Origin of the sequence: Nocardia sp. NPDC059229, from assembly GCF_042754165.1 — a bacterium.
Lineage (GTDB): Bacteria > Actinomycetota > Actinomycetes > Mycobacteriales > Mycobacteriaceae > Nocardia.
Genome location: NZ_JBHZAK010000017.1, coordinates 112,486 through 170,156 on the forward strand (window position 1 = coordinate 112,486; position 57,671 = coordinate 170,156).

At 67.5% G+C, this 57,671-nt stretch carries 44 protein-coding genes (2 of these 44 only partly in view); 28 read left to right on the forward strand and 16 right to left on the reverse strand.

The genetic code is table 11. The features are described from left to right. Together ACFXHE_RS32430 and ACFXHE_RS32435 are read left to right on the forward strand one after the other, a co-directional pair. Nucleotides 1-2,257, forward strand: the 3' portion of a protein-coding gene (locus tag ACFXHE_RS32430) for an AAA family ATPase (protein WP_379388368.1). Its footprint begins 464 nt before the window's first position; only the last 2,257 of its 2,721 coding nucleotides appear in the window; its start codon lies beyond the left edge, outside the window; it ends in the stop codon at nucleotides 2,255-2,257. A 189-nt stretch (nucleotides 2,258-2,446) separates the two neighbouring features. Then, a complete protein-coding gene (locus ACFXHE_RS32435; RefSeq protein WP_379388370.1) occupies nucleotides 2,447-3,154 on the forward strand; it encodes an alpha/beta hydrolase family protein in 708 nt (235 codons plus the stop codon). Between the two features lie 103 nt (nucleotides 3,155-3,257). On the opposite strand, the gene ACFXHE_RS32440 is transcribed toward ACFXHE_RS32435, so the two are convergent. Continuing rightward, nucleotides 3,258-3,776, reverse strand: a complete 519-nt coding sequence (locus ACFXHE_RS32440) for a DUF302 domain-containing protein (protein WP_379388372.1) — start codon at nucleotides 3,774-3,776, stop codon at nucleotides 3,258-3,260. Nucleotides 3,777-3,907: 131 nt separating this feature from the next. After that, complete coding sequence (locus ACFXHE_RS32445; RefSeq protein WP_379388373.1) at nucleotides 3,908-4,129, reverse strand: hypothetical protein; 222 nt, start codon at nucleotides 4,127-4,129, stop codon at nucleotides 3,908-3,910. Nucleotides 4,130-4,205: 76 nt separating this feature from the next. Here ACFXHE_RS32445 and ACFXHE_RS32450 point away from each other — a divergent pair, with 76 nt between their 5' ends. Then, nucleotides 4,206-4,577 carry an HdeD family acid-resistance protein gene (locus tag ACFXHE_RS32450; protein WP_379388375.1) on the forward strand — a complete coding sequence of 124 codons (372 nt, stop codon included), beginning with the start codon at nucleotides 4,206-4,208 and terminating at the stop codon, nucleotides 4,575-4,577. An 8-nt stretch (nucleotides 4,578-4,585) separates the two neighbouring features. Here the strand turns inward: ACFXHE_RS32450 and ACFXHE_RS32455 are convergent, their stop codons facing one another. Both ACFXHE_RS32455 and ACFXHE_RS32460 read right to left on the reverse strand, forming a co-directional pair. Further along, on the reverse strand, nucleotides 4,586-7,039 hold the full coding sequence (locus tag ACFXHE_RS32455; protein ID WP_379388377.1) for a flippase-like domain-containing protein: 2,454 nt from the start codon (nucleotides 7,037-7,039) through the stop codon (nucleotides 4,586-4,588). A 69-nt stretch (nucleotides 7,040-7,108) separates the two neighbouring features. Further along, nucleotides 7,109-7,972, reverse strand: a complete 864-nt coding sequence (locus ACFXHE_RS32460) for an SDR family oxidoreductase (protein ID WP_379388378.1) — start codon at nucleotides 7,970-7,972, stop codon at nucleotides 7,109-7,111. Between the two features lie 111 nt (nucleotides 7,973-8,083). On the opposite strand from ACFXHE_RS32460, the gene ACFXHE_RS32465 reads away from it, so the two are divergent. Next, nucleotides 8,084-8,740 (forward strand): TetR family transcriptional regulator, encoded by a 657-nt coding sequence (locus tag ACFXHE_RS32465; RefSeq protein WP_379388379.1) that lies wholly within the window; start codon nucleotides 8,084-8,086, stop codon nucleotides 8,738-8,740. A gap of 81 nt (nucleotides 8,741-8,821) precedes the next feature. Here ACFXHE_RS32465 and ACFXHE_RS32470 read toward each other — a convergent pair whose 3' ends face one another. Next, nucleotides 8,822-9,748: a cupin domain-containing protein gene (locus tag ACFXHE_RS32470; RefSeq protein WP_379388380.1), complete on the reverse strand. Its 927-nt coding sequence runs from the start codon at nucleotides 9,746-9,748 to the stop codon at nucleotides 8,822-8,824. Between the two features lie 75 nt (nucleotides 9,749-9,823). Here ACFXHE_RS32470 and ACFXHE_RS32475 point away from each other — a divergent pair, with 75 nt between their 5' ends. Both ACFXHE_RS32475 and ACFXHE_RS32480 read left to right on the forward strand, forming a co-directional pair. Next, on the forward strand, nucleotides 9,824-10,675 hold the full coding sequence (locus ACFXHE_RS32475) for an NAD(P)H-binding protein (protein WP_379388382.1): 852 nt from the start codon (nucleotides 9,824-9,826) through the stop codon (nucleotides 10,673-10,675). Then, nucleotides 10,672-11,112, forward strand: a complete 441-nt coding sequence (locus ACFXHE_RS32480; protein ID WP_379388383.1) for a nuclear transport factor 2 family protein — start codon at nucleotides 10,672-10,674, stop codon at nucleotides 11,110-11,112. The genes ACFXHE_RS32475 and ACFXHE_RS32480 overlap by 4 nt, the downstream gene beginning before the upstream one ends. A 92-nt stretch (nucleotides 11,113-11,204) precedes the next feature. On the opposite strand, the gene ACFXHE_RS32485 is transcribed toward ACFXHE_RS32480, so the two are convergent. Continuing rightward, a complete protein-coding gene (locus ACFXHE_RS32485) occupies nucleotides 11,205-11,900 on the reverse strand; it encodes an alpha/beta fold hydrolase (protein ID WP_379388384.1) in 696 nt (231 codons plus the stop codon). A 163-nt stretch (nucleotides 11,901-12,063) separates the two neighbouring features. After that, nucleotides 12,064-12,669, reverse strand: a complete 606-nt coding sequence (locus ACFXHE_RS32490; protein ID WP_379388386.1) for a TetR/AcrR family transcriptional regulator — start codon at nucleotides 12,667-12,669, stop codon at nucleotides 12,064-12,066. A 56-nt stretch (nucleotides 12,670-12,725) separates the two neighbouring features. Here ACFXHE_RS32490 and ACFXHE_RS32495 point away from each other — a divergent pair, with 56 nt between their 5' ends. Both ACFXHE_RS32495 and ACFXHE_RS32500 read left to right on the forward strand, forming a co-directional pair. Further along, nucleotides 12,726-13,964, forward strand: a complete 1,239-nt coding sequence (locus ACFXHE_RS32495) for a cytochrome P450 (RefSeq protein WP_379388388.1) — start codon at nucleotides 12,726-12,728, stop codon at nucleotides 13,962-13,964. Nucleotides 13,965-14,028: 64 nt separating this feature from the next. Then, nucleotides 14,029-14,376, forward strand: coding sequence for a nuclear transport factor 2 family protein (locus ACFXHE_RS32500; protein WP_379388390.1), 348 nt, complete (start codon nucleotides 14,029-14,031; stop codon nucleotides 14,374-14,376). A 65-nt stretch (nucleotides 14,377-14,441) separates the two neighbouring features. Here ACFXHE_RS32500 and ACFXHE_RS32505 read toward each other — a convergent pair whose 3' ends face one another. Next, entirely contained in the window at nucleotides 14,442-14,909 is a 468-nt protein-coding gene (locus ACFXHE_RS32505) for a nuclear transport factor 2 family protein (protein WP_379388392.1), read from the reverse strand. Nucleotides 14,910-15,008: 99 nt separating this feature from the next. On the opposite strand from ACFXHE_RS32505, the gene ACFXHE_RS32510 reads away from it, so the two are divergent. Next, entirely contained in the window at nucleotides 15,009-15,998 is a 990-nt protein-coding gene (locus ACFXHE_RS32510; protein ID WP_379388393.1) for a MerR family transcriptional regulator, read from the forward strand. On the opposite strand, the gene ACFXHE_RS32515 is transcribed toward ACFXHE_RS32510, so the two are convergent. Continuing rightward, nucleotides 15,995-16,402, reverse strand: a complete 408-nt coding sequence (locus ACFXHE_RS32515; RefSeq protein WP_379388394.1) for a TMEM175 family protein — start codon at nucleotides 16,400-16,402, stop codon at nucleotides 15,995-15,997. The two genes, ACFXHE_RS32510 and ACFXHE_RS32515, sit on opposite strands and share 4 nt — an antisense overlap. Nucleotides 16,403-17,068: 666 nt before the next feature. On the opposite strand from ACFXHE_RS32515, the gene ACFXHE_RS32520 reads away from it, so the two are divergent. Beyond that, entirely contained in the window at nucleotides 17,069-17,761 is a 693-nt protein-coding gene (locus ACFXHE_RS32520) for a hypothetical protein (protein WP_379388396.1), read from the forward strand. A gap of 9 nt (nucleotides 17,762-17,770) precedes the next feature. Here the strand turns inward: ACFXHE_RS32520 and ACFXHE_RS32525 are convergent, their stop codons facing one another. Beyond that, complete coding sequence (locus tag ACFXHE_RS32525) at nucleotides 17,771-35,995, reverse strand: amino acid adenylation domain-containing protein (protein ID WP_379388397.1); 18,225 nt, start codon at nucleotides 35,993-35,995, stop codon at nucleotides 17,771-17,773. 852 nt (nucleotides 35,996-36,847) lie between these two features. Between ACFXHE_RS32525 and ACFXHE_RS32530 the strand changes: the two genes are divergently transcribed. From ACFXHE_RS32530 to ACFXHE_RS32545, 4 genes are all read left to right on the forward strand, one after another. After that, the gene (locus ACFXHE_RS32530) at nucleotides 36,848-37,594 is read left to right on the forward strand and encodes a glucose 1-dehydrogenase (protein WP_379388515.1); all 747 of its coding nucleotides are present in this window, start codon (nucleotides 36,848-36,850) and stop codon (nucleotides 37,592-37,594) included. Nucleotides 37,595-37,627: 33 nt separating this feature from the next. Continuing rightward, a complete protein-coding gene (locus ACFXHE_RS32535; RefSeq protein ID WP_379388399.1) occupies nucleotides 37,628-39,292 on the forward strand; it encodes a class I adenylate-forming enzyme family protein in 1,665 nt (554 codons plus the stop codon). Between the two features lie 110 nt (nucleotides 39,293-39,402). Next, nucleotides 39,403-39,525, forward strand: a complete 123-nt coding sequence (locus ACFXHE_RS32540) for a hypothetical protein (protein WP_379388400.1) — start codon at nucleotides 39,403-39,405, stop codon at nucleotides 39,523-39,525. A gap of 10 nt (nucleotides 39,526-39,535) precedes the next feature. Continuing rightward, the gene (locus ACFXHE_RS32545) at nucleotides 39,536-40,552 is read left to right on the forward strand and encodes a YncE family protein (protein ID WP_379388402.1); all 1,017 of its coding nucleotides are present in this window, start codon (nucleotides 39,536-39,538) and stop codon (nucleotides 40,550-40,552) included. On the opposite strand, the gene mqo is transcribed toward ACFXHE_RS32545, so the two are convergent. Continuing rightward, a complete protein-coding gene (mqo, locus tag ACFXHE_RS32550) occupies nucleotides 40,483-41,955 on the reverse strand; it encodes a malate dehydrogenase (quinone) (protein ID WP_379388517.1) in 1,473 nt (490 codons plus the stop codon). The genes ACFXHE_RS32545 and mqo overlap by 70 nt on opposite strands. Nucleotides 41,956-42,053: 98 nt before the next feature. Between mqo and ACFXHE_RS32555 the strand changes: the two genes are divergently transcribed. Beyond that, the gene (locus ACFXHE_RS32555) at nucleotides 42,054-43,007 is read left to right on the forward strand and encodes a LysR family transcriptional regulator (protein ID WP_379388404.1); all 954 of its coding nucleotides are present in this window, start codon (nucleotides 42,054-42,056) and stop codon (nucleotides 43,005-43,007) included. Here the strand turns inward: ACFXHE_RS32555 and ACFXHE_RS32560 are convergent. Together ACFXHE_RS32560 and ACFXHE_RS32565 are read right to left on the reverse strand one after the other, a co-directional pair. Continuing rightward, entirely contained in the window at nucleotides 42,973-44,325 is a 1,353-nt protein-coding gene (locus ACFXHE_RS32560; protein WP_379388406.1) for an FAD-binding oxidoreductase, read from the reverse strand. The genes ACFXHE_RS32555 and ACFXHE_RS32560 overlap by 35 nt on opposite strands. A 24-nt stretch (nucleotides 44,326-44,349) precedes the next feature. Beyond that, the gene (locus ACFXHE_RS32565; RefSeq protein WP_379388408.1) at nucleotides 44,350-44,814 is read right to left on the reverse strand and encodes an NUDIX hydrolase; all 465 of its coding nucleotides are present in this window, start codon (nucleotides 44,812-44,814) and stop codon (nucleotides 44,350-44,352) included. Here ACFXHE_RS32565 and ACFXHE_RS32570 point away from each other — a divergent pair. The 8 genes from ACFXHE_RS32570 (at nucleotide 44,780) to ACFXHE_RS32605 (ending at nucleotide 52,112) form a co-directional block, all read left to right on the forward strand. Then, nucleotides 44,780-45,694: an SDR family oxidoreductase gene (locus tag ACFXHE_RS32570; RefSeq protein WP_379388410.1), complete on the forward strand. Its 915-nt coding sequence runs from the start codon at nucleotides 44,780-44,782 to the stop codon at nucleotides 45,692-45,694. The genes ACFXHE_RS32565 and ACFXHE_RS32570 overlap by 35 nt on opposite strands. Before the next feature lie 116 nt (nucleotides 45,695-45,810). Continuing rightward, nucleotides 45,811-47,043 carry an AAA family ATPase gene (locus ACFXHE_RS32575; protein ID WP_379388411.1) on the forward strand — a complete coding sequence of 411 codons (1,233 nt, stop codon included), beginning with the start codon at nucleotides 45,811-45,813 and terminating at the stop codon, nucleotides 47,041-47,043. A gap of 26 nt (nucleotides 47,044-47,069) precedes the next feature. Beyond that, on the forward strand, nucleotides 47,070-48,044 hold the full coding sequence (locus tag ACFXHE_RS32580) for a DUF58 domain-containing protein (protein ID WP_379388412.1): 975 nt from the start codon (nucleotides 47,070-47,072) through the stop codon (nucleotides 48,042-48,044). A gap of 17 nt (nucleotides 48,045-48,061) precedes the next feature. Continuing rightward, entirely contained in the window at nucleotides 48,062-49,066 is a 1,005-nt protein-coding gene (locus ACFXHE_RS32585; protein ID WP_040863982.1) for a VWA domain-containing protein, read from the forward strand. Between the two features lie 49 nt (nucleotides 49,067-49,115). Continuing rightward, complete coding sequence (gene fabG1 / locus ACFXHE_RS32590; RefSeq protein ID WP_364611676.1) at nucleotides 49,116-49,835, forward strand: 3-oxoacyl-ACP reductase FabG1; 720 nt, start codon at nucleotides 49,116-49,118, stop codon at nucleotides 49,833-49,835. A 71-nt stretch (nucleotides 49,836-49,906) separates the two neighbouring features. After that, nucleotides 49,907-50,746 carry an NADH-dependent enoyl-ACP reductase InhA gene (gene inhA / locus ACFXHE_RS32595; RefSeq protein WP_379388415.1) on the forward strand — a complete coding sequence of 280 codons (840 nt, stop codon included), beginning with the start codon at nucleotides 49,907-49,909 and terminating at the stop codon, nucleotides 50,744-50,746. A 114-nt stretch (nucleotides 50,747-50,860) separates the two neighbouring features. Beyond that, entirely contained in the window at nucleotides 50,861-51,868 is a 1,008-nt protein-coding gene (locus ACFXHE_RS32600) for a ferrochelatase (protein WP_379388519.1), read from the forward strand. Between the two features lie 10 nt (nucleotides 51,869-51,878). After that, entirely contained in the window at nucleotides 51,879-52,112 is a 234-nt protein-coding gene (locus ACFXHE_RS32605) for a hypothetical protein (protein ID WP_379388417.1), read from the forward strand. A 16-nt stretch (nucleotides 52,113-52,128) separates the two neighbouring features. On the opposite strand, the gene ACFXHE_RS32610 is transcribed toward ACFXHE_RS32605, so the two are convergent. Then, nucleotides 52,129-52,821, reverse strand: a complete 693-nt coding sequence (locus ACFXHE_RS32610) for a hypothetical protein (RefSeq protein ID WP_379388419.1) — start codon at nucleotides 52,819-52,821, stop codon at nucleotides 52,129-52,131. Nucleotides 52,822-52,931: 110 nt separating this feature from the next. Here ACFXHE_RS32610 and msrB point away from each other — a divergent pair, with 110 nt between their 5' ends. The 3 genes from msrB to ACFXHE_RS32625 all read left to right on the forward strand — a co-directional run bounded on the left by msrB (nucleotide 52,932) and on the right by ACFXHE_RS32625 (nucleotide 55,252). Next, nucleotides 52,932-53,387 (forward strand): peptide-methionine (R)-S-oxide reductase MsrB, encoded by a 456-nt coding sequence (gene msrB / locus ACFXHE_RS32615; RefSeq protein ID WP_379388421.1) that lies wholly within the window; start codon nucleotides 52,932-52,934, stop codon nucleotides 53,385-53,387. After that, on the forward strand, nucleotides 53,384-53,896 hold the full coding sequence (gene msrA / locus ACFXHE_RS32620) for a peptide-methionine (S)-S-oxide reductase MsrA (RefSeq protein WP_379388423.1): 513 nt from the start codon (nucleotides 53,384-53,386) through the stop codon (nucleotides 53,894-53,896). Before msrB ends, msrA begins: the two co-directional genes overlap by 4 nt. Nucleotides 53,897-54,037: 141 nt before the next feature. After that, nucleotides 54,038-55,252: an FAD-dependent monooxygenase gene (locus ACFXHE_RS32625; protein ID WP_379388425.1), complete on the forward strand. Its 1,215-nt coding sequence runs from the start codon at nucleotides 54,038-54,040 to the stop codon at nucleotides 55,250-55,252. Nucleotides 55,253-55,309: 57 nt separating this feature from the next. Here ACFXHE_RS32625 and ACFXHE_RS32630 read toward each other — a convergent pair whose 3' ends face one another. After that, on the reverse strand, nucleotides 55,310-55,504 hold the full coding sequence (locus ACFXHE_RS32630) for a hypothetical protein (protein WP_379388427.1): 195 nt from the start codon (nucleotides 55,502-55,504) through the stop codon (nucleotides 55,310-55,312). Between the two features lie 176 nt (nucleotides 55,505-55,680). On the opposite strand from ACFXHE_RS32630, the gene ACFXHE_RS32635 reads away from it, so the two are divergent. Further along, nucleotides 55,681-56,055: a hypothetical protein gene (locus ACFXHE_RS32635; protein WP_379388429.1), complete on the forward strand. Its 375-nt coding sequence runs from the start codon at nucleotides 55,681-55,683 to the stop codon at nucleotides 56,053-56,055. 19 nt (nucleotides 56,056-56,074) lie between these two features. Here ACFXHE_RS32635 and ACFXHE_RS32640 read toward each other — a convergent pair whose 3' ends face one another. Beyond that, nucleotides 56,075-57,217: an acyl-CoA dehydrogenase family protein gene (locus ACFXHE_RS32640; RefSeq protein WP_379388431.1), complete on the reverse strand. Its 1,143-nt coding sequence runs from the start codon at nucleotides 57,215-57,217 to the stop codon at nucleotides 56,075-56,077. A gap of 75 nt (nucleotides 57,218-57,292) precedes the next feature. Here ACFXHE_RS32640 and ACFXHE_RS32645 point away from each other — a divergent pair, with 75 nt between their 5' ends. Then, nucleotides 57,293-57,671 carry the 5' portion of a TetR family transcriptional regulator gene (locus tag ACFXHE_RS32645; protein ID WP_379388433.1) on the forward strand. 218 nt of this gene lie beyond the right edge of the window, so the window shows 379 of its 597 coding nt (coding positions 1-379); its start codon is at nucleotides 57,293-57,295; the stop codon falls past the right edge of the window.

A 57,671-nucleotide genomic window follows, 5' to 3' on the forward strand; every position in this document is an offset into this window, starting at 1 on the left:
GCTGGACGGCACGGGTATCGGCTTGCTCGGTGTTGTGCGCACGGGCGAGGGCAGCGTGTTCGAGGAGGCCGGACTTCCGGAGATCGCCGTCGGACCGCTCGACGACGACGCGGCAGCGGCGCTGCTCACCGAGGCTTTCCCCGACCTGCCGCCACGGGCTGCCCGGCAGGTACTGGCCGAGGCACAGGGAAATCCGCTGGCGCTGATCGAGCTTCCGACACACGACGGCCCGGCCGCTGCCGATCCCAGCGTCGGTCGCACGCCCGTCGGCCGACGGTTACGGCTGACCTTCGCTCGGCGGATCGAAGGGCTCCCCGCCGAGACACGTGCCCAGCTGCTGCTCGCGGCGCTCGACGGCACCGGCGAGCTGTTCCCGGCGATCTCGGTCGGCGAGCTCGAGCCCGCCGAGCGTGCCCGACTGATCCGTGTCCATCCGGTGACCCGCGGCGTCCAGTTCCGGCATCCGCTTACTCGATCTGCGGTCGTCGAGCTGTCGACCGACCAGGAGCGGCGCGAGACGCATCGACGGTTGGCAGCGCGCCATCCGGCCGACTCCGAAAGGCGCGCTTGGCATCTCGCGGAGGCGGCATCGGCGCCGGACGAACAGATCGCGCAGCTGCTCGAGGAAGCAGCGCTGAAGACCAAGGGACGCGGCGACCCGGTCGGCGCGATCGACCTGCTGCTGCGAGCCGCCGAGCTGAGTCCGGGTCCCGACGACCATGACCGCCGTGCCATGTTCGCGACCTATCTCGGCGCCGACGTCACCGGGGATCTCACGAATCCGCGCGCGCTTGCCGCCGGACGCGGCGGGCAAGGCCGGACGGTGGCGGCCGCCGTCGCCGCGGCGGCGTACATGGTGAACAGCGGCGGCGACATCGATACCATCCACAGGCTGCTGCTCGGCGCGCTACGCAACGTCGGACAGCCGGTCCGAGGCTGGGACGCACCGCTGAGCGAGATCGTCTATGTGCTGCAGGCGAACTGCTCCTTCGGTTCCCGTGCCGAGCTGCTGGACGATTACCAGGCCGCGCTCGATGGGCTCGGTCTCGAGCCTCCGGAAATCCTGACCTTGCTCGGCAGCACATTCCTCCAGCCCGCGCGACTGGCGAGGCCGTCGCTCCCGCTGCTCGACGAGGCGATCGCCGGTATCGGCGATCAGTCCGATCACGCCCACGCGGTGCGGCTCGCCATCGCGGCGATGTATGTGGACCGGATGGCCGGATGCCGCAACGCACTGTGGCGCGTAGTCGAGCACGGCCGTGCCGGTGGCGCGATCGCATCGGCGATCAAAGCATTCGCGCTGCTGGGATTCGACGGTGTGCTGAGCGGCGACTGGGATGGCGTGCTGAGGCTGGCCGACGAGGGCCTCGCGTTCACGACCCGGCATCACTACCGACTGCTCGGCGGCTTCCTGCAGTACGACCAGGCGATGATCGCGGCCGCCCGTGGTGATCGCACGACCGTCCGGCGTCTCACCGACGATCTGGTGAGTTGGGGCGGGCCGAATCGCATCGGTTTCGTATTGCAGCTCGCCGCGCACGCGAAGGCCATCGACGCGCTCGGCAGTGGGGAATTCGAGACCGCGTACCGTCACGCGCTCGAGATTTGCTCGCCGGAGACGGTGCCCGTCTGCAAACCCGCCGCGCTGTGGGTCCTGCTGGATCTGGTCGAAGCGGCCGTCCGGGTCGAGCGGATGAGGGAGGCGAGGGCGCACGTCGCCGACATCCAGCAGGCGGCTGTCGCCGACCTCTCGCCCCGGCTGTCGCTGATCACGGCAGGCGCCACCGGAATGACCGCGCCGTCCGCCTCCTTCCGCGACGCGTTCGATGCCGCTCTGGCGACCCCTGGGGCGAACCGCTGGCCCTTCGCGCACGCGCGGATTCGGCTCGCCTACGGCGAACGGCTCCGCAGGGCAAAGTCGACTTCCGAGGCCCGTCGCCATCTGACGGACGCCCTCGACACATTCGAACGGCTCGGCGCCATCCCATGGGCAACCCGTTGTCGCGCTGAGCTACGTGCGAGCGGGCTGCCCGCCGCCGACCGAGCGACAGAGCCGCCGGACCCGCTGACTCCGCAAGAGCGCGAGATCGCCGCCCTGGCCGCCGCAGGCCTGACGAACAAGCAAATCGGCGAACGCCTCTACCTTTCCCCGCGAACCGTCGGAGCTCACCTCTACCACGTGTTTCCGAAACTCGGCATCAGCTCGCGAGCCGCACTGCGGGACGCGCTCGAGAGACTGTCGAACCCAAGCGTCTGACAGCGCACGACAGTTTCGGAACGACGAGGTGCATCACCTCGATCGGGTGATTTGGGGTGACGGCGGCGGGTGATTGTCCAGTCACCGGTCTCGCAGTGCCTCGGGCAGCCAGCTTGGGCCCGACGTCGCGGCCGCGCTCACTCATTCGGGTGAGTGCGACAGCGACGTCGACTGCTGCAAAGTGTGAACATGTCGAGCGCCCAGCAGGCGACGAAGTGGTTACAGACCGGGAATGGACGCGAGGGAGGCTCGATGACCAGGACGCACATAATCGTGCTGCCCGGCGGTGGATACGCCGAACACGCACAGCACGAGGGAGAACCGGTCGCCGACTGGCTGCGCTCGATCGATGCTGAGGCAAGCGTCTTCCACTACCCGCTCAATGTGCGGCACCCGGTTCCGCTGAGGGCTTTACGCGCCGAGATCCGCCGCCGACGGGCCGAGGGCGCACGGCGTATCGGGGTCGTCGGATTCTCCGCCGGCGGCCATCTGGCCGGACTGGCTGCGCTGGCGCCCGGAGCAGACACCGACGAAGCAGTTCAATTCGCCGTTCTCGGCTACCCGATCACGTCGATGGAGACCGAGACCTACCGTCCTTCCCGGCTGATCCTGCTCGGTGAGGATGCCGGCCCGGAACTACGCCGGTCGACCTCGCTGGACGCCCTGGTGACGCCCCAAGCACCACCGTTTTTCGTCTGGCACACCGCAGAGGACGCGTACGTGCCGCCCGAGCACACCTACCGACTGGCTTCTGCATTGGCTGCGAACGACGTACCCCATACAGTGCATGTGTTCCCGCATGGCCCCCATAGCCTCGGCCTGGCACGCGGCGCTGGTGACGCCGCGACCTGGACCACCCTGGCCCATCACTGGATCCATGAACAAGTGAGAGCCTGAAGGCAATCTCTGATGACAGCCCTCGCGGCCGAGTTCCCATCTACCGCGGCGGGCATGGGGCACGAATTCGACTGCACCCGAATGTGACCGAGCAAACCGATCGTCATTCGTTTTCGCCGATAAGCTCCTGCGGTACCTGACCGCCGAGCAATCGGATGAGGGTGGCCAACAGGCTGTCGAGTTCACGACCCACCGCTGTGACGATGGGATCATTGAAGCTGCCGAACATCAGACTGGGCTGGTCGACGGCGAATGTCGTCCCACCATCGGGGCCCACGAACACCAGGGTGCGTAAGGGCGCATGCAGCATGACCGCAGGATCGTGACGGAACATGCGTTCGGCAATCGTGTGATTGCCCATCAGATACTGCGTGGCCCTCCCCTTGGACGGCGAGCCCGCCATCGCGGCGCCGATATCGCTACGGTAGTAACACATGAACCCGTGCGGTGCTGTGAGCGCTGCGATCTCGAGGACCTCATTCCAGGATCCAGCCTGCGCGAATGCGGCGGGATCTACTGGAGGGACAAGCTTTTCGTAAACTGTCACCGCCTCCTCATAGGGCTGAGGCAGCGCCACCAGCAGTCGGCGGGTTTGGTGTTCGATTGTGGATGAGGTGCCCATGTCTGAACCTGCCTGGTCTGTGCCGATCTGGCCCGGTCTGTGAATCGGAGACGTCGGTTAGGTCGGAATCGAGGGAATTGTCGGCGCGTTGCCGATTCGAGCGGATTGACCACCGGAGTGCACCGGCCGCATCACAGACCGTCACCGGCCGATTTGCGCGCCCCGACGAAATCGCCGACCTCGCTGTCTATCTTGCCAGCCACCCGGGCCGCCAATATCACCGGATCGGACTTGATCATCGACGGCGGAATGATCACCACCATTTGACGGGCGGCGACCGGACGCCACGTGCCGAGAACCACCTGCCGATCACGCTGCGTGGCCGGCGTAGCGGCGGACGCACGGGCCGCCACGCCGCACGGTGAAAATCGGTGTACCGGAACACCTTCGGTGAGCTCGCGTGATCCCGGATAATCGACGCACGGCGATTTGGAAGGCGGCGACCATGTCCCCGCCGGGGTCCGCGTGCTGGCCCTGCTCAGCGGCGCGCTCTCGCTGATCCTGGGCTTCCTCTGTTTCCGGGATGCGCTGGAATCCATCTTCCTGCTGGCCCTGTGGATCGGCATCGGCTGGCTGTTCCGCGGTATCGCTCAACTGGTTTCGGCCCTCTCCGACCCGGCGGTCCCGGCTCGCGGCTGGCAGACCCTCTTCGGACTGATCATCGTGGCGGGCGGCATCGTCCTGATCGTGTCCCCATTCGCCTCCATCACCGCCCTGGCGCTGGTCACCGGCTGGTGGCTGATCGTGCTCGGCGTTATGGAGGCCATCCATGCCGTCCAAATGCGCCGCGCCACCAGCTGACAGGGGGCTCACACGAATTCGCGGCGCTGGGCGATGCCGAGGGCGACCCAGCCCACCGGGACGTTGAGCCAGAAACTGAGCAAGCGGTAGACGAGCACGGCCGAGGTAGCCGCGCCGGCGGCCGCCCCGAGCGCGATGAGCCCCGCGATGAGCGCGGCCTCGAGCGCGCCGAGCCCGCCCGGTGTGGGCGCGGCGTTCGCCAGCAGGCGAGCGCCGATGTACACCGCGCCCACCTGTACGAACGGCAGACCGACGCCGAACGCGTGCAAACACAGTGCCAGACCGGCCATTTGCACGAGCGGCAGACCGAGGCCGCCCACCACACAGCGTGCGAGCTTGGCCGGGTCGGCGGCGATCGCAGCGATCGCGTCGGCCGCAGAGCGCAGGAACCGCCAGACCTTCTCGCGCAGGAACCGCCGGCCCGGCCCGGTCATCGCCGAACCCACCCCGGCAACGCTGAGGACGAGCAGGACCGGCAGCAGTTCGCGGGCGGTGGGCAACTGCAGATGCACCTGGCCGCCGCGTCCGGTCCAGGCGAAGAAGACAACGGCCACGACCACCGAACCGAGCCCATTGAGCAGAGTCTGCAACCCGACGGAGGCGGTCGCCGCCCCGGCGTCGACCCCGGCCTTCTGCAGGAACCGCAGATTCAGCGCCATGCCCCCCACATTGCTCGGAGTTATCCGGTTGAGAAACGACGCAGCGAACTGGACGGTGTAGTTGGGCAGGAACGGCAGTCGCTCCGGAATCGTGCCGGATTGCAGCATCGTCGAGAAGAGTTGTGAGACAAAGGTCGTCGGCAGGGCGGCCAGGATCCACCACCAGTCGGCGGTGCGCAGGGCAGCGACGGCGGCCCCGGCGTTCGACAGCTGCGGCAGGATCAGATGCAGGACCAGAAATCCGCCCGCGAGACCCAGCGCCTGCTTCCACGTGAACCGGGCAAGCGGCGCCGGTTTCTGCTCCGGGGCATCCGTTGCGGATCGCACGTGCGCGGCCAGGTCGCGCAGCAGGCTCGGGCGTCCGCCCGGATGTAAGGTCCGGCGTCGCTCCGACGCACGGGCCGCGCGTGTTTCGGCTCGATCCCGGTCGGTGACCGCGCGCCGTGTCGAGCTCGTCAATGCCAGCGGCTGGAGATATGGCGTGACGGTGGCCAACCGCTCCGGACCGAGTCCGGCGAGCGCGGCGGCGACGGCACGCTCCGGCCCGACCTGAATCGCGGTGGCCGCCAGCAACTCCGCCACATCGGACCCGAGTTGTCGTGCCGTCGCCGCGAGCTGTCCCCGCGCGAAGGCGGTCAGTCGCGTGCGTCCATCCGGCGTCACCAGCACATGGTCGGGCCGCAGGGCGCGGTGGGCGATGCGATGCTCCTGCAAGCGCGCGACCGAGGTCCAGACGTCGGTGAGCAGCGCATCGGAGGGGTTCTGCAGGGTGGTTGTGGTGACGGGAGTGGTGGCCAGCAGCGCACCGCCTCCGGCGACCGGGTAGGCGATGGCCGGCTCGACCACCCGCGCGCCCGCGCGGTCGGCAGCCACCAGCATGAGCAGCTCGTGTTCGGTTGCGGCCAGGGGTGTTTGGGCGACATCGCCGGGTTCGCGCAGCAGGAACCACCGCGACCAGCGCCGGAACAGGTCTCGACGCTGGTCGTCACCCGCCAGTACCCGGATGGTGAGCGCCGGGCCGGACGTTTCGGCGAGATACCGCACCCCTTCACCCGGGATGCGTTCGGCGGCAGGGAGTTCGGTGAGGCAGGTGACGGGTATCCCGCAATCGATGAGCGCCGCCGCGACGGCTCGAGCCGAGGGCCGGTCATCGGGTGCGCCGCCGATCAGCAGGATCGCAGATCCGGCGACCGCGCCGATGGCCGGCGCAGCCACTGCCTCGAGCGGGGCGATCGAGGCAGTGGCTGCGCTCAGAATCGCGCACCACATCGGCAGAGCCCATACCGCGCGCCGTCCGCGTGCCGGGAGCCAGGGTCCGGCGGCCACTGCGGCCGCCGCGCATCCGGCGAGGTAGATCATGGACGGCCAGCCCGCGGGAACGAGGCCGCCGCGGCCGGCCAGAACGTCGGGCCACTGTCCCGGCCTGCTTCCCGCCAGCGCGAGATCGGTGAGCAGCCAAGCGATCAGCACGCCGAGCCCGGCCGCGGGGAGTATCCGCCCCAGCGCGTCCCAACGCTGCCGGGTGCGGACCGTCCACAGCGCGGTCAGCGGTGCGGCGATGGCGACGACCTGCACGATTCCCACGAGCGCATCGCGCAGTCCCGGGGGCAGCGCGGTCACGGCCTGCAGCAGTCCCTGTTGCGAGGTCCGCGCGAAATCGCGTGTCGCGGTGGCCAATACGACCGTTACCGTCAGTACAGCGACGGCTGCCGCCAGTCGAAGGGCATCGGCCGCGCGGCGGACGTCGCCCGGTGGCGGGGCGTCGATCACCGGTGGGACATCGGCGACGGTCCGGGTCGGCATGCAAACGCCCCTTTCACGGTGCTGCGGCCGGTTCTCATCCTTGCCGTCCCGGCCGAGATTCGCAGGGCTTCAGTTGTTCGGTGAGCTCGCTACCGGCTGCGGCATCATGGCCTGCCACAGCGGGGTCGGGTCGCCGTGGGTGGCCCGGCGGAATTCCTCCCAGTACCAGTCCTGGCCGAGCAGTTGCTTGAGGCGGGGGATGGCCTCGCCGTCAGGGCCACTGTAGTAGCGGACCTTGCGGGTGTTGCCGTCGGTCACCATGCGGAAGATCACGTCGGCGGTGAGAGCCGGGTCGGAGCGGACCAGGTTCAGCGATCCGAAACGCGTCATCGAGTCCAGATATTCGGCCGGGACGTCGGTGGCGCGGTCGACCTTGTCGAAGATGCGGGTGTCCATGCTGCCGGGCAGCAGCGCCTTGACGACGACCCCGAATTCAGCGAGTTCGGTGTGCAGGCCCTCGCTGAGCGAGACGACCGCGGCCTTGGACGCCTCGTACACGGAGGTGTACGGATACCCCTGGTCGGCGCTGATCGAGCCGACGTTGACGATCACGCCGGAACCCTGCTTGCGCAGGATCGGGATGAACGCCTTGTTGAGCGCGATGAGCCCGAACACATTGGTCTGGAACTGCCGGTGCGCCTGGTCCATGGTTGTGGCCTCCAACGGTCCGGCCTGGTAATAGCCGGCGTTGTTGACCAGGGCGTCGATGCGGCCGAACTGGGCGAGCGCGAGTTCGCCGAAGGCCAGATCGGCGTCCTCGTCGTCCACGTCGAGCAGCAGGGTCGCGACATTGTCGATTCCCTTGTGTACGTCCAGATCTGATTCCTTGCGGACCGTCGCCACGACATTCCATCCGGCCGCGGCGAACCGCTCGACGCTGAGACGTCCGAAGCCGCTCGAGGTGCCGGTGATCACGATGGTGGGCTGGGACATTGCCACTCCTCACTGGTGGGTGCTGGTGGGACGAAGGGACCTCCGAACCACTGAAGTTAGTACAACACTGTTTTATTAATAGTGCAACAGTGTTGCGCTATGCTGGCTGTCATGAGTCCGACCCCACCTCTGCGTGCCCGCAGTGCCGAGGCCAAACAGCAACGTGAACAGGCGATTCTCGATGCCGCGCGGACGCTCGCCGGTGAGCGCAGCGTGCGTGAGGTCACGCTCACCGATATCGCCGCTGCCGTCGGCATGCACAAGTCCGCCATGCTGCGCTATTTCGAGACGCGGGAGCAGATCTTCCTGGCGCTCACCGCCGAGGGCTGGCGGGATTGGTCGGCCGAGGTGGGAACCCGGCTGGGCGAATCGGCCGATCGTGATCCCGGGGCGATCGCGTTCGCGCTGGCGAGTTCGCTCGTCGCGCGCCCGCTGTTCTGCGACCTGCTCGCGCAGGCCCCGATGAACCTGGAACGCAATGTCTCCCTCGAGACCGCCTACGCGTTCAAAGCCGAGGTGCTCGCCGAAGTCGCTACTCTGACAACCACTTTGCGCCAACTGTTGCCGATCACCGAAATTGCGGCGACCGATGTCGTCTCCACGGCCACCGGCATGGCCGGGGCGCTATGGCAGATGGCCGCGCCCGGTACCGGCCTGCGCGCGCTCTACGAGTCCCGCCCCGAGCTGGCCCACGCCGTGGTCGACGTCGAACCGAAACTCACCCGCATCCTCACCGCCCTGCTGATCGGGCTCGAGACGGCATCCTGACCGCTGGTTCTTCAATCGAGATTCGCACGGGCGCAGCGGAATTGAGTATGTGAGGTTCCGGGTCCGATCGCCGTCGTCTGCTCATGCCCCGTGGATCGGCTCGGAGGGTCTGGCGAGCTCGGTCCGACGCCACTGGCCCGGCGGTTGCCCATGATGGCGGCGGAAGGCGGCGGCGAAGGCGTTGGGTGAGGTGTAGCCGGTGCGGTCGGCGATCTGGTCGAGGGTCAGCTCGCCGGTACGGAGATGGTCACGAGCCAGGGTCATTCGCCATTCCGTGAGGTACTGCACGGGTGGTTGGCCGAGGGCCCGTTCGAAGTGCCGAGCGAAAGCGGGACGTGAAAGTCGGCTCAGAGCTGCCAGTTCGGGCACCGTCCATGGATGACCGGGGTCGGAGTGGATGGCGTGCAGCGCTGGGCCCAGCCGGGAATCGCCGGCCGCCCGGTACCACGCGGGCGCTGTCGGGTTCTGTTCGAAGCAGGCACGCATCGCCAAAACCAGCAGCACATCGAGAAGCCGGTCGAGGACGGTTTGCTGTCCGGGGGCCGGTCCGCTCAGCTCGCGCGACAGCATCGCGATGACATCGTGCAGGGGATCACCGGCGGCGGTGCGCAGGAGCAGGGTCGGGGGCAGGGTCCGGATCAGGCCGTGGCCGACGTCGCCGGCGAATCGATATGCGCCACACAGGAATACCGTCGCATTCCGGAGGTCGGCGTGCTGGTCGTCGGTGTGGAGTTCGCGGAAGCGTTCCGGTGAGATACAGGCTGCTCGCGCTTCGTGTGCGATGTGGTGGTCGGGGCCGCCGCGGACCAGTGCCAGGTCGCCGGGAGTCAGTTCGATCGCGTCCGTGTGATCGTCGAGCCACAGCCATGCGCGGCCCTGGACGACGGTGTGCGCGGTCAGCTGGATGGTGCCAGGCAGCCGCAGCCCCCACGGTGGTTGTGCGACCGACCGGGCGAAGACCCCGCCCGACGCGCGGGCACACGCTAAATGGTCTTGCAGAACATCCACTTGATGAGAGTATCTCATCGTAATTGGAGCGTTTCGCGCATTGATAAGCTCAATCGACGCCCCCAGGATGATCGTATGACGTATCCGACTGCTATCACTCTCGTGCTCGGTGCCACCGGTAAGACCGGTTCGCGCGTGGCGAGCAGGCTGCGCGCGGCTGGGATCGGGGTGCGCACCGCGGCCCGAACCGGCGCCGACGTCCGCTTCGATTGGGGCGACGCCCGCACCTATGCACCGGCACTCGCGGGTGCCGAACGGGTCTATCTCGTCGGTCCGGTCGGGCGTATCGACTTCGCCGGGCAGGTTGCGGCGTTCCTGGACCAGGCCGAGGCCGCCGGCGTCGGTCACCTCACCTATCTCAGCGCCTACGGGGTCGACGCCGCGCCACCGGAAATGGCCACGCGCAGTGTGGAACTCGACCTGATCGGTCGCACTGGCCTGAGCCACACGATCCTGCGCCCGGCGTGGTTCATGCAGAACTTCAGCGAAACCTTCCTGGCTCCGGTCAACGGTGTCATCGCGGTCCCCACCGGCAATGGCGCGGAGGCGTTCATCGACGCGGACGACATCGCCGCGGTCGCGAGCGCGACCCTGGCCGATCCGGCCGCGCACGCGGGCGCGCAGTACACGCTCACCGGTCCCGAAGCGATCACCGTCGCGGACGCGGCCGCCATCATCAGCCGCGTCTCGGGTACGACGGTGACTCATCTCGACATCGACCGCGACGAATGGATCGCCGCCGCCATCGCGGGCGGAATTCCGGACGAGTATGCGTCGGTACTGCGCATGCTGACCGAAACCATCGCGTCCGGACATGGTTCACGGCCCACCGGTGATGTCGAGAAGGTCACCGGTTCGGCGCCAACGGACTTCACCGATTTCGCGCACCGCACGGCAGCAGCCTGGAGCAAGGAGACAGCCCGATGACCCGGATCGGCAATCTCGAGGATTTCCGTGCCCTGGACCCGTTCTTCCGAATCATCGAGCAAGGCGTCAACGGTCTCGTGGACGGCGACCATTTCTTCGACATGCTCGCCGAGGACGTCGTCATCGAATACGTGATCACGGTTCCCGGCTATCCACGCCGGGTGATCGGCCGGCAAGCCATCGCCGACCTGTATCGCCCCTACGGCGAGACCTTCGTCCTCGACCGCTGCCACGACCTGGCCGTCCACCACGACAAGGACACCGGCGTGGTCGTTCTCGAATACGCATCCCAAGGCCGTACGGTCGCCACCGGTGCAGCCTACGCCAACCGCTATATCTCGGTGCTGACCATCGCCGATCGCAAGATCGTGCACTGGCGCGACTACCTCGACCCGCTGGCGGTCTTCGACGCAATCGGATGGCCCACCGGCACCTGAGGTCTCCCCGGCAATGATCTTCCCGCACAACGAAACTCGAGCAGCCGCTCTCGCGAACGCCTGCTGCAGCTCTGCCCGCTGTTCGAGGCCGGCTACGCCCCCTGACAGGATTTCGCGGCGGTGCGGATCACGTCGATCACCAGGCCGGGCTGGGACAGCATGGGGACATGGCTGCTGTCCGCCTCGTAGGTGCTGGCGTTCATGCGTTTCGCGCAGAAGCGCTCCAGCTCGGGGTGCACGGTGCGGTCGTTTCTGGCCACGATGTACCAGCTCGGCGTCGACTTCCATGCGGTGCCCGCGACCTGTTGGTTGAAGAGGTCCGCGGTGGGGACGCCCTGGGTCGCCAGCACGAGTTGCTGCTCCTGTTCGGAGAGATCGCCCGCGAAGTACTCGATGCCGTCCGGTCGCAACCAGATTCGACCCTCGGCGATCTCGATGTGCGCGAACAGATCCGTCGTGGGGAACTTGGCCTGCAGACTCTGCGACGTCTCGTCCTCGTCCGGGGCGAGCGCGGCGATGTAGACGAGTCCCGCGACACGGTCATCGGTCCCCGCGGCCGTGATGACGGTGCCGCCGTACGAGTGACCGACGAGGATGGCCGGGCTGCTGACCCGGCCCAGCGCCCGCTTGACCGCGGCGACATCACCTTCCAAGGTGTCGAGGCTGTTCTGCGTGGACACCACCTGGTGTCCCTCCGCCTGCAACGTGGGAATCACCTTGCTGAAGCAGGACCCGTCGGCCCACAAGCCGTGAGCGAAGACAATGCTCGGTGTGGTCGGCGTCGACATGATGCGCACCCTTCCTCGGCACGAATCAGCCGGATCCGCACCGCACTAGGTTGGTTCTCCGTCTTCGAACCGTGATGGCCGGATCGGCCCCCACAGCCCTCATCGTCCTCCACGACCCGCACTTGGACCGAGCTTTCGCGAGGTTCTGTCCCATCGGTTGGGGCTATGGCCGGGACTTCAGCCCGAGAGCGGGTACGAGTCGGCGGCGCAGGTAGCCGCGCAGGCGCTCGGAGTCGCTGGTGGCGGGCGTGTCGAATTGCAGGATCGAGATGAGGAATCTGATTGTCGTTTCCGCGATTTCGTCGAGGTCCAGTTCCAGGTCGGGCTCGTACTGGCGGATGGGTTCGAGATAGTGCCGGGCCAGCCGCAGTGACTCCGGTGTCATCAGTGTGGCGAGCCATTCGGCGTCGGCGGAGCCTGCCGAGGACAGGGCGGTCCGCTGGGTCTCGCGCAGTAGTCGCGCGCCCGCGACGGTGGCCTCCACCACGAAATCCGCTGCCGTGGGCGCATGGCTCGCCTCGTCGACGATGTGCTGGAACAACCCGGCCGAGACATGCGTCGCGGCGAGTTCGATCAATTCTTCGCGGCCGCTGAAGTGTGCGTAGACGGTCGGTCGCGAGACCCGCGCCTCGGCGGCGACCACGCTGATCGACGTGCGCGCGCGACCCAACCGGATCAGGCATCGGGCCGCGGCCTCGACGAGCCGCTGCCGCGCGCCCGCGCCGTCCATGGGTGGATCCCCACCCCAGGCCAACTTCGGAGCTGTCACAGTGGGTCATCCTAGGTGCTTTACAGATTTATCTAGAAGTGTATAGCTTGTAACACATGGCTGAGTCGCTCTCGTCCGTGGATCTCACCGATCTGGACAACTTCGCCGCGGGCTTCCCGCACGGCCTGTTCGCCCTGCACCGCACCGAATCTCCGGTGTACTGGCACGAGCCCACTGCGCACACCCCCGACGGTGAGGGGTTCTGGTCGGTGGCGACCTACGCCGAGACCAAGGAGGTCCTGACCAGTCCCGCGACCTACTCCTCCGAGACCGGCGGCGACCGGCCCTACGGCGGCACCGTGCTGCAGGACCTGCCGATGGCGGGCGTGGTGTTGAACATGATGGACGATCCGCGGCACTCCAGGATTCGGCGTCTGGTGTCGAAAGGCTTGACGCCCAGGACGGTTCGCAACCTGGAAGAGGATCTGCGGGCGCGTACCGGGCGCTTGCTGGACACCGTCGTCAGTGGCGGCGACCACGACTTTCTCACCGAGATCGCGGCCGAGCTTCCGATGCAGGCGATCTGCTTCCTGCTCGGCATCCCCGAGGCGGATCGTCACCGCCTGTTCGGGCTCATCGAGCATGTCTTCGATATTCCCGACGGCCAGGACTACCTGACCATGAGCCCAGAACGGACGGCGGCGATGGGGGAGCTCTACGAGTACGGCTTGGCCCAGATCGCCCAGCGCCGGGCAGATCCGGGCGCGGACATGCTGTCGCTGGTCGTCCACGCGGAGATGCCGGACGAGGACCCGCCGCGTCTGTCCGACGAGGAATTGCGATCGTTCTTCAATCTGCTGTTCTCCGGCGGCTCCGACACCACCCGCAACGCCATCGCGGCCGGACTTCTCGCGCTGATCGAAAACCCTTCGCAGCTGGCCGAATTGCGTGACAACCCGGAACTGCTGCCGGTCGCCATCGAGGAGATCGTGCGCTGGACCGCGCCGTCTCCGTCCAAACGCCGCACCGTCACCCGCCCTGCCGAACTGGCCGGGCACCGGCTGGAACCGGGCCAGAAAGTATTGGTCTGGGAGGCCTCGGCCAACCGTGACGAGCTCCGATTCGACCATGCCGACCGCTTCGATATCCATCGAGACCCGAACCCGCACTTGGGATTCGGACAGGGCATCCATTTCTGCCTCGGCGCGCATCTGGCCCGGTTGGAGATGCGGGTCGTATTCGAGGAGCTGTTCGCCCGCTTCGACGGCTTCGAACTCGCCGGACCGGTCGAGTGGACACGCAGCAGCCGCCACACCGGACTGCGTCACCTGCCGCTGCGCATGACCGCACGCTGACCGAATCCATTGCTGCCCTGCGGCACTCGTCAACCAGACCCTCGCGCAGAAGGAAGTTGTTTCCATGGGCAAAGCTCGACAACTCGCCGACCGCTATGTGGACAGGGTCAACGCCGGTGACCTCGATGGCATCGTCGCACTGTTCGCCGACAATGCCGAGCTGCTCAATCCGTTCGGGCATTTCGCCGGTTCCGAGCAGATTCGCGGCTTCTACGAGAAGACCATCCTCGCGGTCACTCCCCGGGTCACCGCCACCGGGTGGATCGAGCAGGACAACCGAATCGCCTTCGAACTCCAAGCGCGAGTCGACGGCTACGACACGGTCCAATACGCCATGGACCATCTGACCGTCGCGGGCGACGGCGACCACATCGCGCGCATGGCCCTCTACTACCGCCAGGTTTCGCAGTGACCCTGAACGTGACGAAATAGATTGCACAAGTGGAGATTCCGCGTCTGACCGATGTGCCGCGGGACTCAGGGGGAGCTGGGGCGCGTGTCGGTCCAGTCGACCATGAGGTTGCGTTCGGCGAACAGCCAGACGCCGTCCTGCTTGATCATGGTGTCGAGGTAGCGGATCCAGGCCGTCATGATGGTGCGGGACCCGTCCTCGTTCTCGGTCAGGTGCTGGGCCATGCAGTAGGTGACGCCCGTCGCGCGTTCACCGGATAGGTCGACCGTGCTCTGTCCGTTGAAATGCATTGTGGCGGCGTAGGCGTTGAGGGCGTCGAATACGGGTGCCAGGGACGCGCGGCCGTGCAGTTCGTGTGACGGTTCAGGGCTGCGCGCATCCATGAAGACGACGAAATGCGTGTCCTCGGTGAACAAGGCCATCTGTCCCTTGGCATCACGCCGGTCGGCGTAATGCGCGTAGGCGTCGATGAGTTCACGGATAGCGAGCCGGTCGGCTGCCTCGGTCCCGGTCATGTGCGTATGCGTTGCCATGTCGAGAGCTCCTTCGGTTCGTTTCGTACCCGCCCGGCCCGCTCCATCAACCTGATCAAAGGCTAGCCCAGGCCGAGACCGACAATCAGCGGTGGAAGCATGGTCGGCGTCGTCCTGATCGCGCAGGATGCGGATTTCTTCGCACCCTTCGTGCTCGAGGCCTTCTCCCGGAATGTCCGCACCGAATACGTTGGGCGCTACGGCAACGGGAGAGTCAGCGATGATCTTCTGCTGGACCCTCCGGTAGGGGGAGGGTTGATACTGGCAGTCATGCAGACAGGGCTGACGGTCGGCGAGTTCTCCCGCGTGTCGCATCTGAGCATCAAGACGCTGCGGCACTACCACGACGTGGGGTTGCTCGCGCCGGCCGAGGTTGCCTCCGATACGGGCTATCGGTACTACTCCCTCGACCAGGTGCCCACGGCGCAGGTGATTCGTCGCCTGCGCGATCTGGAGATGCCCCTGGCCGATGTGAAAGCCGTGCTGGCCACCCAGGATGTGACCACTCGCAACGAACTGATCAGTGCGCACCTCGCGCGGTTGGAAGACAGGCTCGCTCAGGCCCAGAGCGCCGTGGAATCGCTACGCGAGCTGCTGGTCCGCCCCGAGCGCGGGCCCACCATCGAGTACCGCACGGTCCCGGAGCTGCCGGCGATCGGGATCCGCGAGATCGTCGACCGGCACGACGTGCTGAGCTGGTGGCAGGGTGCCCTCGGCGAACTGCACGGCTTCGTCACCGCCCGGCGCCTGCGTCGCACCGGCCCGATCAGCGGGTTGTTCGCGAGCGAGCTGCTCGTGAACGAGCGCGGTGAGGCGATCGTGTTCATCCATACCGACCCGGACGTGCGCCCGGTCGGTCGCGTCGGCCCGCTGGTCGTGCCCGGCGCGGAGCTCGCGATCGCCGTCCACCATGGCCCCCTGGACACCATCGACCTCACCTACGGCGATCTTGGCACCTACGCAGCACGTCACGAGATCGGCGTCGACGGCCCGCTGCGCGAGTACTACCTGCGCAGCCCCTTGGACGTGGCCAGCGAGCACGACATGGTGACGGAGGTCGGCTGGCCCATCTTCCGCTCCAACCGCTAGCGGCATGCAGGCCAGTTGGGGCCGAGGGTGCGTAAGGCCCGATCCTGGTGAGCGTAGACGTCGAGCACGGTGGCCACCGGAATCGCGACAATTGCGATCAGCCACAACATGTTCACGCGAATCAGCAAGGCCGTATACCCCGTGGCACGCTCGAACAGGCGATGATGATCCCGCCGGAAGGCACTGATGACGACGAAGCTGATCCCGGCGGCTGTCAGCGCATAGCTGTTGTCCGCCAGGAACTTCGAGGTGCTCGAATCCGCGACGCCCCGTGCGCTGTCGACCAACGGCAACGCGATCAGCGTTATCGCAATGGCCACCACGGCATCACTGAAGAAGACCAGCTGCTCCAGCCCGCGCTCGCTGCGGTTCGGACCTGACGGGGCGTGTTTCCGATCGCTCACTCCGCCGACTGTGGATCCCCATCCGAGAGGGTGGCCACATTTGTGCGATGCCCGGCGAAGCCACCCGATTCCAATCCACAACGCCAGCAGCAGAATGGATTCCAGCGAGTCCAGGAAACAGCCTCATTGGCGTCTGTGAACTCGATCTGAACCACCCCCGGCCATGGAATGTCGGTGAGCCATGTGGCAGCGGTCGCGGGCGGTTCGGATACATGGTCTCTCCGCGTTGACCTTTCGTGGAACGTGTGTGGCACTTGCTCGTTTCGTGGCGCTGAAGAAAGCGGCGACTCGATGAGAATCCGGCGCCGCCAATTCTCATGGGAGTCGTCGGCATTGCGATCCTGCGCAGCTCTTGCCCGGGCCCAGGTCCACGGTCAGGAGCGCAGCGCTGGCTCGAACTGAGTAATTCGATGACAGGTAGCTAACGACTGGCGCGGTTAGCGGGATATCGGCCGGGTGCATTCGGATGGCGGAGGGTGCTGTGCAACGTCTGGTACGTCCACGGATTTGCCAGGTGCGCATGGAATTCGGCATTTCTTCCCGATCTGGCCATGCCTGCCGCTTAAGCTGTCTACGCCGTACGACAAATGCTCGATGTAGAGAAGCTTTGAGTCCAGGAGGTGCGGAATGCCGGAAGCCAGTCGTTGGTGCCGCTCACGTCCACTATTGATTGCGAGTTTTTTGCCGGTTGCCGTCATCCTCGGAACCGGAATCGCCGCGGCATCCCCGGATGGCACCGCGCCGCCACCTGCCGCGCTGCCCACGACAGCGGACTGGCTATCGCTGAGGCAATTCGCGCAGGGGCAGGATCCGTTCGCGCTGCCGACCGAACTCGCTCGGCTCGTCCAGTCGCCGGTCGACGTCGCACCCGCGGTCGATATGAGCAGCGGCGATCCAGCCATCGGCCCGGCGAATCCGCTTGCCGCCGCGGGTTGGACCGGAATCGAGAATGTGGACGCGGCGGACTTGATGCCGGCCGTGGATCAGCAACCGGTCCAGACGTTCTGCGCGTACCTCCCGGTAGATCCCCAGAGATGCTCCGTCGCCGTCGTCGACGCGGGCGTCGGTGCGGCAATCGGTGCAGGTATCGGCGCGGGAGTGTCCGCGCCCGTCGCGATAGGTGCGGGCCTGGTCGGGGCCGCCGCCGGGTTCGTCGTCGGTATCCCCTTCCTGCCAACCGGTTTGGTTGCCGGCCCGCTCCTCGGCGCGGCTGTCGGCGTGGCCGTCGTCGCCGGACCGGCTGCCCTGCTCGGTGGGGCGCTCGGGGCGTCGGTCGGGGCGATAGTGGGCCTCGCTTCGCCCCTCCCGCTGCCGGGCGGCCCGATCGATGGATCCGGCGCGCCCGTCACTTCGCCGTAAAGGGCGCGGTCATCGCTCCAGTCGGGTGTTGAGAAACCGGGCGATCTGAGCAACCGCGCCCGGTTCGGTCATCGCGAGGTGGGCCGCATCGATGTCGAAGGTCGAGATCCGACCCCGGACCACCTGCGCCCACCCCTCGTGACCCGCAGCATCGGATCGCCTGTCCTGTGTCGCGGTGAAATAGAGCACGTCGCTGTCCAGGACCGCCGGCCGCCAGGCACTGGCTGCCCGGATCGCCAGGTTGTAGGCGTCGGTCAGGCGCTCGATCCTGGCGGCGTCGATGCCCAGCCCGCCCCCGAAGTGCCGTTCGATCAGATCGGCGGCCTCCTCGGCGGTCGCATCGGCGCTCACGAAATCGACGCCCATGACCGGTCCGAGATTGCTGATCAGCTCTCCGGCCGTGACGGCGCGGACCGTCGACTCGTCGACACCGCCCACTTCGGCATCCAGCAGTGCCAGTAGCGCGACCTCTTCACCGGCGGTGCGCATCTCGACGGCAATCGCATGGGCGATCACGCCGCCCAGCGACCAGCCGAGGAGGTGGTAGGGGCCGTGTGGCTGAACCGCGCGAATCTCCTCGAAATAGCGTTCCGCCATGTCCTGGATCGACGTCGGACCGGGGTCCTCGCCGCCGATCTGCGGCGCCTGAATGCCGTAGATCGGCCGACCGCCGGCGAGGTACCTGTCGAATGTGCGGTAACACCACGACAGGCCCAGGGCCGGGTGGATGCAGAACAGTGGTGGTCGCTCGCCGCCGGTCCGGATGGGCAGCAGCACGTCGAAGCCGATGTCGGTCCGCTCGGCGGCGGTACCGGAGCGCATTCCGGATTCGATCCGCTTCGCCAGGTCGGCCGGGCAGGGATCGGACAGCATCCAGCTGATCGGAACCTCGTAGTCGAGTCCCTTGCGCAACTCGCTCACCACTTGCACCGACTTCAGCGAGTTGCCACCCAAGGCGTAGAAGTCGTCGTCGGCGCCCACCCGATCCACACCGAGTACCGCTCCGAAGGCCCGCGCGACCTCCTCTTCCAGCCACGACGAGGGCTCCCTGAACTCTCCCACCGCGAGCACCGGCTCCGGTAGCCGCGCACGGTCCAACTTGCCCGACACGGTGAGGGGCACCGTGTCGAGCGCCATCACCGTGGTGGGCACCATGTAGTCGGGCAGTTCGCTTGCCGCGTGCGCCAGGACCGCCGCGCTGTCGATCGTCGCGCCCGCGGCGGGCACCACGTAGCCGACGAGATGGTCCGCCGTACCGGTGGTGTGCACCACGGCGATCGCGCGGGCGACGCCCGGGTGCTCGGCGAGTACGGCCTCGATTTCACCGAGTTCGATGCGCAGGCCGCGCAGCTTCACCTGGAAATCGGTGCGGCCCAGGTATTCCAATTCGCCGCTGTGGCGCCAGCGCACCAGGTCGCCCGTGCGGTACAGGCGCCCGCCGTCACCGTACGGGTCGGCCACGAACCGTTCCGCGGTCAGGCCCGGACGTGATTGATAGCCGCGCGCGAGCTGGGCGCCCGCCAGATACAACTCCCCGGCGACACCGGGCGGTACCGGATGTAACCGGTCGTCGAGTACGTATGCCCGCGCGTTCCATACCGGTGAGCCGATCGGCATGGTGCCGCTGTCGGATTCGATCACCCGATGCGCGGTTGCGGCCACGGTGAACTCGGTCGGCCCGTACAGGTTGTGCAACTCGACCCCGGGCAAGGTTCGCCGCACCTCGGCCACCACGTCGGGCCCGAATGCCTCACCACCCACCAGGAGCGTCCGCACCGACTCCAGCGACTCCGCAGGCACCGCGTCCGCGAATACCGCCAGCATCGACGGTACGAGCGCGGCGATCGTGACCCGCTGGGCGGCAATGGTTTCGGCGAGATAGGCCAGGTCGGTATGCCCGTCGGCGCGCGCGATCACCAGCCGCGCGCCCATCGCCAGGGTCGTGAACAGCTCCCATACCGACATGTCGAACGTAGCCGGGGACTTCTGCAGCACCACGTCGTTCGACGTCAACGCGTAGGTCTCGGCATGCCACCGCAGCTGGTTCACCACCGAACAATGCGATACCGCAACACCTTTCGGCCGACCGGTCGACCCCGAAGTGAAGAGCATGTAGGCGATGTTGTGCGGTCGCAGCGATGCGAGCCGCTCGGCGTCGGTGACCGGCGCGTCATCGAATCCGGACAGCTCCAGCCCATCGAGGGACGCGAGCTCCAACACCGGCGCGGCGATCGACAGCATGTACTCGATGCGGTCGGCCGGCAGGTCCGGATCGACCGGCACGTACCCGCCGCCGGCGGCGTGCACCGCGTACATGGCGGTGACCTGGTCCAGTGAACGCCGCATACGCAGCGCCACCAACGACTCCGGACCCACTCCACGGCCGATCAACCACCGCGCCAACCGGTATACGCGAGAAGCGAATTCGGCATAGCTCAGCGACTGTTCGCCGAATATCACCGCGGCCCGGTCCGCATGCGCCCGCGCGGAGTCGTCGAAGACCGAGGCGAGCGTCTCGCCCGGAGGGAGCCGGTGATCGGTCGAATTCCACTGCGTCAGAACGGCTTCCCGCTCATCGTCGCCGAGCAGATCCACCTCGTGCACCGGCTGCGTCGAATCGGCCACCAGTGCGCCGAGCAACCGCAGCAGGCGATCGGCGATCGTGGTCACCGTGGCCGCGTCGAAGAGGTCGCTCGCGTAGGTCACCGCGCCGCTGATGCCGGCCGGGGCACCGGTGGAGTCGTAGGAATCCGACACCGTGACCAGCAGATCGAACAGCGCGGTGTCGGTCTCGGCTGTCACGGCCGATATCGAGAGCCCCGGAAGGTCGAACTCGGCCTTGGCGACGTTCTGGAATGCCAGCATCACCTGGAACAGCGGATGGTGCGCGTGCGACCGCACCGGGTTCAGCTCCTGCACCAGCCGCTCGAACGGCACATCGGCGTGCCCGAACGCGGCCAGATCGGTCCCGCGCACGTGCTCGAGCAGCTGGGTGAACGTCATCCCCGGGGTCAACCGGGTCCGCAGCACCAAGGTGTTGACGAACATCCCGACCAGATCGTCGAGTTCGGGCTCGCCGCGTCCCGCGTACGGAGTGCCGATCGCTATGTCGTCCATATCGGCCAGCCGGGCCAGCGTGGCGGCCAGCGCCGCGTGGAAGACCATGAACAGCGTCGTGTTGTGTGCTCGCGCGACCTGCTGCAACGCCGCGTGCAGATCGGCACCGACGGTGATCGGTACGGTCGCGCCCGCATAGGTCTGCACCGGCGGCCGCGGCCGGTCGGTCGGTAGCTCCAGCAAAGGCGGGAGTTCCGCCAATTCTAGTGTCCAGTAGTCGATCTGGGCGCGTAGCACCGAATCGGGATCGTGTTCGGTCCCCAGCACCGTTCGCTCCCAGATCGCGTAGTCGGCGTACTGCACCGGCAGCGGCGGCCAGCTCGGTGTCTCCCCGTGCAGGTGTGCGGTGTACGCGGTCATCATGTCCCGGGCCAGCGGGCCGAGCGACGATCCGTCGCAGGAAATGTGGTGCGCCACCACGGCCAGGACCCACTCGTGCTGCCCGAGCTCGAACAACCGGATCCGCAGCGGCGCGTCGACCGTCACATCGAACACCGTCGAGACGAACGCCGACACCGACTCGGCCAGTTCCGATTCCGTCACCGGGGTCGCGGTGATCGGCGGAATCGCCTCGGCTGTGCGGAGGACAACCTGCGACGGCTCGCCCTCGGCATACGGGTAGACGGTCCGCAGAACCTCGTGCCGGTTCAGCACATCCGCGACGGCCGCGCGCAGCGCGTCGAGATCCAGCTGTCCGGACAGCCGCAGGATGATCGGAATACTGTAGGCGGCCGAGCCGGGCTCGAGCCGGTTCAGGAACCACATCCGTTGCTGTGCGTACGACAGGGGAATGCGTTGCGGCCGTGGCTGTGCGGTCAGCGCCACCCGCCCGGTGTGGGCCTGCGATTCGGCGCGCACGGCCAGCCTCGCGACCGTGGGCGCCTCGAAGATCATCGACACCGGGACGGTCGCGTCGAGTGCGGCGCCGATCCGGGCGGCGACGCGGGTCGCCACCAGGCTGTTGCCACCCAGTTCGAAGAAGTCGTCGTCGGCGCCGATCGGACCGTCGATGCCGAGGACGTCGGCGAACACGCCGGCCACTATCTCCTCCACCGGTGACGCCGGGGCCCGGAATCGCCTGGCCTGCACGACGGGTGCGGGCAGGGCCGCGCGGTCGAGCTTTCCATTCGGCGACAGGGGGATCGCGTCGAGGATCATCACCGCGGCGGGCACCAGGTACGACGGCAGCATCTCGGCCAGCGCCGCGCGCAACTCCTCGCCCGAGAGGCTCATTCCAGTTTCGGGCACCACATAGGACACCAGCTGCGCCGGACCCGTGCCGGTACGCCACGGCGTCGTGATCGCGTATGCCACGTCCGCCTGCGCGCCCAGCGCCGCGTCGATCTCGCCGAGCTCGACCCGGTAGCCGCGGATCTTCACCTGGAAGTCGTTGCGCCCCAGGAACTCCAGGTCACCGTCGGCATTCCAGCGCACCACATCACCGGTGCGGTACATGCGGCGTCCGGGTTCCCCGAACGGGTGCGCCACGAACCGCTCCGCACTCACCGCCGCCTTGTCCAGGTACCCGCGCGCCAGCGCCGGGCCCGCCAGATACAACTCTCCGGCCACTCCCACCGGAACCGGCTGCAGCCGGGCATCCAGGACCAGCGCCTGGGTGCCGTGCAGCGGGGCTCCGATCGTCGGCCAATCGCCCGATCGCAGCGCACCCGTCGCCGTGGCGACGATCGTGGCCTCGGTCGGCCCGTACAGCTCCCGGAACTTCCGCGCGCCGGCGGGATCGGTTCCCGCCCACCGGTTCACCAGATCCGCCGGGACCTCGTCACCGCCGGACATCACCACCCGCACGTGGTCCAGCCCGGCCGGATCCACCGACGCGAGCGCGGCAGGGGTCATGAAGGCATGGGTCACCCGCTGTGCGCGCAGGAGCTCGGCCAACTCTCCGCCGCCGTAGATCCCCGTCGGCGCCACGACCAGCGCACCGGCCCGGCTGACCGCCATCAGGGTCTCCAGCAGGGCGGCGTCGAACGACGGCGACGCGAAATGCAGCACCCTGGACGTGTGCCGGAGGTCGAGGTCGGCGCGGAGCGACGAGACGAAGTCGGCGATACCGGAATGGGTGACGGCGACGCCCTTCGGCACCCCCGTGGATCCGGAGGTGAAGACCACGTAGGCAACGTTGGCGGTCCGCAGCGGACGGAGTCGCTCGTCATCGCCGACCGGGCCGCTCGCCAACCCGTCGATCCGCGCGGCCACGGCCGCGTCGTCGAGCATGATCCAGTCCACCGTATCGGGCATCCCGGCAGCTGCCGACGACACCGTCACGCCCAGCGTCGCACCAGAATCCGACACCATCTGCGCGATCCGGCCTTCGGGATAGGCGGGGTCCACCGGCACGAAGGCCGCACCCGACTTCACCACCGCCCACCACGCGACGACGGACTCCATCGACCGCGCTGCCGCCACCAGCACCGAACTCTCCGGTCCGGCGCCTCGGCCGATCAGCAACCTCGCCAGCCGGCTCGATCGCTCGTCCAGCTGTGCATACGACAACATGGCATCTCCCGAGACGACGGCGATCCCGTCGCCGTTGTCCCGGACGGCCGAGGCGAGCACTTCCGGCAGCAATCCGGACGGCTCCGGCGCCGCCGAGGTGCGTGCCCCGACTCGCGAGGTGAGCGCCGAGCGCTCGTCGGGGTCCAGCCAGTCGATGTCCCCGACCACGACGGCCGGATCGTCGACGACGGCTTCCAGGACCCGCACCAGCCGCCGGGCGATTCCCGCCACGGTCGCCTCGTCGAACAGATCCCGCGCGTAGCTCATCATTCCCGAGATGCCTTGCGCCACACCGGCATCGGACGATTCCGACAGCACCAGTTGCAGATCGAACTGGGTCGCCCCGGTATCCACCTCCGCCCGGGCGACGCGGACATCGGGCAGCGCCACCTCGACGTTCGACAGATTCTGGAACGCCAGGACCACCTGGAACAACGGATGCCGTGCCGCCGATCGCTCCGGCTTCAACTCCTCCACGACCCGCTCGAACGGCACGTCCGCGTGTTCGAAGGCCAGCAGGTCCGTGTCCCGGGCGCGCGTCAGCAACTCGGTGAACGGCTCGCCGGTATCCACCCGGGTCCGCAATGCCAGCGTGTTCACGAACATCCCCACCAGCTCGTCCAGGCCGGGCTCGCCCCGCCCCGCGATCGGGGTGCCGATCACGACGTCATCGGTGTTGCCGAGCCGCCCCAATACCGTTGCCAGCGCGGCATGCATCACCATGAACAGCGACGATCCCCGCGCCCGTGCCAGCGCGAGCAGCTGCTCGTGCAGCCTCGCGCCGATCTCCAGCGGTACCCGGCCTCCCGACAGCGATGCGACGGCCGGGCGTGGCCGGTCCGCCGGGAGGTCCAGCCGGTCCGGTGCGCCGGCGAGCGTCGAGCGCCAGAAGTCCAGCTGGGTGGACATCAACGACGCCGGATCGTCTGCGGCCCCCAGCATCTGCCGCTGCCACCACGCGAAATCCGCGTACTGCACCGCGAGTGGCTCCCACTCCGGCGCGTGCCCGGCCAGTCGCGCGGCATACGCCACCATCACGTCATGGGCCAGTGGGCCCATCGACTGACCATCGCCGGCGATGTGATGGACCACCAGCACCAGCAGGAATTCACCTGTGTCACTGCCGGATTCGGCGTCGAGCTCGAACAATCCCACTCGCATCGGCACTCGGGCGGTCACATCGAATCCGCGCCGCACGAACTCGCCCACCACATCCGGGACCGCATCAGCCGGTACCCGCACCGGCTCCACCGGCACCGCGGGCTCGTCGAAAACGACCTGCCGCGGCTCACCGGAGACTTCCGGATAGATCGTCCGCAATACTTCGTGCCGTGCGACCACGTCCCCGAGCGCGGCCGCCAGCGCTTCGGTGTTCAGCCGCCCGGACAACCGCAGCATCACCGGAATGTTGTAGGCCGGGGAATCCGGCTCGAACCGGTTCAGGAACCACATCCGCTGCTGCGCCAGCGACAGCGGCACGGGGTCGGGGTGCACTCCGGACACCAGGGGCAAGCGGCCCCCATCGCCGAGTGACCCAGTGCGCGCGGCCAATTCGGCGACGGTCGGCGCCTCGAAAACCGATCGCACCGGCACGCGGACGTTCAGGGCCGCACCCAGGCGCCCCACCACCAGCGAGGCACTCAGCGAATCGCCGCCCAGCGCGAAGAAGTCGTCGTCGGCGCCCACCCCGTCCACGTCGAGCACCTGCTCGAATGTTTGCGCGACCAGCTTTTCCATCCCTGGTGCCGGTGCCCGGAACTCGCGCACAACGGCAACCGGCTCGGGCAGCCGCTCACGATCCAGCTTCCCGTTGGCGGTCAGCGGTACCTCGTCCAGCACGATCACTGCGGACGGCACCATGGTTCGGGGCAGGGTCTCGGCCAGTGCCGCACGCAACTCCGCGCCCGATACCTCGCTTCCGGTCGCGGGCATGACATAGGACACCAGCTGCACCGACCGGCCGTCCTCGCGGCGTGGCACGGTGATCGCGTATGCCACATCCGCACGCGCGCCCAGCGCCGCGTCGATCTCCCCGAGCTCGATTCTGGTGCCGTGCACCTTGACCTGAAAATCGTTGCGTCCCAAGAATTCAAACTCGTCATCGGCGCTGCGGCGCACCACGTCACCGGTGCGGTACATGCGCTGACCCGGCCCCTCGAACGGGCATGCGACGAACCGCGCCGCGGTCAACCCCGTCCTGGCGACGTACCCATCGGCCAGGCCGGCGCCGAACAGGTACAGCTCGCCCGCGACACCGTGCGGCACAGGTCGCAGCCAGGTATCCAGGACCACGGCCGCGACGGTACCGACCGGCCTGCCGATCGTGATCGCGGCACCGGGCGCCAGCGCAGCGCTGGTGGTAGCCCAGATCGTGGTCTCGGTCGGCCCGTACAGATTGACCATGGTGCGGTGCGGCGCCCATCGATCGACCAGTTCGGTCCCGACCGGCTCACCGGCTGCCGCGAGCACTCGCAGCCCGTCGAGACCGTCGGGCGAGACCGTCGCCAGCGCCGAGGGGGTCACGATGGCGTGCGAAATACGTTCATGTGCAATCAGATCCGCCAATTGGGGCCCGGCATAGATCTCGGCGGGAGATACGACCAGCCGGCCGCCCGAACCGTGCGCCATCAACAACTCGAACACCGAGGCGTCGAAGCTGGGCGAGGCGACCTGCAGGACCACCGACATCGGGTCGGCGCCGAACAGTCGCCGTTGCGCCGCGACGATATCGGCCAGGCCGCGATGGCTGATGAGTACGCCCTTGGGTGTTCCGGTCGACCCGGAGGTGTAGCTCACGTAGGCGATCTGATCCCGCCGGATCGGCCCGCCGCGTTCGGCATCGGTGATCGGCAGGGCGGGCGCCGAGTCCACGGTGCCGAGCGCCTGGTCCTCGTCGAGGATCAGCCAATCGACTCCGTCGGGAGGACGTTTCCCGGCCGACGTATCGGTCAGCCCGAGTACGGTTCCCGAGTCGGACAGCAGAAATTCGATCCGGTCCGAGGGCAGGGCCGGATCGATCGGCAGGAATGCGGCACCGGTCTTCGCCACGGCCCACAGGGTGACGGTCGCCGCCGGGGAACGCGGAAGCACGGAGGCGACGACCTGTCCCCGCCGGGCGCCGTGCCGCAGCAGGACCCGGGCCAGACGGGTGGATCGCTCGTCGAGCTGGCGGTAGGTCATGGTGGTCGTGCCGTATCGCACGGCGATCGCGTCGGGATCGGCGGCAGCGGAGGCGGCGAGTATCCGGTCCAGCGTGTCCGGGATCGTAGCTTCCGCACGGGAATCCGGCCACGATGGCCGCGGTTCCTCGTCGAGCGGTAGCTGGCCGAGTCGCGTATCGGCGTTCGCGGCGAACCGGCACAGCAACTCGACGAAGCGGTCGAGGATGCGGCGCGCCGAGACGGTGTCGAATTCACGGTCATGGAACCGGAGGGTGATCCGCAGCCCTTGTGGCTCGCCGTGCTCGGACTGCGTGGGTTCCACGATCAGGCTCAGCGGGTACGGTGTCGCGTCCAGTTCACTGAGTTCGTTCACCCGCAGGCCCGCCGAATCGACGAGCTGCTGCAATGCCGTCCGGTCGACGGGGAACGACTGGAAGGTGAGGGCGGTGTCGAAGAGTGCGGGCAGGCCGGCGCTGCGGTGGATCTCGGGCAGGCCGATATGGTGATGCTCCAGCATGCGGGCGTGCCGCGCCTGAATGCCGATCAGCAACTCGCGGACCGTCATCGTGGGTTCGAGCGGGACGCGCACGGGAATCGTATTCAGGAACATGCCGAGCGCCTGATCGACCAGCGGCAGTTCCGGGGGGCGGCCCGACACCGAGGAACCGAAGATCACATCGGTCTCGCCGGTGAGTACACGCAGATTCAGGGCCCAGGCCGCGGCCACGGCCGTATTGATGGTGACGGCCGTCTCCGCCGCCAGGCGGCGGAGTGCTCCGAAACGATCCGCCGTCACCTCGGCCCCGATCTCGGCGGCGGATACCGCGCCGGTCGCGTCGGTGTCGCGGGACACCCGGGTGGGTGCGTCGACATCCGAAAAGGCTTGCGCCCATGCCGCTTTGGATGCGGCGCTGTCCTGCCGACCCAGCCAGGCCAGATAGTCGCGGTAGGAGGGCGCGGGTCCGGCGGAGTCGATATGTTCGGGAGATCCGTAGTAGTCGAGCAGTTCTCGCATCAGCAGCGGCATCGACCAGCCGTCCAGGATCACATGGTGATTCGTGACCAGCAGCCGGAAGGACTCCGCATCGAGACGGATGAGCGTCAGGCGCAACAGCGGGGGAGCCGACAGGTCGAATCCCGCCGCCGCGTCCGCCGCGGCAATCGATTCCGGGTCGGCCGGGGATCCCGCATCGCCGCCAGCGGCGAGATCGATCTCCCGGAAGTCGATTTCGGCATGGTCCAGCACGATCTGGCACGGCCCGGCCGACGTCTCCGCGAAAGCGGCCCGCAGGATGTCGTGCCGGTCGACCACGGCCTGAGCGGCACGCCGCAGGCGCTCACCGTCGACCGCGCCGGAAAATCCGATCATCGTCTGGACGGTGTAGTTGTCCGCCGCATCCGGATCGAACGTCGAGTCGAAGTGCATCCCGGATTGCATGGGCGACAACGGCCATACATCGGACAGCCCGGGGTACTGCTGCTCGAGCCGATCGATGTCCTGCTGCGTGAGCGCGACGAGCGAAGAATCCGAGGCGCGATACGAGTGATCGGCTTTCGGGAGTCGCGAGGGTTCCTCGATGGCCTCCGGAGCCGCATCGCCGCCCGCCATCACGGCGAGAGCCGCAACTGTCTTACCTTCGAACACATCTCGCGGCGTGAGCGTGAGCCCGGCGGATCTCGCCAGCGCCACCAGCCGCATCGAGACGATGCTGTCCCCACCGAGGGCGAAGAAGTTGCTGTCGGCGGACACGGTGTCGAGATGGAGCACATCGGCGAAGAGTTTCGCCACGACTCGCTCCGTAGGCGTCGAGGGCGGTCTGCCGCCCGTGGCGCCGGCATCGAAGGCGCGCTGCTGCAAGGCTTTCCGATCGACCTTGCCCGTGGGCGTGCGCGGCATCTCCTCCAGCCGCACGATCGCCGCGGGATTCATATAGCGCGGCAGCCTGCCCGCGAGATCGCCTTCGATGGCCGCCACATCGACGGCAGCACCCGGCGCGGAGACGACATAGGACACCAGAACCGGTTCGCCGGCAGGCCCTTGCACTGCCACGGTGGCGACGCTCGCCACGTCCGGGCGCCGGGCCACCTGCGCATCGATTTCCCCCGGCTCGATCCGCAGGCCGTGAATCTTGACCTGTTGATCGCAGCGGCCCAGGTATTCCAGCGCCAACCCGGCGGGTCCGCGCACCCAGCGCACGGAATCACCGGTGCGGTAGATCCGCTCGCCGCGGGTGGACCGCGGATCCGCGACGAAGCGCGACGCGGTCACGCCCCGTCGACCGACGTATCCGCGGGCGAGTCCGGGCCCGCCGATATAGAGTTCGCCCGCGACACCGACCGGCACCGGTCGCAGCCACGGGTCGAGCACCATCGCGGACGCGCCCCGGATCGGGCCACCGATCGTCACCGGGTCGCCGGGTGCGAGGGCATCCGACCCCGTTGCCCAGATCGTGCACTCGGTCGGTCCGTAATGATTCATCAGCCGTCGCCCCGGGGCCCACCGGTTGACGGTGTCCGGCCCGACCGCTTCACCGACGACCGCGAGCGATGTCAGCGACGGCATCCGGGACGGATCCATGGTGTGGAGCACGGACGGGGTGATGATCGCGTGCGAAACCTGCTGCGACCGAAGCAATTCCTCGAGGTCGGTCCCGGCGTACGCCTCCGGTGGCGCCACCATGAGACAGGCGCCGCTGCTGTGCGCCAACAGCAGCTCCGACACGCAGGCGTCGAATCCCGGCGACGCGACCTGCAACACCACCGAATCCGGAGTCGGCGCGAAGGCGTCGGCCTGCGCCGCGACCAGATCGGCCAGACCTCGATGGCTGAGGTGGACCGCCTTCGGTGTGCCGGTCGATCCGGACGTGTAGATCACGTATGCCGCATTGTCGGCCGACAGGCGGTCGCCCCCGGCCGCACCGGACGGGTGGGGGAGACCCTCGTGAGCGTCCGATGTGGCAGCATCCAGGATCAACCAGTCGACGGTGTCCGGAAGCTGCTGTGCCACAGCACTTGTCGTCACACCCAGCGTGGTCCGCGAGTCGGACAGCAACTCCCCGAGCCGCGCGGCGGGATTGCCGGGATCCAACGGCAGGAAGGCGGCACCTGTTTTCGCCACCGCCCAGATCGCGACGACGAGTTCGGCCGAGCGGGGCAGGGCCAAGGCGACGATCGACTCGGCACGAGCACCGCGGCCGACCAGCAGGCGAGCGAACGCGTCGGCGCGACGCTCCAGCTCACGATAGGTCCACGTGGTGTCACCGCACCGGACAGCCACGGCATCCGGATACCTCCGCGCCGTCCCCGACAGGATGTCGCGGAGCACGAGGTCCGCGGCCGGCTGCTCGCCGCCGACCGAAAGCAGTTGCGCGCGTTCGGAATCCCAGCAGGAGGAGATCGAGGAGACCTTCCGGGCGGGATCGCCGACGATCTGCGTGAGCAGCAACTCGAATCGTTCCAGCAGCGTACGGGCCTCGTCCGAGTCGAATCGATCGGTGGCGAATTTCAGTGTCACCGTGTAGGTTCCGGGCTCGCCGGTGTCCGGTCCGCCGTCGCGACTCGACCGCGGCGGGGTCACCTGCAGGCTCAGCGGATACGGCGTGGCATCGTGCGCGACGATCTCGACGAGCCGCAATCCGGCGTCGGAGAGATCGTGTGCCAGCAGTTCCTGGTCGAACGGATAGGACTCGAGCACCGTCGCGGTATCGAACATGTCGGTGATGCCGGCAGCCCGCTGCAGCTCCGCCAGGCCGATGTGCTGGTGATCCAGCATCGCCGCCTGCTCGGATTGCACGCGGACGAGCAGGTCGCCGACGGTCTCGTCGGGTTCGAGCCGGACGCGGACGGGCAGCGTGTTGACCATGAGCCCGACCATGCGCTCGACATCCGGAATCCGCGGCGGGCGGTTCGACACCGTATTGCCGAACACCACGTCCGGCCGTCCGGCCTGGACGGCCACCAGCAATGCCCACGCTACGTGCAGGGCCGTGTTGGGGGTGACGCCATGCGAGCGGCCGAGGTCGAGAATCGCGGCGGTGGTTTCGGCGTCCAGGTTCAGGCCGACTTCGTCGGCGTGCGCGGTGACGGTCCGATCCGGCCCGTTCGTGACCCGCGTCGGACTGTCGATTCCGGCGAGCATCTCCCGCCACGCGGCGGTCGCGGCGTCTCGGTCCTGAGCCTGCAGCCACTGCAGATACTCACGGTACGAACGAGCGGGCGCGAGCTGGGCCGTATCGCAGTCGGATATGTACAACGCGAGTAGCTCGTGGATCAGCAGGGGCATCGACCAGCCGTCGAGCACGAGGTGGTGGTTGGTGACCAGCAACTGGAACATATCGACGCCGGTGCGGACGAGGTGGAAACGCACCAGCGGCGGGCGGGCCGGATCGAACGGAGCCGCGGCCGCCGTCGCGAGTCGCCGCAGTGCTTCCGCCTGCCGGCCGACACGGCTGATATTCGACTCGCTCCAATCGACGGTAGTGTCGCGCAATACGATCTGCCGTGGCCCATCGTCACTCTCGACGAACGCGGTCCGCAGACTGTCGTGCCGGTCGATGAGCACCTGCGCGGCCCGCCGCATCCGGTCCCCATCCACCTGCCCGGCGAACGTCAGCGCTGCCTGCACGATGTAGCCGTCGACGCCGTCCGGGTCGTAGATCGTGTGGAACAGCAGGCCGGACTGCAAGGCGGTGAGCGGCCACACATCGGTCATCGACGGGTATTCCCGCAGCCAGCGGTCGACATCGTCCTGCGATACCGCGGTGAGCGGGAAGTCGGATGGCGTGAAGCTGTAGGTGGTTCCGGACCGGACGTGATCGGCCAGCGCCCCCAGGGCTCGAGCCCACAGTCCGGCGAGCTCGTCGACCTCCTCACCCGTCAGCACCTGTGAGGCGAACTCCCAGGTCGCGGCCAGTTCGAGCCCGTCGTGGCCTTCTTCGGCGATCGCATTGACATCGAGCACGGCCGGCAGCGCCATCGCCGGATCGCTCGTCGCGGTCAGTGCGGTGAATTCGGTGGTAGGTGCCCAGGGCCCCGAGCGTTCACCGGAACCCACCCGCCCGAGGTAGTTGAAGCTGACCTGAGGTTCGGGCAGGTCTGCGAGCTCAGCGCGCGCCTGGGAGTCGAGATGACGCAGTACCTGATAGCCGATGCCGTTGCCGGGCACCGCGCGCAGCTGCTCCTTCACCTGCTTTATCGCCAGTCCCGCACTCACGCCGCCGGCCAGCGCATCATCGAGATCGACCTTCTCCCAGTCGATCCGGACCGGGAAGCGGGTGGTGAACCAGCCGACGGTGGCGCTCGGATCGGCGCCTGGTACGGCCGACTCCTCACGGCCGTGTCCTTCCAACGAGATCAACTCTCCGGCCGCCCCGGCGGTACCACGCCTGCGCCGCCACTCACCGAGGGCGAGCACCAGGGCTGCCACCAGCGGATCGTTGGCACTGCAGTGGAAGCGGTCCGGGATGGTAGTGAGCACCGCCTCGGCAACCGCTGCCGGGATACGCTGATCGACCCGGCCCGCCGTGGCCCCGATGTCACGATCCGGGATCAGACGACGCGATCCGAGTAGCTGATCGCCGCGCTGGAGGACGTCTTTCCACAGGTCGAGCTCCGCCGCCCGCCTGCCCGGCGCCTGCTCGACCAAGCCGTGCGCCCACCGCCGAAACGAGGTGGTGACCGGGCCGAAATGCGGCTCGCCGCCGGCGGAGACCTGCGCCCAGGCCTGCGCGAGGTCGGTGAGGATGATGCGCCACGACACCGCGTCGACCGCGAGATGGTGGATCACCAGCCACATCAGGTCGGGTCCAGAGCCGCTGCGATCGTGAATCCAGACGGCCTGCACGAGCACACCGTTACTCGGGTCCAGTCGATCCGCGGCTCGGTTCAGGTGCCGGTCGACGTCGGCGGCGTCACGTCGATCGATCCGGACTTCGACGAGCGCGGCCTCCGGGTCGACCGCTTCCCGGTCGAGGACCTCGACGAACCGATCGGCCGAATCGCCGCCGCGCAATACCGCGCGCAGCATGTCGTGGCGGTCCAGCAGGGATCCCAGCGCGCGCACCAGACCCGCTCGATCGACCCCCTCGGGCAGCTGTACCAGCGCGGCCTGCGCAAATCGGTCGTAATGACCCCGATCCAGCATGGCGTGCATGATCGGCGACAACGGCATCGGTCCGACGCCGCCACCGGGCAACTCGGCCAAGCCGGGAGTATCGCCGACTTCCGTCGCCGTGGCCGCCAGGCCCGCAACGGTCTTGTGCACGAACACGTCCTGTGTGGAGAAGCTCAGACCCTCGGCCTTGGCCCCCGCCACCAGCCGGATCGACAGAATGCTGTCGCCGCCGAGGGCGAAGAAGCTGTCGTCCGCCCCGACCCGGGGCACGCCGAGCACCTCGGTGAACAACCGTGCGATCGTCTTTTCCCGGGCCGTGGCCGGTGCCCGCCCGACCGGCGCGGTCCCGAATTCGGGCTTCGGCAGAGCGCGGCGATCGAGCTTGCCGAAGGCGTTCACCGGGAGGCTGTCCAACGGGAGGACCACCGCCGGGACCATATGCGGCGGTAGCGAATTGCGAGCGAAGCGCAGGATTTCGACCGGATCGATCTGGCGGCCGCCGACCGGAACGACATAGGACGCCAGCACGGTCGTGCCGACGTTGTTCTCCACCGGCACCGTGACACACAGATCCACGTCGTCGTGTGTGGTGAGCGCGGCGTCGACTTCACCCGGTTCGATCCGGTATCCGCGGATCTTGATCTGGAAGTCGCTGCGGCCCATCAACTCCAGCGTCGTCTCGCCGTTCTCGCCGGTCCAGCGCGCGATGTCGCCGGTGCGGTACATGCGCGCGCCGGTGCCGCCGTACGGATCGGCGACGAACCGGGCGGCGGTCTCGACGAACAGATGGCTGTATCCCCGGGCCAATCCCGACCCGGCGAGGTACAACTCGCCCGCGGTGCCCCTGGGCACCGGCTGCAGCGTCCGGTCCAGCACCATGGCCGAGACGCCACGGATGGGGCCACCGATCGTGTGGGCGCGGCCGGGTCTCAGCATGGCGCCGACGGCGGTCACGGTGGATTCGGTGGGACCGTACTCGTTGTACATGGACGCCGATAGGGTCCACCGTTCGACGAGGTGTGGTGGGCATACGTCGCCCCCGACCACGACCACCTGCACGTCGGTCGGCAGCTGGGGGTCGACCGTGGCCAGCATCGTGGGTGTCAGTGTCAGGTGGGTCACGTGCTCATCGGCGAGCAGTTGTGTGAGCGCCTCACCGCCGGTCACCTCGGGCGGCACGATCACCAACGTGGATCCGTTCGCGAAGCAAGTCAGAAACTGTTCCAGGGAGGCGTCGAAACTGGGCGAGAGGGCATAGGACACACGGGATTTCGTGTCGATGCCGTAGGTCGCGGCGCGATCGGCAGCGAGATTTGCGAGGCCGGTGTGCGTGACCTGCACGCCTTTCGGCGCTCCGGTGGATCCCGAGGTGTAGGTCATATAGGCGACGTTGGACGGTCGTAGTGGGCGGATGCGGTCTGCATCGGAAATCGGCCCGTTCGCGGTGTCGCAGTCGGCCAGGGTTGCGGGGTCGTCGAGAACCACATGGTGAATCCCCCGCGGGAGCCGCCCGCGCAGGGCGTCGACCGTGATCGCCACGGTCGCGCCGCTGTCGGCAACCATGTGGTCTATCCGCTTCGACGGGTACTCGGGGGCCAGCTGGACGAACGCCGCCCCGCTCTTCGCGACCGCCCATGTCGCCACGACGGATTCGACCGAGCGTCGCAGCATGATCGCCACCGCCGTGTCCGGACCACACTTCAGAGCGATCAGATGCCGGGCCAGCTCCGAGGATCTGGTGTCCAGCTCGCCGTATGTCATCGTCTTGCCGCCCGAGACGATCGCGCACCCGCTACGGTTCCGGCGCGCGCTTTCGGTGAGAATCTCTGGAAGCAGCCGTGTTTCGACCGCGCTGGGCCCTCGCACAGGTAGTAGCGCAGAGCGTTCCTGAATTTCGAGTAGCGGCAGTCTGCTGACCTTGCATTCCGGTCCGCCGGCGAGGAATTCGTGCATGAACATGCGGAACCGTCGATGGTGATCAGTGAGCTCTTCAGGGCTGTACGAATTCGGATTCCCCTGGAAGTCGATATGGGTGCTCTCTCTGCCCGCGCCCGGGTAGATATTGACGAAGAGGTCGGCGGTGGGTCCTGAGGTGAGTACGTGCAGGCGGCCTGTCGTGTTGCCCAGTACAACCTCGTTCTCGACCATCATGAGGTTCACGGCCGGCCCGAACGATGCCGCCTCGTCGCGCGCAATCCCCATGTCATGGAATATGTCCTCTTGGCGGTAGCGCTGCCGCCGGAGTGCACTCGTCAACTCGCTTTTGACCGCGGCGATCAGTTCACCGACGCTTTGGCTGGCGACCTGTACTCGCAGCGGGACCACATTTGCCACCATCCCTCCGGAACGGCGCAGCACGGCAGAGTGCCGACCCGAAACAGGCAGGCTCAGCAATACCTCATCGCTTCCGGTCATCCGCGCGAGATAAGCCGCGAACGCCGCAACGATGATCGGAGTCACGCTCGACTCGTGCTCGAGCGCGACGTTTTCGAGTAGCTCCGCGGTGTCGTCCGCCAGCTCTGTGCTGACCAGCGTGGGATGAATGGTGGGTTTGCTCACGCGGTCGGCCAGGCTGACGACGGGAGGTGCGCCCGCCAGGTGCTCCATCCAGTGTTCGCGGTCATTGTCGAGACGCGTCGAATCGCGGTACGCCAGATCTTGCTCGACGACTTCCCGCAGGTCCTGTGCCTGGCACGGCGCCGGCTCCTCGGACTTCACCCAAGCGTTGTACAGCTCGGTCATCCGATGCAGCATTGTTACCGCGGCGAATCCGTCGAGCGCGATATGGTGTGCGCGCTGATACCACAGGTAATGGTCCTCACCGACCTGGAACACGATGCTCGTCATGAGGTGGTCGTTCAGCAGGTCCAGTGGAGCGGAATAATCCTCGACCATCATTCTGTGCGCAGTCGCAACGGGATCGACGTGCCGGCGCAGGTCCGTGACCGACACCGGGCCGCCATTTTCCTCGTCGACGAACTGGCAGGGCTCTCCGTCGACCTCGATCAGGCGCATATGTCCCGATCCGAACTCCCGACCGGCGGTTCGGCATGCCTCGGCAAGTAGTTCCGCATCCAACTCGCCGACGATCTCGACGTATTGGGCGACAGATATCGGCGTGGATTCCGCGAGATGCTGGGCAAACCAGATTCCCCGCTGCGCCGACGTCAGCGGAAGAATATCGGCCGGCGATGCATTACTGCTGGGCGTGCTGGAAATGTTACCCGAATGTGTGTGCTCGGAGGATTGACTGGAGGATTGAAATGTGCCTGATGGCAACGATTTGGAACGGTCGGGATCGCTTTCGATGCCACTCTTCGATTGGCGCATTTCGACCTCCGCAAAATGTCGTTCATTTCAGGAACTCAAAACGCCCGAGGACCGGCGGATACGCTGTCGCGCGCCGGTCCGGGGACCACGAACGAGGCCAGGGCGGGGACCATTTCCAACACCCGCATAGTGCTGAATACGTCGAGTCCGCCGCCAAGATCATTACAGCCGATGCCGACCGATTCGGGACTCATTACGCCGATGGCTAATTTCCGGCCAACTGTTGCGGTACCTTCGACCGCCGCTCGACCGTCGGTCGGTACACGATCGCAACATCCCCGACCCCGGTATCACCCCCCGACTCCTCGACGAACGGTCCAGTACGTCAACGACCCCAGCGTCGACCACACCCCGTCGCAGACGCCGCTGTACCGACCGGCAAACCTTCCCCGGCGGTCCCTCCGCCGACACAACCCCGCGCACCACCGTCTGCTCCGTTACAGCTTCGACTGAGGCCATGCAGGACATCCCTACTTCAAAAGCGACTGTCCATTATGATTCGACGCCGACGTCGCAACCGATTGGTCTCTCGACCAAAATTTTTGAAACAGATGCACTCCAGTCATGCGCGCCCACGTTGTCGAGTGCCTCGGCGCCTGGTCTGACCTGCGTAATGAGTGTTTCTTGGTTGCGGTTCGGCTGGTGGCGTGACCTGGCGACACGCCGGAAGCCGTCTCGCTGACGGCGTCGATCGGCGATGAGGGGGCTGTCAGCGAACAGTCTGCAATCCCTGGTTTCGTTCCACCGGGGGGCCATACCTCATTCCACTGTTTCAATCAATGATTGAAACAGTGATTGAAGACATGCTTAGCTGCCCTCATGACCGAGAAGCTCTCAGTGGAAAGCCCGAGCATGAACAAGCGAGTCGCGGGCAAGGTGGCCCTCGTCAGCGGAGGCGCGCGTGGGATGGGCGCGGCGCATGCCCGTGCTCTGGTCGAGCACGGAGCCCGCGTGGTGGTCGGCGACCTGCTCGAGACCGAAGGCAGAGCGCTGGTGGCCGAATTGGGTCCGGCGGCTCGCTTCGTCCACCTGGACGTGACCGACCCCGAGCACTGGACGCGGGCCGTGAGTGTCGCCGTCGAGGAGTTCGGTTCGCTGACCGTTCTGGTGAACAATGCCGGGATCGTCAACGGCAACACCATCGTCGACTTCGAACTGGCGGCCTGGCAGCAGATCGTCGACATCAATCTGACCGGTACCTTCCTCGGCATCCAGGCCTCGGCCACGGCGATGATGAATGCCGGCATCGGGTCGATCGTCAATATCTCGTCGGTCGAGGGCCTGCGCGGCAGCGTCGGACTGCATGGCTACACCGCCACCAAATTCGCGGTCCGCGGATTGACCAAATCGGCCGCACTCGAGCTGGCGCAGCACAACATTCGCGTGAACTCGGTCCACCCCGGCATGGTGCGCACACCGATGACCGAGGGCATCCCCGAGGACTTCCTGCAGATCCCGCTCGGCCGCGCCGCCACCGCCGACGAGGTCGCCAATCTCGTCGTCTACCTGGCCAGCGACGAATCCAGCTACACGACCGGCGCGGAGCACGTCATCGACGGCGGACTGATCGTCGGCGTCCCGCACAAGACGCTCGGATGACGCTGCTACCCAACGGATTCGAGGATTTGATTCATGACCAATGCTGTTGATCTGCAGGCTCTGGCCGCGCAGGTGGCCGGGAAGCTGACCGGGCCGGGTGGGCCGTTCGAGATGACGGTCGAGCCGGTGCTGGGTGTGCCGCTGCCGGTGTTCAAGCATCGCCATCGATCGTTGCTGGAGTTGCTGGAAGCCTCCGGGGAGCTGGGTGATCGCGAGTATCTGGTGTCCGCGCGGACCCGCTACACCTTCGCCGAGCATTACGCGGCCGCGGGCGCGCTCGCTGCGGCGCTGGCCGAGCGTTACGGGGTCGGTAAGGGCGATCGTGTCGGCATCCTGGCCGCCAATAGCCCCGAGTGGGTGTTGACGTTCTGGGCCGCGCAAAGGTTGGGTGCGATCCCGGTCGGTTACAACGCGTGGTGGGTGCCGCGCGAGATCGCCTACGGTCTCGAACATTCCGCGCCGAAGGTGGTGATTGCCGATGCAAAGCGGGCCGTGCTGGCCGCGGAGACCGGCACCGATATCCCGGTGCTGACCATGGAGACCGACCTGCCGGCGTTGATCGCGGAGTTCGCCGGCGGCAGCCCGAGTGTGGAAGTGGGCGAGGATGATCCGGCGATCATCCTCTACACCTCCGGGACCACGGGTCGTCCGAAGGGTGTGGTGCACACCCAGCAGAACATGGTGGCGGTCGCGGACTATCACCGGTTCATGGACGCGTTGGCGGCCGGTTTCCGTGGGCAGGGGTGGGATGGTTCCCCGGCGGGTCGCCGTTATCTGGCGACGATGCCGTTGTTCCATATCGCGAGCCTGCACAATCTGTCGGTCCCGCGTCTGGCCACCGGTGATGCGGTGGTGTTCCCGACCTCGGGTGAGTTCGATGCCGAATCACTGTTGAAGCTGGTCGAGACGGAGAAGGTCACCAACTGGGCGGCGGTGCCGACGTTGGCGAGTCGCATTCTGGGCGTGGACATCTCGCGCTACGACCTGTCGTCGCTGACGGCGTTCTCGCTCAATTCCGCGCCGTCGTCTCCGGCGCTGGTGCAGCGGTTGAGGGAGCGGTTCCCGGTCGCGTTGCAGGGCCTGACCACCAGTTACGGGTGCACCGAGTCCGGCACCGCCGCGACCGTGGCGACCCCGCCGGAGCTGGCCGCCGACAACGAGACCGTGGGTCGTGCGGTGGTCGGTGTGTCGGTCGAGGTTCGCGACCCCGACGGTAAGCCGGTGCCCGATGGCGAGGAGGGCGAGGTCTGCATCCGTAGCCCGTACGTCATGCTCGGGTACTGGAACAACGAGGAAGCCACCCGGGCCGCGATCGATGAGAACCGTTGGCTGCGCACCGGTGACTACGGCACGCTGCGGCAGGGCAAGCTCTACATTTCCGGTCGCCGTTCGGATCTCATCCTGCGGGGTGGGGAGAACGTGTACCCGCAGGAGATCGAGAACGTCCTCGACGAGCACCCGCTGGTGCGCGAGTCGGCCGTGATCGGTGTGCCGCACGAGGATCTCGGCCAGGAGGTCGCCGCGATCGTGGTGGTCGACGACCCGCAGCGGTTGTCGGAGGACGAGTTGCGCGATCATGTGGCCAAGCAGTTGGCCTACTTCAAGGTGCCCGCCCGCTGGCTGGTCACCGCGGAACCGTTGCCGCGCAATGCCACCGGCAAGATACTGCGCCGCGACCTAACCCTGGGATTCCACTGAGCCGGCTGACACCGGCCCAGGAGGCCGCCGCGCGACTGACGGTTCCCTTCCTGCTCGTGCACTCCGAGAACGCGTTGGTCCCGCCCTGGGCCCGGAAGTTCTATGCTGCGGTGGCATCCCCGAAATCGGAGCTGTGGCTGAACTCGGTCGGCCAGATCGACTTCTACGACGATCCCCGCCTGATCGAGCCCGCGGCCGCCGCGCTGTTCCGCGACGTCTGCCGAGTCCCATGAGGTGAGCCGGATGTGGTCGAGACAGGTGGGGTGGGTGCTGGCCGGGGCCATGGTGGCGGCGGCCTGCTCCGCTGCTCAGGGACCGGCCACGACCGGCGGGCAGCTGCCGCTGCGCAAGGTTGCGGAGGTCGCCTTGACCGGGGGCTCCGGCCGATTCGATTATGCGAGCCTGGATTCCGGCCGCGGGCTGATGTTCCTGGCGCACATGGGGGCCGGTGAGATCGTCGAGGTCGATGTCCGGGCACACACCGTGGTTCGGACTATCCCCGACGCGCCCGATGTGCACGGCGTGCTGGTCGTCCCGGGGAAGCATCGCGTGTACGCCACCGTGACGGGCCGCGCTCAGGTCGTGGCACTGGACGAGGACAGCGGGGCGGTGCTGTTCACCGCCCCGACCGGCGCCTATCCCGACGGACTGGCCTACGACCCGGTGCGGAACGCGGTGTGGACCACCAACGAGCGGGCGGGCAGTGAGACCGTCGTCGACGCGGACGGCGGAACCGTCCGCGGCACCGTCGGGCTGGGCGGGGAGGTGGGCAATGTCGTCTACGACGCGGCAGTCGATCGGATGGTGGTCGCGGTGCAGGGCCGCGGCGAGCTCGCCGTCATCGCACCGGATTCCCTGACCGTCACCGACCGCATCCGCACGCCCGGATGTTCCGGGCCGCATGGTCAGGCACTCGATGCAAGCGGGCAGATCATGTATGTCGGATGTGAGGACAACGCGACGCTCATCACGGTGGATCTCGCGAAATATGCAGTGACCGACCACAGCAGTGTGGGGGAGACGCCTGACGTCCTTGCCTACGATCCGGGTCTGCAACGGGTGTATGTGGCCAGTGAGAGCGGGTGGGTGAGCGTCTTCGATCGGCGGGACGGACATCCGAAGCCGGCCGGGGCCGCGCACCTCGCGGACGGTGCGCACATCGTGGTCGTCGATCCCGCCGATCATCACAGCTACTTCCCGATCGCCACCGGGATATCGGGGAGTGCACCCGCGCTCTGGGAGTTCGAGCCGTCGGCATAGCCCGGCATGAGCTCCCGCAGCGTCGATTCCCACTGCGAATGCTGTTGCGGGAAGCACCGGTTCAACAGGTCGGCCATGATGGCCGACGCGGTCGAGGCACCGGGCGACGCGCCCAGCAGTCCGGCGATGGTGCCGTCCGCGCCGGTGACCAGCTCGGTGCCCATGGTCAGCACGCCGAGGCGGTCGGGGTCGGGTTTGACCAGCTGGGCGCGCTGACCGGCCTGCACCAGGTACCAGTCGGCAGGGTCGGCCTCGGGGTAGAACCGTTGCAGCTGTGCGAATTTGCGGCGGCGGGTCGAGAGCAGTTCGCGAATCAGATAGCGCACCAGCGGCAGGTTCTGGAGGCCCGCCGCCACCAGCGCCACGATATTCGAGACCCGCAGGGTGGTGAACAGATCGGTGAGCCTGCCGTGCTTGAGCAGCCGCGTACTGAACGTGGCGTAGGGGCCGAACAGCAGCGACGATTCGCCGTCGACGATGCGTTTGTCCAAGTGCGGCACGGACATCGGGGGAGCGCCGACCAGCGCCTGGCTGTAGACCTTCGCCTCGTGCCGGGCCACGATGTCGGGGTTGTCGGTGCGCAGGAACTGCGCGCCGACCGGAAACACCCCGTAACCACGGACCTCGGGCATCCGGGCCTTCTGGAGAAGCTTCAGGGCATAGCCGCCCGCCCCGACGAACACGAAGCGTGCGCGGATGGTGAAGCGCTGCTTGCTGTTCCGATCGCGTCCGGTCACGGTCCAGATGCCGTCGTCGCCGCGCCGCAGCCCGGTGACGTCGTGTCCGGTGCGCAGCTGACCGCCTGCACCGGTCATAGCCTCCACCAGGGATGCGGTGAGCGCTCCGAAATCGACATCGGTGCCGCCCTCGTACCAGGTGGCCGCCACCGGCTCACCCGGTTCACGTCCGTCCATGAGCAGGGGAGCCCACCGCGCGATCACGGCCGGATCCTCGCTGTACTCCATCGCCGAGAACGCGGGCAGTGCCCGGAGCGTCTCGAAACGCCGGCGCAGATATGTCACATCCCGCTCGCCGAACACCACATCCATGTGCGGCGTCCCGGTGACGAAGGTCGTATCCGGCAGCATGCCCCGATCCGCGAGGCCTGCCCAGAGCTGCCGCGACAGCGCGAACGTGGACGCGATTTCGGCTGATTTGCTCGGATCGCCCGCATCCGGCATGTAGTTGAGCTCGCAGAACCCCGAGTGCCCCGTGCCCGCGTTGTTCCACGGATCCGAGCTCTCCGCGGCGACGCGGTCGAGCCGTTCCAGCAGGACCATCGACCAATCCGGTTGCAGCGCCGCGATCATCGCGCCGAGCGTGGCGGACATGATGCCGCCCCCGATCAGTGCGACATCGAGAATCGCTGTGTCCGTGTGGGATTCGGTGCTGTCGGCGTGCATGTCCATCTGACTGACCTCCTCGGCTGCTGGTACCGATAATCGTCACGCCGCGCCCATTCATCCGTCCAATGTTCATTTCGAGCGATTATGATCCGAATATGGATGGATTGCCTTCTGCCCAGGTCGAGGCCCTGATTCCGCTGCTCGCGGCGTTCGACGCGGCGGCGGCCGAGGGGCACATCACGCGTGCGGCGCAGCGGCTCGGCGTGCCGCAGTCGTCGCTGAGCCGCCGGTTGAAAGCGGTCGAGCAGGCCGTCGGGGTGAAGTTGTTCCAACCGGTGGGTCGCCGAGTCGCGCTCACCCCCGCGGGCCAGGAGCTGTTCGACCGCACGCGCGGACTGGTCCAGGCCCTCGGCGACGCGGTCGACGTGGTCCGCAGCGACGCCGATCCGGAGAGCGGCCTGGTCCGCTTCGGCTTCCCCTTCACACTGGGCCCGGTCAGCATCCCGTCACTGCTGGCCGACTTCCACGCGGGCGCACCCCGCATCCGCCTGAGTCTGGTGCAGGCGCACGGCACCGCCCTGGCCGAGATGGTCCGTGAGGGTCGCCTCGATCTGGCCGTCACCATCCCCGCGCCCGATGAACTGCCCGCCATCATCCTCGGGTTCCAGCGCCTGCACCTGTATGTCGCGAACGCCCACCCGCTCGCGACCCGTGGACTGGTCGATCTCGCCGAACTCGCCGACGAGCCGTTCATCGCCAATCCGCCGACCTACCACCTGCGCCGGCTCGTCGACTCCTGGTGCGCCGACGCCGGATTCACCCCGAATGTCGGCTTCGAGATCACCGAGTTCGAAACCCTGCGCGCCCTGGTCGCCCAGAACCTCGGCATCGCGGTGCTCCCGGCCCCGGAGACCCCGCACCCCGGTCTCACGCGTGTCCCCCTGACCGGGGAGCGGGAGCGCAGCATCGGCCTGGTCTCCGGCAATCACCGCCCGACACCCGCCGTGGCGCGGCTGCGCGATCATGTGGCGGCGCATGCCATGTCGTACCTCGAACATGCGCGCGAGACCGTGGTCAGGAGCCGTTGGGAAGAGGATTTCCCGGACTGACGTCGAGCACCTTGCCGGGGTTGAGCAGCCCCAGCGGGTCGAGCGCCCGTTTCACCGCCGCCATCAGATCCACCGCGGCCCCGTGCTCTTCCCGCAGATACTTCTTCTTGGCCAGCCCGATCCCGTGCTCACCGGTGGCGGTGCCGCCGACCTCGAGCGCATGCCGCACCACCAGATCCGAGAACTGCTGCGCCGCCTCGTATTCGGCCTCGGTGTAGGGAACGATGGTGTGGACGTTCCCGTCCCCGATATGCCCCGCGACGGTGATGTTCAGCCCGAGTTCCGCCCCCAGCCGGGTGGCGGTCTCCACGGCCCCCGCGATCCGCGAATAGGGCACGGCGGTATCGGTGATCATGAACCGGCAGCCGGGATTGCCCGCCTTGACCGCGAAGTAGAGATTGTGCCGATCCTCCCAGAGCGCATGCCGATCCCCGTGCGTGCGTGCGGTCGCCACCTCGATCGCGTCGTGCGCGGCGGCGATCCGCCCGATCTCCTGCTCGTTGGCCGAGACAGCCGCGGACGAACCGGATTCGATATCGATGAACAGGGCGGGCGTCTCGGCGTACGCGGTACCGCGGAACACATTGATGGCCGCCATGCTCGGCGCGTCCACCAGTTCCAGCCGGCTCACCGGCAGCGCAGCGCCCAGCATCTCGACCGCGGTGTCCACGGCATCGGCCACGGTCGGGAACGAAATGCGCAGCGAGTGAATCCATTCCGGAATCGGATGCAGCTTCACGGTCAGCTCGGTGATGATCCCGAGCGTGCCCGCCGACCCGATGAGCAGGTCCTTCAGGTCGTATCCGCTCGAGGATTTGCGCACCGGGCGCCCGATCCGGGTGATGGTGCCGTCGGCGAACACCGCCTGCAACGCGAGCACATTGGCCCGCATGCCGCCGTAACGGACGGTGGTGGTGCCGCTGGCATTGGTGGCCGCCATCCCGCCCAGTGACGCGTCGGCTCCGGGATCCACCGTGAACTGCAGCCCGAATTCGGCCGCCGCCGCATTGAGCCGGGTCCGGCTGACGCCGGGCTGCACGGTGGCGGTGAAGTCGCCGGGGGAGATGTCGAGGATCTTGTCTGCCTGGGTGAAATCCAGGATCAGCTCGTCACCCCGGGCCAGGAGATGTCCTTCCAGACTGGTCCCGGCTCCGCGCGCGATCAACGGCGTGCGGTGCTCCCGGGCCCAGTCGACCACGGTCACCACGTCCTCGGCGGTGACCGGATAGACGACGCCGCGGGGACGCTGCCCGGCCCGGCCGGTCTCGTCGACCGTGAATTGATCGAGGACCACCGGACGAGTGTCGATCTCGAGCATGTGGTCCTCCGCAGCGGCGAGTGGCTACTCCTGGTACGTCATGAGAATACGGCGGATCGACGGGGTGACGGGCAGTTCACCACTGAGCGGGACCCACCGGTACTCGGCGTAGTTCGTGACCCGCACCGGCCCGGCACTCGCCACCGAGGCCGCGAAATGTTCTCTGCGGACCCGCTTTCCGGCACTGGAGAGGTAGTCGAAGCTGCCGAGATGGCGCACGATGTCGACCACCGCGAGCCCGGTCTCCTCCTGCACCGCCCGCACCACCGCGCCGGCCAGTGACTCGCCCGGGCGGACCACCGTCCCGGGCAGGTGTAGCGGACTGCGTCCCTCGACGTGCTCCTCGTGCTCGAGCATCAGCACCGCGTCATTGTGTTCGACAACCACTCCCACCCGTAGCGCGACCCCGTCGGCGGCCGCCCGCTCCCGGAGTTCTTCCAGCACCGTCTCGCCGATGGATTGCCTGGGCGAAACCTCGAAATCCCACACGTCACACCACATCCCGTATCACCGGACACCGTCGACCGATACCGACAACGCTACCGGCGCAGAAGCGGTCGGCGGCAGAGACATTCGCAAGATTAGACGCATCTTCGCCCGGCGCATCGGTGCTCCGGAAACTTTCTGGTACCGATCGAATCCTTCCGCCGGTCCGATGGAAAGCTGGGGGTGTGCCCGCCTACGAGAGGAGTCACCGATGAAGGTATTCCAGATCGGAGCGGCCGGCGGCATCGGACGCCGTCTGTCGACGCTGCTGACCGCGCGCGGTGACACGGTCACCGGCATGCACCGCAACCCGGACCAGGCGGCGGTGATCGCCGCGACCGGCGCGACCCCGGTGGCCGGCGACCTGGTCACCGATTCGGTGGACGAACTCGCCGCCAAATTCCACGGCCACGACGCCATCGTCTTCTCCGCGGGCGCGCACGGCACCGGGATGGACCAGACCTCGCTGATCGATGGCAGGGGACTGGAAAAGTCGGCCGATGCTGCCCGATTTGCCGGTGTTGCCCGTTTCGTTCTGGTGTCCGTGTTCCCCGACGCGGGTCGCGATCTCAATACAACACCCGCCTTCGAGCACTACATGCGCGTGAAGAAGATGGCCGACGCCTACCTCGTCGCGACCGACCTCGACTGGCTCATCGTGCGTCCCGGCACACTGCGCAACGAACCCGGAAAAGGCCTGGTCACAGCCGGACTGGCAATCGAATACGGCAACGTCCACCGCGACGACGTCGCCGCCTTCATCGACGTCGCCCTGCACCGTCCCGCCCTCAACCGCGTCATCATCGAACTGACCGACGGTCACACCCCCGTCGCCGACGCCGTCGAACTGGTCCTCGACCACGCCACCACGGCCAGGAAATAGCCGAAAGCCACATTTCACGACCGAAATTCGCGCCGCGATCGGATCCGGGTGCGGCAATTGCGCGGGATACCTGGAATAGTTGGGGCGGAACGCACAGGACCAAGGCGAAAGCGGGGATGTTGGTGACTTCGACTGACGGTGTGAGCGGGGTAAGCACGGTGAAGGATGCACCACCCTCGCCTCCGAACACCCTCGAGCGCGATGTCCAGACCCTGGAAAAGGCGATCTACGAAGTCAAGCGCGTGATCGTCGGTCAGGATCGGCTGGTCGAGCGGCTGTTGGTCGGTGTCCTCGCCAAGGGGCACGTGCTGCTGGAGGGCGTGCCGGGTATCGCCAAGACCCTGGCCGTCGAGACCTTCGCGAAGGTGGTGGGCGGCAGCTTCTCGCGCGTGCAGTTCACCCCGGACCTGGTGCCCACCGACCTCGTGGGTACCCGCATCTACCGGCAGGGCCGCGAGGAGTTCGACACCGAGCTGGGCCCGGTGGTCGCCAACTTCGTGCTCGCCGACGAGATCAACCGCGCGCCCGCCAAGGTGCAGTCCGCACTGCTCGAGGTGATGGCCGAGCGGCACGTGTCCATCGGCGGCAAGACCTACCCGATGCCGAATCCGTTCCTGGTCATGGCGACCCAGAACCCGATCGAGTCGGAGGGCGTGTACCCGCTGCCCGAGGCACAGCGCGACCGCTTCCTGTTCAAGGTCGTCGTGGACTACCCCTCCGTCGAGGAGGAGCGCGAGATCATCTACCGGATGGGTGTCACCCCGCCGGAGGCCAAGCGGGTGCTCGATCCGGAGGAACTGGTCCGGCTGCAGAGCGTGGCCGCCAATACGTTCGTCCACCACGCGCTGGTCGACTATGTGGTCCGCGTGATCGCCGCGACCCGCAAGCCCGCCGACGTCGGCATGCAGGATGTGGCCGGCTGGATCTCCTACGGCGCTTCGCCGCGCGCCTCGCTCGGCATCATCGCCGCCGCTCGCGCGGTCGCGCTGATCCGCGGCCGCGACTACGTGGTCCCGCAGGATGTGGTCGAGGTGATCCCGGACGTGCTGCGCCACCGCCTGGTGCTGTCCTACGACGCGCTCGCCGACGAGGTCAGCCCCGACGATGTGATCAAGCGCGTGCTGCAGACTGTCGGCCTGCCGCAGGTCGCTGCCCAGGCCAATGCCCCGGCCGGCGCCCCCGCGCCCGCCGCGCCGATGCCCGCCCCGGCGCAGCCGCCGGTGCTGGGCCCGCACGGCGGTGCCTCGCAGCAGCCCGGCGTGCCCGCCCAGGGCATGCCGCAGCCGGGTATTCCACAGCCCCCCAACGGTCAGGTGTCCGGAGTTCCCGGTCAGCCCCAGCCGAAGTGAGGCCGGTCTCGGAATCGATTGCGCCCGTGACGATCTCACCCCCCAGCGGCTCCACGCACGCCCCGCCCTCGTTCCGGCAGGGGCAGTTGACCGACCCGCGGTTGTCGGCGGCGTTGAAGACGCTCGAACTCACCGTGCGCCGGCGCCTGGACGGCGTGCTGCACGGTGACCACCTGGGCCTGATCCCCGGCCCCGGCTCCGAACCCGGTGACGCCCGCATGTATCAGCCGGGCGACGATGTGCGGCAGATGGATTGGTCGGTCACCGCCCGCACCACCCATCCGCACGTGCGGCAGATGATCGCCGACCGCGAACTCGAGACCTGGCTGGTCATCGACCTGTCGGCCAGTGTCGACTTCGGTACCGCGCTGTGCGAGAAGCGGGATCTGGTGGTCGCCGCGGCGGCCGCGGTCACGCATCTGACCAGTGGCGGCGGCAACCGGATCGGTGCAGTGGTGGCCAATGGCCAGCAGCTGATCCGGATTCCGGCCCGCAGCGGCCGCGTGCACGAGCAGGCGATGCTGCGCAAGATCGCGACCACCCCGCACGCTCCCGACGGGGTGCGCGGTGATCTGCGCGAGGCCATCGAGGCCCTGCGGCGCCCCCAGCGCAAACGCGGTCTGGCCGTGGTCGTCTCCGATTTCCTCGGCGACATCGACTGGCAGCGTTCGCTGCGCGCCATCTCCGGCCGCCACGACCTGCTCGGTGTCGAGGTGCTCGACCCGCGCGATCTGGAGTTGCCGGACGTCGGCGATGTGGTCCTGCACGACCCGGAGTCGGGCCGGACCCGGGAATTCAGTGTGACCCCCACGCTCCGTACCGATTTCGCGCGCGCCGCGCAGCGTCATCGCGACCAGGTCGAGCAGGCGCTGCGCAGCTGCGGTGCGCCGGTGATGACTCTGCGCACCGATCGCGACTGGATCGCGGACGTGGTCAGATTCGTGTCGACCCGGCGCCACACCTTCGGCGCCCCGACTGCCGGGCGGGTGCCGCGACAGTGAGCATTGGCAATGTCACTTTGAGCCTTTCGCATTTCACGGCGCAGTACTGGCTGGGATTCCTGGCCGTACTGGCCGCGATCGCGCTGATCTACATCCTGATCCAGCAGCGGCGGCGAAAGCACATGCTGCGCTTCGCCAATATGGATCTGCTGGAGAAGGTCGCACCCTCGCAACCCAAGCCGTGGCGGCACATCCCGGTGGCGCTCACCCTGGTGGGCCTGATCTTCCTGACCTTCGCCGCCGCCGGTCCGACCGCGGCCAAGAAGGTGCCGCGCAACCGGGCCACGGTCATCCTGGTGATCGATGTGTCGCTGTCCATGGAGGCGACCGACGTGCCGCCCAGCCGAATTCAGGTGGCCAAGAAGGCCGCCAAGGAGTTCGCGGACAATCTGACGCCCGGTATCAACCTGGGTCTGGTCACCTTCGCCGGTACCGCGTCGGTGCAGGTGTCGCCGACGACCAATCGGGAAGCGGTCAAGGCGGCCATCGACAATATGAAGCTGGCCGAGCGCACCGCCACCGGCGAGGGCATTCTCACCGCCCTGCAGTCGATCGACACACTGGCGTCGGTGCTGGGCGGCGCGGAGAAGCCGCCGCCGGCCCAGATCGTGATGATGTCCGACGGTAAACAGACCGTTCCGGACGACAAGGACGTCGAGAACCCTCGCCACGGCTTCACCGCCGCGCGGCTGGCGAAGGAGAAAGGCGTTCCGGTGTCGACGATTTCGTTCGGCACCACCTGGGGCACCGTCGAGATTCCGGATCAGGACGGCAAGGGTTCGCAGCGGGTGCGGGTGCCGGTGGACGACGATTCGCTGCGCGAGATCGCGAAGTTGTCCGGCGGCGAGTTCTTCACCGCCTCCACGCTGGAGGAACTCAAGAACGTCTATGGCCATTTGGAAGAGCAGATCGGCTACGAGACCACCATGGGCGACGCCAGCCGCCCGTGGCTGTTGCTCGGCCTGCTGGTGACCGCCGGTGGCGTGCTCACCGCCCTGCTCTATCGTCAGCGTCTGCCGTAAATCGGTACCGCGCGCCGAGTCCCGAACACGAACAGATAGGTTTGCCCTTATGTCGAACATCACATCCCGGTCGGTACTGGTGACCGGCGGTAACCGCGGCATCGGTCTCGCGGTCGCCCAGCGCCTGCTCGCCGACGGACACAAGGTCGCCGTGACTCATCGTGGGTCCGGCGTGCCCGAGGGGCTTTTCGGCGTGAAATGCGATGTGACCGATGCCGAATCGGTCGATCGGGCGTTCTCCGAGGTGGAGGCGCACCAGGGTCCGGTCGAGGTCGTCGTCGCCAATGCGGGCATCGTGGACAACGTTCTGTTCATGCGCATGAGCGAGGAGTCGTTCTCGAAGGTCATCGATGCCAACCTGACCGGTGCGTGGCGAGTCGCCCAGCGCGCCAACCGCAATATGCTCAAGAACCGCTTCGGCCGCGTCATCTTCCTCGGCTCGGTGGTCGGTCAGATCGGTGCGCCGGCGCAGGTCAGCTACGCGGCGGCCAAGTCCGGTCTGGTCGGCATGGCGCGCGCCATCACCCGTGAGGTCGGCAAGCGCAACATCACCGCGAATGTGGTCGCGCCCGGCCTGATCGACACCGACATGACCCGTGACGAGATGACCCCGGAGATGCGCAAGACCGCGCTCGATTTCATCCCCGCGGGCCGGATCGGCCAGGCCGAGGACGTCGCGGGTGTGATCAGCTTCCTCGCCTCGGACGACGCCTCCTACATCTCCGGCGCGATCATCCCCGTCGACGGCGGTATGGGCATGGGTCACTGAGCCTTTCGCGCTCAGGCCCAACCCGAACCCTCAACCCCAGCACTTTTCAAACGAGGAGAACCGACCACCCCATGGCTGGATTGCTCGACGGCAAAACCGTCCTCATCACCGGCATCATCACCGACTCGTCCATCGCCTTCCACGCGGCCGCGGTCGCGCAGGAGCAGGGCGCGAAGGTGATCATCACCGGTATCCCGGAGCGCCTGCGGCTCATCGACCGCATCGCCAAGCGCCTGCCGCAGGAGGTCCCCCCGGCCATCGGCCTGGACGTGACCAATGAGGAGAACCTGGCCGAGCTCGCCGACAAGGTCCGCGAGCTGGCGCCCGAGGGCATCGACGGTGTGCTGCACTCGATCGCGTTCGCGCCGCGCACCCTGATGGGTCCGGAGGCCCTGCCGTTCCTCGACGGCCCCGGCGCCGACGCCGCCAAGGCGTTCGAGATCTCGGCGTGGTCCTACGCCTCGCTGGCCCGCGCCGTGCTGCCGGTCATGAACGAGGGCGGCTCCATCGTGGGCATGGACTTCGATCCGCGCACCGCGATGCCGTACTACAACTGGATGGGTGTGGCCAAGGCCGCGCTCGAGTCGGTGAACCGGTACGTGGCGCGAGAGGTAGGCGAGGCCAAGAAGGTTCGCTCCAACCTGATCGCCGCGGGCCCGATCAAGACCCTGGCCGCCAAGGCCATCGCGGGCACGGCCACCGATGACGCCAAGCAGCTGAACATGCTCAACACCTACTGGGACGGCGCGTCCCCGATCGGCTGGGATGTCGACGACCCGACGGTCGTCGCCAAGTCCGTGGTGACCCTGCTGTCGGATTGGCTGCCGGGCACCACCGGTTCGATCATCTACGTCGACGGCGGCGCCAGCCACAACACCTGGTTCCCGGCGGACGGCTTCGGCGCCAACTGAACCGGTAGAGACTCGAGGGTAAGGAGGAGAGCAGTGGCTGCGGAGCCCACGGCTCGTGAAGTGGACGCCCTGCTACTGCTGTCCTTCGGCGGTCCCGAGCGCCCCGAGGATGTGATGCCGTTCCTGGAGAACGTCACTCGGGGCCGGGGCGTGCCGCCGGAGCGTCTCGCCGAAGTCGCGCAGCACTACCTGCACTTCGGCGGGGTATCGCCGATCAATGCCCTGAACCTGGACATCATCAAGGCCATCGAGGCCGAATTCGCCACGCGCGGTATCGATCTGCCGGTGTACTTCGGCAACCGAAACTGGCATCCGATGGTCGAGGAGACCGTCGAGCGCATGCGCGCGGACGGTGTCCGGTCCGCGCTGGTGTTCCCGACCTCGGCGTGGGGCGGGTACTCCGGCTGCCTGCAGTACCACGAGGACATCGTGCGCGCCCGGGCCGCGGTCGTCGACGCGCCCGAATTGGTGAAGCTGCGCCAGTATTTCGACCATCCGCTGTTCATCGGTGCCTTCGCGGACTCGATCCGCGCGGCCGTCGCGGAATTGCCGGCCGGCAAACGCGAGTCCGCCCGCCTGGTCTTCACCGCCCACTCGGTGCCGGTATCGGCCGATGTCGCCTCCGGCCCGCCCGCCGAGCAGCACCTCTACAGCCGTCAGGTCGCCGAGGCGGCCCGATTGTGCGCTGCCGCAACCGGATTCGACGACTACGACCTGGTGTGGCAGTCGCGGTCCGGCCCGCCGCAGATCCCGTGGCTGGATCCCGACATCGTCGATCACCTCGACGCCCTCGCCGAGCGCGGCGTGGACGCGGTCGTGGTGTGCCCGGTCGGCTTCGTCTCCGATCACCTCGAGGTCATCTGGGACCTGGACAACGAGGCGAAGGAGCGGGCCGCAGAACTGGGCATGGCCTTCGCCCGCGCCGCCACACCCGGCCCGGACCGGCGCTACGCACAGATGGTCGCGGACCTGGTGGACGAGTACCGTTCCGCTGCCGCCCCGGCCCGCCTGAGCGAGATCACCGCCCTGGGCTGCACCGTCAACGGCGCGCCCTGCGTCGCGGGCTGCTGCGCGCTCCCGCCGCGCCGCCCCGCGGTGGCACCGGCGGCCGCCGAATTGTAGTCTCGCCCAGGTGACTACACCCGGACGCGGAATCCCGCAACGTCGTCAGCCCGCCTCGAGCGGTGCCGCCGCCCGCAAGCAGCGCACCTTCGGCCCGCCGGACATGTTCGTCTGGGCGCCGGTCCTGACGCTGTTCCTCGCCGCCGGTATCGTCGGCACCATCGGCCAGTCCATCGGCTTCGCCGCCGCTTTCGTCGGTGTCGCGGTGATCATGTTGGTCGCCGACATGTGGTTCAACCGCTGACACAACAGGTTCGGCACTACTTCAGGACGTTGACCGCGCGGGCGATGACCAGGCTCACGGTGATCAGTGAGATCGCCGATTGGATCATCATCAGGGTTTTCGCCCAGCGGGACATGGGCATCACGTCGGTCGGGCTGAACGCGGTGGCGTTGGTGAAGGACAGGTAGAGGTAATCCGGAAATTGCGGTTCCCACTCGGGATCCGTGAGATCCGGATTCTGCATCTGCACCCAGAGGAAGTCGGGATAGGGCTTGCGGGCGTGGGCTCGGGCGGCGGGCCCGCCGCGGTCGAAATCCCAATACCAGAGCGCGAATACGAGCACATTGGTCAGCCAGACCGCGCCGCCGGATGTCAGCAGGCCGGCCGCGTTGTCGCTGACCGAGCCATTGATCAGCGCCCGCACCAGGTGCGCCACCGACCACACCATGGCGAATCCGAGCAGCGCCATCAACAGCAGGCTGAAGCGGCGCAGGCGGATCTCGTCCCGGTCCAGCCGGACAGGGTTGCCGATCATCAGCACGATCAGCAACAGCAGCCCGATGCCCGGGACCACCCAGCGCGGTCCGGCCGTGAATTGCGCGGGCAGAAAGAACTGCACGACCAGAATCCCGACGATGGCCGCGGTCGCCGCCCACCGCGATTCCCCTGCTGTTCGCCGCGCCCACGCGGGCACCTGATCGTCGTCGGTCTCGTTCCCGGGCGCGCTCACGCTGGTGAGTATGCCCGGCGGCCAATGGTGACAGAAGTATGACGCGGGGTTGAGGGTGGACTTTCCAGCGGGCAGGGTGGGTTGTAGCTGAGGCCGATCAAGGAGGTCATGTGGCACGGGAGTACAACCGGAATCCGGCGGCTGTGGCCGCGCTGTCGCCTGAGCAGTATCACGTCACGCAGGAGAACGGGACCGAGCGAGCGTTCACGGGCGAGTACTGGGACAACCACGAGCCTGGTATCTATGTGGATGTGGTGTCCGGTGAGCCGTTGTTCGCGTCGACGGACAAGTTCGAGAGCGGATCGGGGTGGCCGAGTTTCACCAAGCCGATCGACAACGCCAATGTGGTCGAGAAGCGGGATCTGAGTCACTTCATGATCCGGACCGAGGTGCGCTCGTCGTACGGCGACAGCCATCTGGGTCATGTGTTCACCGATGGGCCGCGCGATGCGGGTGGGCTGCGCTACTGCATCAACTCGGCGTCGCTGCGGTTCATCCACCTCGACAAGCTCGAGGACGAGGGCTACGGGCAGTACAAGTCTCTGTTCACGAAGGAGGAAGCGTGACCGATACGCGGAAGGCCATTCTGGCCGGCGGATGTTTCTGGGGCATGCAGGATCTCATCCGGAAGCAGCCGGGTGTGCTGTCGACCCGGGTGGGTTACACGGGCGGTCGCAATGACAACCCGAACTACCGCAATCACCCCGGGCACGCGGAGGCGGTGGAGATCGTCTACGACCCCGCGCAGACGGATTACCGTGCGCTGCTGGAGTTCTTCTTCCAGATCCACGATCCGAGCACCAAGGATCGGCAGGGCAATGACATCGGGACGAGCTACCGCTCTGCCATCTTCTACCTGGACGACGAGCAGAAGCGGGTCGCCGAGGACACCATCGCCGACGTCGACGCCTCCGGCCTGTGGCCGGGCAAGGTGGTCACCGAGGTGACCCCGGCGAGCACGTTCTGGGAGGCCGAGCCGGAGCACCAGGACTACCTGGAGCGGTTCCCGAACGGCTACACCTGCCACTTCCCGCGGCCGGGCTGGAAGCTGCCGAAACGGCAGGCCACGGCGTAGATCCGAGTGGGCCTCATCGGGGTGTGTCCCCGGTGAGGCCCCTTTTTGTTCCACGAACTAGTTGCGAAGAAACTAGTTGCATGGATACTATTGCTGCAGCGGTCGCGAGGGTGATCGAAGGAATCGGGGAAGGCAATGGTCATGAACGGCATCAAGAAGGCACTGATCATCGGCGGCGGCATCGCGGGCCCGGTGACCGCGCTGGCGCTGCAGAAGGCCGGCATCGAGGCGACGGTGTACGAGGCCTACCCGGCCGCGGCCGACACCGGCGCGATGCTCACCGTGGCACCGAACGGCCTTGCGGCGCTGGGGATCATCGGCGCGGACAAGCTCGTCGAGGCCGCCGGGCACCCGCTGCACAGCATGGTGATGGAGACCGGCACGGGCCGCACGCTCATGCAGGTCGACGCGCTGCCCGGCCTGCCGCCGAGCTGCACCATCCTGCGCTCGGACCTGTTCCGGGTGCTGCACGACCACGCGGTCGCCAACGGCATCACCATCGAGCACGGTAAGCGGCTGGTCGACCTCGAGCAGACCGAGACGGGCGTGATCGCGCAGTTCGAGGACGGCACCACGGCCACCGGGGACATCCTGATCGGCGCGGACGGCATCCACTCCACCGTGCGCACCCTGATCGACCCGCAGGCCCCCGGTCCGGAGTACACCGGCCTGATGAGCTTCGGCTTCGGCGAATTCACCCCGGACGGAAAGCTTTCCGACGGCGGCGAGGGCGATATCGAGGCGATGCACTTCGCATTCGGCAAGCGTGCCTTCTACGGCTACTGGCGTCAGCCGAACGGCAAGCACGTCTTCTTCAGCAACTTCCCGCAGGAACAGCCCATGACCCTCGCCGAGGCGAAGGCCGTGCCCGCCGAGGACTGGCTGGCGAAGCTGCGGGCCGCCCACATCGGCGACACCCCCGGCGAGCAGCTGTTCGCCGAGACCAGTGTCGAGGACATGATCGTCACCGGCCCGATGGAACGGATGCCCCACGTGCCCAACTGGTTCCGCGGTCGCGTGGTCCTGGTCGGCGACGCCGTGCACGCCCCGTCCTCCAGCTCGGGCCAGGGCGCGTCGCTGGCCATCGAGTCGGCCGTCGAGCTGGCCCGCTGCCTGCGTGACATCCCGGACCCCGCAGCGGCTTTCACGGCCTACGAGCGCCTGCGCCGCCCCCGCGTCGAGGACATCTCGGACAATGCCGCCAAGACCAACAACGGCAAGACCTCCGGCCCGGTCGCCAAGGCCCTGTTCGGCCTCATGATGCCCCTCGCGACCCGCACCTTCCTCAAGCCGGAGAAGATGTTCGGCCCGGTCCACCGTTTCGTCATCGACTGGGACGCAACGGTTACCGCGTGAGTCGGGCACAGTGATCCCCGGGGATGCCCCGGGGATTTCGCCTTTTCCGCGCGCCGCTCACCGACGCAGCGACCGGTACCCGGTCCAGAGCAGCAGGCCCGCACCCACCACGACGAGAACGCCACCGAGGTAACTCCACTCGGAGTGCCCGGTCATCGGCGACCCGTGCAGGGAACCGGCGCCCTGTGCCATCCAGATCACTCCGACGACGCATAGCACGACGCCGATCACGGCGGAGACGATCCGTCCCATGACACCTCCTCGGTGGCCTGAGCTCAGCATAGGACTTCGAGGGGCTCATCGGGCGCTGGGGCGCCACCTCCGTCGAGGGTACGGCCGAATGCTGGTCGTGGGGAGGTAAACACGTTGTGGCGCGACCGATTCGGGGCCTACTGTCGAGGCGATCCGATCGGTCGAGGGGGAATGTAATGAGACCACATAAGATCGCGACTCTGGCGGCGTTCGCGGACATCTCCGCCATGGCTGCGCTGTTCGCGCCGACAGCGGCGGCGGACGACATCGTGCCGGGCGTCGCGTGCGCGGGCACCAACTGCACGAACGACAACGACGAGGATTACGTCGTCTCCGGCACCGCGTTGTGCATCCACTGGAACTTCCCGACGTACCAGAACGGGAACGACACCTCGACGACCAGTATCGAACCCGAGGGCTTCCGAGTCACCGTTCCGGCACACGGCCAAGCAACCCTGACTCCCGGCTGCACGGGCGGTGACGTCATGAGCTCGTGGAATATCACCGGCGCGGCGCCAAGTTCCCAGGTGCCGACCGGCTCCTGGGGCTAGCGCCACACCGATTCGAGCCTCAGCTGCTCGCGAGGCTCCGGGCGATGACCAGGCGCTGGATCTGGTTGGTGCCCTCGAAGATCTGGGTGATCTTGGCCTCGCGCATGTAGCGCTCGACGGGGAAGTCCTGGGTGTAGCCGTAGCCGCCGAAGACCTGGACGGCGTCGGTGGTGACCTTCATGGCGGCGTCCGTCGCGATGAGCTTGGCGACGCTGGCCTGGCGGGAGTAGGGGAGGCCGGCGTCGCGGCGGCGGGCGGCGTCGAGGTAGGTGGCGCGGGCGGAGTCGACGGCGGCGGCCATGTCGGCCAGGACGAAGCCAAGGCCCTGGTGGTCGATGATGGGGCGGCCGAAGGCTTCTCGCTCCTTGGCGTAGGCGACGGCGTCGTCGAGGGCGCGCTGGGCGATGCCGGTGGCGACGGCGGCGATGCCGAGGCGGCCGGAGTCCAGGGCGCTGAAGGCGATCGGAAGGCCCTGTCCCGGTTCGCCGATGAGCCGCTCGGCCGGGAGGAAGACGTTGTCGTAGGCGGCGGTGGTGGTCGGGACCGCGCGCAAGCCCATCTTCTCCTCGGGCTTGCCGAACGACAGGCCCTCGGTGCCGGCGGGGACCAGGAAGCACGAGATGCCGCGTGAGCCCTCACCGGTGCGGGCGAACAGGGTGTAGTAATCGGCCTTGCCGCCGTTGGTGATCCACGCCTTGGTGCCGGTGATGCGGTAGCCGCCCTCGGCCTCGACGGCCCGGCAGCGCAGGGCTGCAGCGTCGGATCCGGCATGCGACTCGGACAGGCTGTAGGCGCCGATCAGATTGCCGGACAGCATCTCCGGCAGCCAGCGCTGCTTCTGCTCCTCAGTGCCGTAGGCGAACAGCGGATGGCACGACAGGCTGTGCACGCTCACCGCCACCGCGACCGCCGCCCAGCGCGCGCCGAGCTCCTCGAGCACCTGCAGATACACCTCGTACGGCTGCCCGGCCCCGCCGAACTCCTCCGGATACGGCAGGCTCAGCAGCCCCGCCGCGCCGAGCGCGCGGAACGCCTCGGCGGGGTAGCGCTCCTGCTTCTCGTACTCGACGACCTGGGGCTCGAGCACCTTGTCCGCGATATCGCGGGTGAGCTCGATGAGGTCGCGGGCTTCGGGCGTGGGCAGCAGGCGATCGACGGGCATGCCAGTCACATTACGACCGACACCCAATTGCGTGCAAGGGAGCACGCAATTTCGCCAGGCGGCTAGACTGACCAGGTGGTATCCGGTCTGCCCCCGAACAAGCATCAGGAGAAGAGTCTCCGCACCCGAGCGCTGCTGCTGGACGCGGCCATCGAGAGCCTGGCCGAGGTCGGGTACGCGAGCGCGTCGATCGCCGACATCACTGCGCGGGCCGGGGTGACGCGGGGCGCGCAGCTGCATCACTTCCACACCCGGCAGGAATTGTTCGCTCAGACCATCGAGCATCTGACGCAGCGGCAGGGGGAGGCGCTGCAGCGGCGGGAGCGGACGCTGTCGCGGGCGGTGTCGGCGGGGGAGGTGCTGGTCGAGCTGGTGACCGCGCCGTTCGCGGGGAAGCTGGGCAAGGCGGCGGTGGAGTTGTACGTCGGCATCGCCAATGACAAGGACCTGCGCC

Excerpts from the sequence above, each read along its gene's own strand:
- mqo (WP_379388517.1), bottom strand. The coding sequence starts at position 41,955 with ATGCACGCCGACAGCACCGAATCCCACACGGACACAGCGATTCTCGAT.
- ACFXHE_RS32440 (WP_379388372.1), bottom strand. The coding sequence starts at position 3,776 with ATGGGCACCTCATCCACAATCGAACACCAAACCCGCCGACTGCTGGTG.
- ACFXHE_RS32510 (WP_379388393.1), top strand. The coding sequence starts at position 15,009 with ATGGTCGGCGTCGTCCTGATCGCGCAGGATGCGGATTTCTTCGCACCC.
- ACFXHE_RS32530 (WP_379388515.1), top strand. The coding sequence starts at position 36,848 with ATGAACAAGCGAGTCGCGGGCAAGGTGGCCCTCGTCAGCGGAGGCGCG.
- ACFXHE_RS32575 (WP_379388411.1), top strand. The coding sequence starts at position 45,811 with ATGTTGGTGACTTCGACTGACGGTGTGAGCGGGGTAAGCACGGTGAAG.
- ACFXHE_RS32545 (WP_379388402.1), top strand. The coding sequence starts at position 39,536 with ATGTGGTCGAGACAGGTGGGGTGGGTGCTGGCCGGGGCCATGGTGGCG.
- ACFXHE_RS32455 (WP_379388377.1), bottom strand. The coding sequence starts at position 7,039 with ATGCCGACCCGGACCGTCGCCGATGTCCCACCGGTGATCGACGCCCCG.
- ACFXHE_RS32635 (WP_379388429.1), top strand. The coding sequence starts at position 55,681 with ATGAGACCACATAAGATCGCGACTCTGGCGGCGTTCGCGGACATCTCC.
- ACFXHE_RS32505 (WP_379388392.1), bottom strand. The coding sequence starts at position 14,909 with ATGGCAACGCATACGCACATGACCGGGACCGAGGCAGCCGACCGGCTC.
- ACFXHE_RS32475 (WP_379388382.1), top strand. The coding sequence starts at position 9,824 with ATGACGTATCCGACTGCTATCACTCTCGTGCTCGGTGCCACCGGTAAG.
- fabG1 (WP_364611676.1), top strand. The coding sequence starts at position 49,116 with ATGTCGAACATCACATCCCGGTCGGTACTGGTGACCGGCGGTAACCGC.
- ACFXHE_RS32525 (WP_379388397.1), bottom strand. The coding sequence starts at position 35,995 with ATGCGCCAATCGAAGAGTGGCATCGAAAGCGATCCCGACCGTTCCAAA.
- ACFXHE_RS32625 (WP_379388425.1), top strand. The coding sequence starts at position 54,038 with ATGAACGGCATCAAGAAGGCACTGATCATCGGCGGCGGCATCGCGGGC.
- ACFXHE_RS32465 (WP_379388379.1), top strand. The coding sequence starts at position 8,084 with ATGAGTCCGACCCCACCTCTGCGTGCCCGCAGTGCCGAGGCCAAACAG.
- ACFXHE_RS32630 (WP_379388427.1), bottom strand. The coding sequence starts at position 55,504 with ATGGGACGGATCGTCTCCGCCGTGATCGGCGTCGTGCTATGCGTCGTC.
- ACFXHE_RS32555 (WP_379388404.1), top strand. The coding sequence starts at position 42,054 with ATGGATGGATTGCCTTCTGCCCAGGTCGAGGCCCTGATTCCGCTGCTC.
- ACFXHE_RS32495 (WP_379388388.1), top strand. The coding sequence starts at position 12,726 with ATGGCTGAGTCGCTCTCGTCCGTGGATCTCACCGATCTGGACAACTTC.
- ACFXHE_RS32480 (WP_379388383.1), top strand. The coding sequence starts at position 10,672 with ATGACCCGGATCGGCAATCTCGAGGATTTCCGTGCCCTGGACCCGTTC.
- ACFXHE_RS32560 (WP_379388406.1), bottom strand. The coding sequence starts at position 44,325 with ATGCTCGAGATCGACACTCGTCCGGTGGTCCTCGATCAATTCACGGTC.
- ACFXHE_RS32435 (WP_379388370.1), top strand. The coding sequence starts at position 2,447 with ATGTCGAGCGCCCAGCAGGCGACGAAGTGGTTACAGACCGGGAATGGA.
- ACFXHE_RS32500 (WP_379388390.1), top strand. The coding sequence starts at position 14,029 with ATGGGCAAAGCTCGACAACTCGCCGACCGCTATGTGGACAGGGTCAAC.
- ACFXHE_RS32600 (WP_379388519.1), top strand. The coding sequence starts at position 50,861 with ATGCCGTTCCTGGAGAACGTCACTCGGGGCCGGGGCGTGCCGCCGGAG.
- inhA (WP_379388415.1), top strand. The coding sequence starts at position 49,907 with ATGGCTGGATTGCTCGACGGCAAAACCGTCCTCATCACCGGCATCATC.
- ACFXHE_RS32485 (WP_379388384.1), bottom strand. The coding sequence starts at position 11,900 with ATGTCGACGCCGACCACACCGAGCATTGTCTTCGCTCACGGCTTGTGG.
- ACFXHE_RS32535 (WP_379388399.1), top strand. The coding sequence starts at position 37,628 with ATGACCAATGCTGTTGATCTGCAGGCTCTGGCCGCGCAGGTGGCCGGG.
- ACFXHE_RS32460 (WP_379388378.1), bottom strand. The coding sequence starts at position 7,972 with ATGTCCCAGCCCACCATCGTGATCACCGGCACCTCGAGCGGCTTCGGA.
- ACFXHE_RS32640 (WP_379388431.1), bottom strand. The coding sequence starts at position 57,217 with ATGCCCGTCGATCGCCTGCTGCCCACGCCCGAAGCCCGCGACCTCATC.
- ACFXHE_RS32570 (WP_379388410.1), top strand. The coding sequence starts at position 44,780 with ATGGATTGCCTGGGCGAAACCTCGAAATCCCACACGTCACACCACATC.